A 57,671-nucleotide genomic window follows, 5' to 3' on the forward strand; every position below is an offset into this window, starting at 1 on the left:
CCGCTTCACCGACACCGACCGGTCCGCCGGTGGCGGTGTAGCCGTAGTAGCAGTGGGTGGTCATCACGACCACCGCAGCCGGGATCACCTGTGCGAATGACCAGCCCACGTCGTTGAGGCGCAGGAATGTATGGAAGTAGTGGTTGTAGGTGCCGGTGGACTGCCCGTAGAAAAGCACGGTGGTGACCTGTGCCGAGAGGAAGGACAAGGTGATCGCCAGCCCGTAGAGCGGGATGATGACGACGAGACCCGCCACTACGCGGGTGGAGGCCAGATAGGCGACCGATCGGATGCTCATCACTTCGAGCGCGTCGATCTCCTCGCTGATGCGCATGGCGCCCAGTTCGGCGGTGGCGCCGGCGCCGACCGTGGCGGCAAGTGCTTGACCGGCGGCGACCGGCGCGACAAATCGCACATTGACCAGTGCGGCCAAAAAGCCGGTGAAGGCGTCGGCACCGACGTTGCCCAGCGTCGCAAAGCCTTGGATGGCGACCAGTGAGCCCGCGGACAGGGTGATGAGGCCGATGATGGTGGCGGTGCCACCGACCACGGCCATCGCGCCGGTGCCCATCCCCATCTGGGCAATCATGCGCAGCAGCTCTCTGCGGTAGTGGCGTAGGGCGAAGGGGATCTGCCCGACCGCGGCCAGCGCGAACCAGACCATCTGCCCGACTTCGACCATTAGCCGGGCCGGGGCGTCACCGTATTCACGGACGGCAGTGGCTGCCCGCGGGAAGCGGATGCGCAGCGAGGGGGTCGCGGTAGCCGTTGCCATGTCAGCGGCCTGTCCCGAACCGGACACCGATCGTGGTCAGTGCCGCGTTGACGGCGAAAAGCGCGATGAAGCACAGCACCACCGTCTCGTTGACGGCAGTGCCCAGGCCCTTGGATCCGCCGCGCACGATCAGCCCGCGATAACAGCCGACCAGGCCGGCGATCAGCCCGAACGTCGCGGCCTTGATAATCGCGATCACCACCTCGGGCAGGCCGGTAAGCGCTGTCAGCGTGGACACGTAGCCACCGCTCGAGACGTTCTGCACGTACACGCTGAACACATAGGCGCCCGCTAGCCCGACGGCGACCACGAGGCCGTTGAGCAGCACCGCGACGATTGTCGAGGCGACGACGCGGGGGACCACCAGCCGGTGGATCGGGTCGATGCCGAGCACCTCGAGGGCATCGATCTCCTCGCGGATCGTGCGCGCGCCGAGGTCGGCGCAGATCGCGGTGCCGCCCGCACCGGCGACGACCATCACCGTCACGATCGGGCCGAGCTGGGTGACCGCGGCGATCCCGGCACCAGCACCAGAGGTGTCCGCGGCGCCGAACTCGCCCAGTAGGACATTGAAAGTGAAGATGAGCAGCACGGTTTCCGGGATGGACAGCGCGATAGCGGGCAGCAGCGATACCCGCATGAGGAACCAGCCGGCCACGATGAACTCACGCCATTGGAAAGGCCGTGCGAGGGCTTTGCCGGTGAGCGCGCACATTCGGAAGAACCCGCCGGCCACTTCCGCCCCCGCCCGGAGGTGGTTTCCAAATTTGCCGACGGCCACAGTCAAGGTAGTCATCGGGGCGATGCCTGACGTGGCGCATGAGCTTGCGCTGTTGATCGCCCGAGGGAACGGATCTGGGTCGGCGTGTGGTAACCGACCGGACTACCGAATCGCATCGTCTGCTCAAGCGGGTCATGCAGTCTCGTGAGCCCTACATGGCGTTGGCGGTCGCGATCACGATCCGCAGGCTTGCCGCCATACCGCCAGTGCTGCGAAAAGCGATTCGTTAGAGCGCATTTCGGGACTCCGCCGAAAGACGCCGATATCCGACGGCATCGCCTCGACTCCGGGCACGACGGTGCGAGGTGCGACCCGCCGCATAGCTCGTCACCGGGCTCCAGCCACGGGCCGGTCACTTGCGCCCCTTGACCGGCGTCCTCCGCCCCGCTCCGACTCCCCGTCGGTTGTGCCACGCAGCCACTATGGCATTCGACTGTACGGACAGTCAATAACGACGCGGGCGCGGAATGAACGGCGGATGGCCGCGCCGGAGTCTTTGGGCTGCTCCACTATCGCGACCCATTTGGCGACTTGGCCCTTGCGCTACCCTCGGCGCGTCACGAAGGCACGTCCATCCCGTTTTGGTCGGCGAACAAATCGACTGTACGTAGATGCGCGACTAGGGGGACTCGATTACGGGTCAATTACTCGCTCGTGCAGTGCATTTCGCTGCCGACTGCGCGGCCTGTCATCCCGTTGCGGCGGTGAGGGATTCGGCACGACCGAGACGACGTCCGCGGAAGGGTCGCCCACTTGCTCAGGGCCAGATGGTCGAGCAGCAGCCCGCCGAGCGAGCCGCCACATGGGTACTGCCGCGTCGCCGGTTGTCACTCAACCGCTCTACCTTGCGCTGGCGTGCCACCTTCGCGTTGCCGGCGAGCATCCGTGGGGCTTCGGACGTGTAAATGGTTGCGGCTATGCGCTTGTACGCCGCCGACCGGTGGTCCCATGGCGGCCGCAGGACCTCGAGCCGGCGAGCCGGAGGAAATTCCCCGAGTTCCCACCACATGATCTTTGGTCCAGAAGTGATCAACGATGGTGTCCCCGGACACCCCAAGCTCCTCGGCGATATCGCCGAGATTTGTTCTGTCATAGGCACGTTCAGCGACCTAGCGCACGAACGCTTCAAGGATCTTACGATTACCGGGCACGCGGTGTGGCGTCAGCCCTCGGCATAACTAACCGTACGAGCGGTCAATTGTCACTCGTCCCGCGCATCCTCCCCGGTTGCGCCGCGACCGGTCGGCTGGTCCGGCGCGGGGTATTGACGGCGTTGCCGGCTCTGGCGGCGACGGCATCAGCCGCCGTAGCGCCTGCTCGCGAAGAACGGCACCGTGCCGTACGTCAAAATGGCCTGCGCCCAGTGCTCTCATCCGGTGCGGTTACGACAAACATATTCGAGCCGGGTGCTGACTTGATCTCACCGGCTGCGTACATGGTCATGAGGTCTCTGCCATCGCTGTCGGCAACGCAGACATAGGTGTCCGTCTCCGCGTCATAGTCGAAGCTGTCCCAAGCCAATACGAACGCCAAGCAGTTGCCGTCGCGGTCGGCGATCACCAGCTTGTGCACGCCTGACTCTTTTAATAGCTCGGCATCCCGCACGCGCTGCTGAGGGGCTCCGTTGGTGTGAAGCGTTAGGCTGTCTAACATCTGTACTCCCTTGGCGAGGTTCTCTCCTCCGATCCGAACGCTCGAATGCTCCGGACCAAGGCCAGTGTCTCTCCGAATGCCGCCCCCGACCAGGGCATTACGACCCATCCTCAATGGCTCGTGAGTCGCCCGACAAAGAGGGCGAAATTCGAAGGCCTGCAGGATTCGCCAACGATTCGCATCCACGCGCAAACCGTTCGCAACTGCTGCCCGATCGATCACGACCGTGGTGGTAGCAGGTGGCCTCACGAGCGCATTGGCGTGGAGGCGAGTGAAAGCCAATCGTGCTTGGCCCCGCCGGAGCCACCCCGCCCTTCAACCTCCCAACCCCTTGGTTGACAATCGATCCAAGACCCACTTCGTCTGAAGTCCACACGTCACGTCAAAGGAGACACGAGCATGGCTGAAGCCGTCATCGTCGAGGCAGTGCGCTCACCGATCGGGAAGCGCAACGGCGGGTTGTCCGGGGTGCACCCCGCGGACCTGTCAGCGCAGGTGCTCAACGGATTGGTGGAGCGGGCGGGCGTCGACCCCGGGATCGTCGACGACGTCATCTGGGGCTGCGTCATGCAGGCGGGCGAGCAGGCCCTCGACATCGGCCGCACTGCCCTGCTGGCCGCCGGGTGGCCGGAGACCGTCCCGGGCGTGACCGTCGACCGCCAGTGCGGCTCGAGCCAGCAGTCCATCCACTTCGCGGCGGCCGGCGTGGTGGCCGGGCACTACGACGTCGTGGTGGCCGGGGGCGTGGAGTCGATGTCGCGCACGCCGATGGGCTCGTCGCTGGCCAACGGTGGGCGGCCCTACCCCAAGGCATTCCTGGACCGCTACGAAGGGCAGATTCCCAACCAGGGCCTCGGCGCGGAGATGATCGCCGAGCAATGGGGCCTGGACCGCACCGCGCTCGACGAGTTCTCTCTGGGCTCGCACGAAAAGGCCGCGGCCGCACAGGATTCCGGTGCCTACGACGACCAGATCGTGGGAATCAAGGACCAGGACGGCAACGTGGTCCTCAAGGACGAAGGCATCCGCCGGGGCACCCCGATGGAGAAGATGGCGTCGCTGAAGCCGGCGTTCAAGGAAGACGGCGTCATCCACGCCGGCAACTCGTCGCAGATCTCCGACGGCGCGGCCGCCCTGCTGTTCATGTCCGCCGAGAAGGCCAAGGAGCTCGGCCTCAAGCCGATCGCCAAGGTGCACACCGCGACGCTGGCTGGGGCCGACCCGGTGATCATGCTGACCGCGCCCATCCCGGCCACCCAGAAGGTGCTCAAGAAGTCGGGACTCTCCATCGGCGACATCGGGGCTTACGAGGTCAACGAGGCGTTCGCACCCGTTCCGCTGGCGTGGCTGAAAGACATTGGCGCCGACGAGAAGAAGCTCAACCCGAATGGCGGCGCGATCGCGCTCGGCCACCCACTCGGCGGCTCCGGGGCGCGGCTGATGACCACGCTGCTGTACCACATGCGGGACAAGGGAATTCGCTACGGCCTGCAGACGATGTGCGAAGGTGGTGGCCAGGCCAACGCCACCATCGTGGAGCTGTTGTGACGGACGCCGCCACCGATCAGCCGGCGGTGCTGGTCGAACGACGCGGCAACGTCATGGTGATCACCATCAACCGGCCCGAGGCACGCAACGCGGTCAACGGCGCCGTCAGCATCGGCGTCGGGGACGCGCTCGACGCGGCGCAACACGACCCTGACGTACGGGCCGTGGTGATCACCGGCGCCGGCGACAAGTCGTTTTGCGCCGGCGCCGACCTCAAGGCGATCTCGCGCCGGGAGAACCTGTATCACCCCGAGCACGGCGAGTGGGGCTTCGCGGGTTACGTGCACCACTTCATCGACAAGCCCACCATCGCGGCGGTCAACGGCACCGCCCTGGGTGGGGGTACCGAGCTGGCCCTGGCCAGTGACCTGGTGGTGGCGGACGAGCGGGCCAAGTTCGGCCTGCCCGAGGTCAAACGCGGGCTGATTGCGGCCGCGGGTGGCGTGTTCCGGATCGTGCAGCAGCTGCCGCGCAAGGTGGGGATGGAGCTGCTGCTGACCGGTGAGCCGATCACCGCCTCCGACGCCTTCGAATGGGGCCTGATCAACCAGGTGGTTGAGGAGGGCACGGTGCTGGAAGCCGCACTGGCCCTGGCCGCCCGGGTGACCGTCAACGCACCACTGTCCGTGCAGGCCAGCAAGCGCATCGCCTACGGCGTCGACGACGGGGTCGTCACCGACGAGGAAGCGGGATGGCAGCGCACCATGAAAGAGATGGGCACTCTGCTGCGCTCCGAAGACGCCAAGGAGGGGCCGCTCGCTTTCGCCGAGAAGCGGGAGCCGGTCTGGAAGGCGCGCTAGCCCGGTGACGCTGCGCTAGGTCGCCAGGACGTTCACCCCGCGCTGGAACGCGGCGGGCAGCAGCGTGCATGCCGGCACGATGGCACGGCGCGCGAGCGGTGGGGTGCTGGCCAACACCAGGCCACGGGTGAGTAACCGGTAGTTGCGGGTAATCCGTTGCCACGCAAGCTCATACGACGACGGACTCTCGTCGGCGATCGCGGCGACCGCCGCGGCCGCTTGCTTGACTGCCAGGCTGATGCCTTCGCCGGTCAGTGCGTCTTCGTACCCCGCCGCGTCGCCCACGAGCAGCACCCGCCCCGCGACCCGGCGGGAGACCACCTGCCGCAACGGCCCGCACCCGCGCGCCTCGCCGCGGCCGGCACCCTCTAATTGCCCGGCCAGCCTTGGGAACCAGGCGAGGTCGGGTCGACCCGGCGACAAGATCGCCACGCCAACGAGGTCCGGTTCGACCGGGGTGACGTATGCCTCGCCCCAGCGCGACCAGTGCACCTCGACGAATTCGGACCATGCCGGCACCCGGTAATGCCAACGGACGCCGTAGCGCCGCGGCGTCCCCGCCGTCGCCGTGATTCCGACGGATCGCCTGACCTGAGAATGCAGTCCGTCGGCCGCCACTAACCATTTCGCACGCACGCCGGCGGCCGTCACCCCGTGCGCGTCCTGCTGCACGGTGGTCACCCGCGTCCGAAGCCATTCGGTGTCTTGCTCTTTCGCCCGCGCGGCCATTGCCGCGTGCAACGTCGTGCGCCGCACCCCCCGGCCCGGCCCGTTGCGAAACCGGGCCTGCGCCCGGCGGTGTTCGCTGACGTAAGCGATGCCGTGAAAGGGCATGCCGACCGGGTCGACCCCGAGCGCCGTCAGCTCGGCAAGCCCGCCCGGCATGAGGCCCTCACCGCACGCCTTGTCGATGGGGCCCTCGCGCGGGTCGGCGACGATCACCGAAAGTCCTTGGCGGCGTGCGTGTAACGCCGTGGCCAGGCCGCCCGGGCCGCCGCCGACGATCAACAGGTCGGTGTCGTAGTCGGTCATGTATAACCCAGCGCCGAGTTCTCGACCTGCAGCCGCACCCTCAGCAGCGCCGCGTTCGCCAGGGTGAAGATGCCCGCGGTCAGCCACGCCGTGTGCACCAACGGCAGCGCCAACCCCTCAGCCACCACTGCAACATAGTTCGGATGGTGCAGCCACCGGTAGGGACCCTGACGCACCAGCGGGGCCTGCGGCAGCACGATCACCCTGGTGTTCCATCGCCGCCCCAGCGTGGCGATGCACCACCAGCGCAGGCCCTGGCTGAGCGCCACCACCGTCAGCATCGGCCAGCCCAGCCAGGTGATGAACGGCCGGTGCAGTGCCCACGGTTCGAGAACGCAGCCGACCAGCAACCCGGTGTGGATGAGCACCATCACCGGATAGTGCGATCGGCCAAATTCCTTGGCGCCCTGGGCAAACGACCACTGCGCGTTGCGCTTGGACACGACCAGCTCCACGACGCGTTCGATCCCGACCGCGAGGACCAGCAGGTAATACATGTCTCCACTATCCGTTGACGAGGACTGCTTGTACCGGGTCCACGGTGCCGCCGCCGCGCCGGTTCACCCGCCGCGAGCGTAACCACCCGGCGAAAATCCGGGCCGGGAATCCCGGTGGTGTCACGTACGCGCCACCGGCCGAGCTCCGCCCGCTAGGTTGGACAGTATGCGGATCCTCGTCACCGGTGCCACCGGCTATGTCGGATCGCGGCTGGTCACGGCGCTGCTGGCGGACCGGCACCACGTCGTGGCCGCCACCCGGAACCCCGAGCGCCTAAGACGGTTCGGCTGGGTCGACGACGTCACGCCGGTGGCCCTCGACGCCGCGGATCCCGCGTCGACCCGGGCGGCTTTCGCGAGCTCCGGCCCCATTGACGTGGTCTATTACCTGGTGCACGCCATCGGCCAGCCCGGCTTCCGCGACGCCGACAAGGCCTCCGCCGCCAATGTGGCCGCGGCGGCCAGGGATGCCGGGGTGCCACGCATCGTCTACCTGGGCGGATTCGTGCCCGCCGACGAGATCTTGTCCGAGCACCTGACCAGCCGGGCCGAGGTGGCCGAAGCCCTGGCGGTCCCGGACGGCCCGGAGCTGGTGTGGCTGGGCGCGGCGATGATCGTCGGCGCCGGCTCGACCTCGTTCGAAATGATGCGTTACGTCGGAGACCGCTTTCCGCTCATGCCCATCCCGAGTTGGATGGACAACCCGATCGACCCGATCTCCATCCGTGATGTCCTGTATTACCTCGTCGCCGCGGCCGCCGCCGAGCGGTTGCCGGCCGGCGCGTACGACATCTCCGGCCCGGACACGACGTCCTACCGGGAGCTGCTCAAGACGTATGCGCGAATCTCCGGCAGGTGGCACGCCGGGCTGCCCGTCGGCCGGGTCGACACCGGGCTGGCATCGCTGATCACCGGCGTCGCGCTCCCGGTGCCGCCGGGGCTGGCCGGCGACCTGGTCGAATCGCTGGACCATCCGATGGTGGCGTCCCACAGCGACCTACGCGACCGGGTGGCCGACCCGCCCGGTGGGTTGCTCGGCGTCGAAGACGCCATTGCCTTAGCCTTGGCCGATCAGTCGAATCGCCCGCGGCCGGTGAACGCTCTGGCCGATCCCCATCATCTGGCCGACACCGATCCCGTGTGGGCCGGCGGCGACGCGCGGCGCATCCGCCACGTCGCAGGCCGACTCACCCCGCCCGTCGCGCGGCCGGCCCTCCGCCTGGTCAACAGCGTCCCCGGGCCCGTTGCGGGCGCGCTGCGAACCGGCATCGACATCCTGACCTCGCGGACCCCGAAGGTGCGTCTCGCATGAGCCAGTCAACCGCCCCGTCCAACACCGGCACGCTGTCCGAGTGGCGCCGGGCGCTCACCAAAGTCGCTGTGCCGCACCATGAGTCGCCTGCCGTCGTGCGGCGTCGCCGGATCATCGTGGCCGTCACGGTGGTCATCGGTGCCGTGGTGCTCGGGTTTTCGTTGCGGCGCCACCCGGGGGATTCGAGCTTCTACTGGCTGACTTTGGCGCTGGCGGGGGTGTGGGTCGCCGGCGGGTTCGCGTCGGGCCCGTTGCATCTGGGCGGCATCTGTTGGCGCGGCCGCAACCAGAGGCCGGTCATCACCGGGACGGCGATCGGTCTGCTGCTCGGCGGGGTCTTCGTGATCGGCGGGCTGATAGCCCGGGAGATCACGCCCGTGGCGGAGCTGATCACCAGGGTGCTGGAATACGCCCACCACGGGTGGTATCCGGTGATCGTGGCGATCACGCTCGTCAACGGCGTCGCCGAGGAAGTGTTCTTTCGCGGCGCGCTCTACACGGCCCTGGGCCGGTATCACCCCGTCCTGATTTCGACCATCCTCTACACGATCGCGACGCTGGCCAGTGGCAACCCCATGCTCGGCTTCGCCGCCATCATCCTGGGGACGGTGTGTGCATTCGAGCGCCGGGCGACCGGCGGTGTTTTGGCGCCGGTGCTCACCCACTTGGTGTGGGGGCTGATCATGGTGCTCGTGCTGCCGCCGATGTTCGGGGTATGAGCTAACCGGTCGTCGAACTCGCGACGTCGCGCGCCAGGGCGCGCATCGCGGCGGCCTGCCGCGGCCGCGCGAGTAACCAGTACGCCCGTCCGGGGATGCCGCTGGGGAGGAAGATCGACCGCTGCGTGAGCTGGCTGCCGCCTTCCTTGCGGGGCGCGACGGTGATTTCCAGCCATTGCTGCCCGAGCTTGTGCCTTCGCGCTCGCAGCCGCATCCCGGAGCCGGGTTCGGCCTCTTGCACCGTCCAGCGGCCGCCGCGCGCGGCTCTGCCCACGGCGTTTTCCAGAGCCCTCCACACGTCCTCGGGCCCGGCCTCGATCGCGGCAATCTGAACCTCGGTGTAGACGATCTCGCCGGCCCACTCGGGGTCGCTGGGCAGCAGGTTGGCCGGCTCGGTCCGCAACGACGACCAGGTGGCGTCGGGCAGCCCGCGCTGAGCCCGATTGAGCGCGAGTTCGACGGCCCGGCGGTAGGCGGTCAGGCCGCCGGACGGCGGAGTGATGATGCTGTCGATGTCGTGGTTGCGCATGACCGCGTCGCATTCCAGCGATTCGATCAGCGGCCGCGCCAAGCCCGGGGGAATCGGCGTCACCGTGCCCACCCAGAGGCTGGCGATCGTCGGTGTCAGGAACGGCAGCACGATCAGGTATCGCTTGCCCAGCCCGGCCACGTCGGCGTAAACGCGCATCATGTCGCCGTACTCCAGGACGTCGGGCCCACCGATGTCCCACGTCCGCGATGACGGCACCGGCGCCGTCGCCGCCGCGACCAGGTAGTACAGCACGTCGCTCACCGCGATCGGCTGGATCTTGTTGTGCACCCACTTCGGAGTGGTCATCACCGGCAACCGGTCGGTTAGGTGGCGGATCATCTCGAAGGATGCCGAGCCGGAACCGACGACGACCCCGGCCTGCAGCACGACGGCCTCGACGCCTGACTCGATGAGGGCCTCGCCCACGGCCTTGCGGGATTCCAGGTGCGGTGACAGCTTGCGGCCTTCGGGATGCAGCCCGCTGAGATACACCACCCGGCGAACCCCGGTGCGGCGCGCCGCGGTCACGACGTTGCGGACCGCGCGCGTCTCCTCGTCGGCGAAATTCTCCGACGTGCCCATCGAGTGGACCAGGTAGTAGACGACGTCGATCCCGTCGAACGCGGCGACCAGCGAATCGACGTCGCCCAGGTCGCCGCGTGCGACCTCCGCCTGTTGTCGCCACGGAACGTCCGCCAGCTTCACCGGGTTGCGCGCCAAGGCGCGCAACTGATGGCCCTCGTCGAGCAGTCGCGGCACCAACCGGCCGCCGATGTAGCCGGTCGCTCCGGTCACCAGGCAGCGCATCGGTTCAACCATCGGTTCTCCGTTCCTCGAGAGGGGAGGCTGACGCGACAGGATTGCCGGAACGATGCGGGACTAAAAGCCCTCGGCCGAACGAATTCAGCGGTCGGTGAAGTCCGGCGTGCGGCGCTGCTGGAAAGCGGTTGCGCCCTCGACGAAGTCGTGCGATCGCAGCAGCACGGCCTGCCCCTCGTACTCGCGCTGCAAAGCCGGATCCAACTGGGGGAGGGTGGCCGCGTTGATGGCGAGCTTGGTCTTGCCGAACGCCGCGACCGGTCCCGCCAGCAGCCTGGCGATCACCTTGTCCACCTCGGCCTCGAATTCGTCGGCCGGGAAGACCGCGCTGACCAGTCCCCAGGACAGCGCCTCGGCGGCGGGCAGCCGTTCGGGCAGGAGCGCCATGTGCATCGCCCGGATGCGGCCGACCGCGGCGGCGATCAGTGCGGACGCACCGCCGTCGGGCATCAGGCCGATCTTGGTGAACGCGAGCATGAAAAAGGCGTTCTCCGAAGCCAATACGACGTCGCAAGCCAGCGCCAGGGAAACGCCGACGCCGGCCGCCGGTCCCTGGACCACCGCGACCACCGGGTGCGGCACCGCGGCGATCGCCCGGATCAGGCGGTTGATCTCCACGACGATCTCGTCCGGCGGGACCCCCGTGCTGGACACGTCGTCGGCGCCGATGCCCGCGCCGGAACAGAAGCCCCGGCCCGCACCGCCGAGGCGCACCACCTTCACCTCCGGATCGGTGGCCGCGCGCTCCATCGCGTCGGCGATGCCGGTAATCACCGGCAGGGTCAGCGAATTGAGGCTGTCGGCCCGGTCGATGGTCACCGACAGCACGCCGTCGGACGACGTGACGGAAAGGCCTGCGACGGGGGTCAGGGTGTCGATCGCGGATTGCGCCATGGGCTCACCCTAAGTGACCGGGCTGCGCGCCGGTCCGGGGCGGCTGCGAAGATGCCAACTACAACGGGCGTCAGAGCAGACGAAAGGTCGGTAGATCGTGGCTGGACCGCTGAAGGGACTTCGGGTCGTCGAGTTGGCCGGCATCGGGCCGGGTCCGCACGCGGCGATGATCTTGGGGGATCTGGGCGCCGACGTGGTGCGCATCGATCGGCCATCGACTGGCCCGGGTGGTGTCGCCAAGGACGCCATGCTGCGCAACCGGCGGGTGGTGACCGTCGACCTCAAGTCCGACGAGGGACGTGCCGTCGTGCTCAAGCTCGTCGCAAAAGCCGACGTGTTGATCGAGGGCTTCCGCCCCGGCGTCACCGAGCGGCTCGGCCTCGGGCCCGAACAGTGCGCCGAGGTGAACGAGCGGCTGATCTACGCCAGGATGACCGGCTGGGGACAATCCGGCCCGCGCAGTCAGCAAGCGGGCCACGACATCAACTACATCTCCCTCAACGGGATCCTGCACGCCATCGGCCGGGCGAACGAGCGGCCGGTGCCGCCACTGAACCTGGTCGGCGACTTCGGCGGCGGCTCGATGTTCTTGTTGGTCGGCATCCTGTCCGCCCTGTGGGAGCGGCAGAACTCCGGCAAGGGTCAGGTGATCGATGCCGCGATGGTCGACGGCTCCAGCGTGCTGATCCAGATGATGTGGGCGATGCGGGGATTGGGCATGTGGTCGGACGCGCGCGGGACCAACATGCTCGACGGCGGCGCGCCCTACTACGACACCTACGAGTGCGCCGACGGGCGTTACGTCGCAGTGGGCGCCATCGAGCCGCAGTTCTACGCGGCCATGCTGTCCGGGCTGGGCCTGGACGCCGCCAACTTGCCGCCGCAGAACGACGTGAGCCGCTGGCCCGAGCTGCGCGCGGCGCTGACGGCGGCCTTCGCCGCCCACGACCGTGACCACTGGGCGAAGGTGTTCGCCGATTCCGACGCGTGCGTGACCCCGGTGCTGGCGTTCGGCGAGGTGGACAGCGAGCCGCACATCACCGAGCGGAACACCTTCTACGAGGTGGACGGCGGCCTGCAGCCGTTGCCTGCCCCGCGGTTCTCCCGCACCACGCCCGACGTGCCTCGGCCTCCGGCCGCCCCCCTGGCCGACGTCGAAGCTGTGCTGAACGACTGGGTATAGTCGCCAACCAACTGGTTGGCTGGACTCAAGGAAGGACTCGCATGGAAATCAAGGACGCCGTAGCCGTCGTCACCGGGGGCGCCTCGGGCCTCGGCTTGGCCACCACCAAGCGGCTCCTGGACGCCGGGGCGCAGGTGGTGGTGATCGACCTACGGGGCGAAGAGGCCGTCCAAGAGCTCGGCGAGCGCGCCCGCTTCGTGCAGGCCGACGTCACGGACGAGGCGGCCGTCAGCAAGGCGCTGGACACCGCCGAATCGCTGGGCCCGGTGCGCATCAACGTCAATTGCGCCGGCATCGGCAACGCCATCAAGACACTGTCCAAGGACGGCCCGTTTCCACTGGACGCCTTCAAGAAGGTGGTCGGGGTCAACCTGATCGGGACGTTCAACGTGCTGCGGCTGGCCGCCGAGCGCATCGCCAAGACCGAACCGGTCGGTGAGGAGCGCGGCGTCATCATCAACACCGCGTCGGTCGCCGCGTTCGAGGGCCAGATCGGCCAGGCCGCTTACTCGGCGTCCAAGGGCGGCGTGGTCGGCATGACGCTGCCGATCGCGCGCGACCTGTCGCGCGAGCTCATCCGCGTGGTGACCATCGCGCCGGGATTGTTCAAGACCCCGCTGCTGGGCTCGCTGCCCGAGGAGGCGCAGAAGTCGCTGGGCAAGCAGGTTCCCCACCCGGCCCGGCTGGGGGATCCCGACGAGTACGGCGCGCTCGCGGTGCACATCATCGAAAACCCGATGCTCAACGGCGAAGTCATCCGCCTGGACGGCGCCATCCGCATGGCTCCTCGCTGAGGCCGCCAAACACGAAAGCCCCCCGCGTTGAGCGGGGGGCTTTCGTAACGGAGCAAGAACTTATCGGCGGAACCATCGACTGACGGCGGGTTCGGCCATTAACAGGCGGGCGAGCATGCTCATAGTCGGACCTCAGCTCGCCGCTTGCAGTTCGTCGAACTGCTCCGAGGTCTCGCCTTCCACCAGGACGTCGCCGTGGTAGAGGGCTTCGAAGTCAACCTTGATGACGTCGGCACTTGTGTCGTCGATCCACATGACACTGAGCGTATGGGCCACCATTAAGGAATCTTTGAGTCACGATTCGGAAAACCGTGGCAATTTACCGCTCGGTAGGTTGTACGCGGCCGACCGCGGCGTTTAGCCCCGTGACCTGCTTAGTTGCCACACATTTTTCTGGCCGGACTCTTACTGTCGCCGCGGTTTAAAACGCCGCATTGAACCGTGCGGCCGCCGCCGCCCGTGCTTAAAGAGGAATCTGTTTGACGCGTGAAAATTAGCGTTTGTTAAGTTGCGCGGGTACGCCAGCGGCCAGGGCGATCAGCACCGGCGGCGGAAGGGCTCGACATGCTGCAGGGGATCGCCCGATTGGCCATCGCGGCGCCGCGCCGCATCATCGCAATAGGTGTCCTGGTCTTCATCGCCGCCGCGATCTTCGGCATCCCCGTCGCCAAGAGCCTGTCGCCCGGGGGCTTCCAGGATCCGCGCTCGGAGTCCGCCCACGCGATCCAGGTGCTGACCGACAAGTTCGGGCAGAGCGGTCAGCAAATGCTGATCCTGGTGACAGCGCCCGGGGGCACCAACAGCGAACAGGCCCGCACGGTGGGGACCGACCTGGTCAACGGGCTGCAGAAGTCACCGTTGGTCTACAACGTGTCGTCGCCGTGGACGGTCCCCCCGGCGGCGGCCGCCGACCTGATCAGCCGCGACGGCAAGTCGGGCCTGCTGGTCGTCAACCTCAAGGGCGGCGAGAACTACGCGCAGACCAACGCCCAGACCATCGCGGACCAATTCATCCACGACCGTGACGGCGTGACCGTCAGCGCCGGCGGCGCGGCGATGCAGTACGCCCAGATCAATACCCAAAACCAGGCCGATCTGCTGGTGATGGAGATGATCGCGCTCCCGCTGAGCTTCCTGGTCCTCATCTGGGTGTTCGGCGGGCTGCTGGCGGCCGCTTTGCCGATGGCGCTGGGCGCCCTGGCCGTCGTCGGTTCGATGACGGTGTTGCGGCTGATCACGTTCAGCACCGAGGTGTCGATCTTCGCGCTCAACCTGAGCACCGCGTTGGGCCTGGCGCTGGCGATCGATTACACACTGCTGATCGTCAGTCGCTACCGCGACGAGCTGGCCGAGGGCAGCGACCGGGAAGAGGCGCTGATCCGGACCATGGCGACCTCCGGGCGCACGGTGCTGTTCTCCGCGGTCACCGTGGCGTTGTCCATGTCGGCGACCGTGGCGTTCCCGATGTACTTCCTCAAGTCGTTCGCCTACGCCGGTGTGGCCACCGTGGCCTTCGTCGCGACCGCCTCGATCGTGATAACGCCGGCCGCCATCGTTCTACTGGGCCACCGGCTGGACGCGCTGGACGTGCGCCGGCTGCTGCGCCGCGTCTTTCGGCGCCCCGAGCCGGTGCACAAACCCGTCGAGCAGCTGTTCTGGTACCGGTCGAGCAAGCTGGTGATGCGCCGCTGGGCACCGATCGGCCTGACCGTCGTCGCATTGCTGCTCCTGCTCGGCCTGCCATTCCTCGGCGTGAAATGGGGCTTCCCGGACGACCGGGTGCTGCCGCGTTCGACCTCTTCCCACCAGGTCGGTGACCGACTCCGCAACGATTTCGCGGACGACTCCGACACGTCCGTGCCGGTCGTCATTCCCGATGCGCGTGGCCTGAGTCCGGCGGACCTGGACCGATACGCCTCGGACTTGTCGCGAGTTCCCGACGTGTCGGACGTGTCGGCTCCGGGCGGGACGTTCGTCGGGGGGAACCGAACGGGACCACCCGCCGGGGCCACCGGGCTGGCCGACGGCAGCGCCTTCCTGACGGTCAGCAGCACGGCGCCGCTGTTCTCGCCGGCCAACGACGCCCAGCTCAAGCGGTTGCACGAGGTGCCCGGGCCGGCCGGCCGGGCCGTCGCGATGGGTGGTGTCGCCCAGGTCAACCGCGACAGCGTGGACGCGGTCACCGACCGGCTTCCGCTGGTGCTCGGGCTGATGGCCGCCATCACGTTCGCGCTGCTGTTCTTGCTCACCGGCAGCGTGGTACTGCCGGCGAAGGCGCTGGCCTGCAACATCCTCTCGCTGACCGCGGCCTTCGGTGCACTGGTGTGGATCTTCCAGGACGGGCATCTCGGCGCGCTCGGAACCACGCCGAGCGGGACGCTGGTCGCCAACATGCCGGTGCTGCTGTTCTGCATCGCCTTCGGGTTGTCGATGGACTATGAGGTGTTTCTGCTCTCGCGGATCCGCGAGTACTGGCTCGCGTCGGGGGCCGCTCGACCCGGACGGCCGACCCCGAAGGAGGCGCACGCCGCCAACGACGAGAGCGTCGCGCTCGGCGTCGCCCGGACCGGCCGGGTGATCACGGCGGCGGCCTTGGTGATGTCGATGTCGTTCGCGGCGCTGATCGCCGCCCACGTTTCGTTCATGCGGATGTTCGGCCTGGGGCTGACGCTTGCCGTGTTCGCCGACGCCACCCTGGTGCGGATGGTCGTGGTGCCGGCGTTCATGCATGTGATGGGCCGGTGGAATTGGTGGGCGCCCAGGCCGCTGGCCTGGCTGCACGATCGGTTCGGCATCAGCGAGGGAGTAGCCCACGGATACCTCGAGCCGGTCCTCGACGGCGGCCCGCTGGGGAAACCCGTGCCCAACATCGGCTGACGCCCGGATCGGTTCGTCGGCAAGACCCTATTGTGAGGCTCATCCGAGTCGGAAGGTTGACGTGTATGACAACGGCGGTCGACAACCCGTTCTTCGCGCGCATCTGGCCCGTCGTCGCCACCCATGAAACCGAGGTGATCCGGGCCCTTCGCCGGGAGAACCTTTCGGGGCTGTCGGGGCGGGTGCTGGAGGTCGGCGCGGGCATTGGGACGAACTTTCCGCACTACCCGGAGTCGGTCCACGAGGTGGTCGCGGTCGAGCCCGAGCCGCGGCTGGCCGCCCAGGCGCGTGCCGCGGCGGACGTGGTACCCGCCCGCGTCGTCGTGACGGGCGAGACGGCCGAAGGGTTCAGCGGCGGCGAGCCGTTCGACGCCGTGGTGTGCTCGCTGGTGTTGTGCTCCGTGCAGGATCCCGGCGGCGTGCTGCGACGCCTCTATTCGCTGCTGCGCCCGGGTGGAGAGCTGCGCTACCTCGAGCACGTGGCGAGCGCAGGAGCGCGGGGCCGTTTCCAGCGGATCGCCGACGCGACGCTGTGGCCCCGGTTGTTCGGCAACTGCCACACCCACCGCGACACCGAGCGCTCGATCATCGACGCCGGATTCGAAGTCGACTTTTCCCGGCGCGAGTTCACGTTGCCGGCGTGGGCGCCGATGCCGGTTTCGGAAATCCTGCTGGGCCGCGCCCGCAGGCCGTAGATCCCGCGGCTACTTCAACAGCGCGGGCAGCCGCTGCAACAGCCCCGGCAAGGCCTGGCCGGCCGTTTCGCGGATGCTGATCGTGGCGTGCCGCGACAGCGGCGTGACCTCGGGATTGACCTCGATGACGGCGGTACCGCGGGACAGCGCCAGCTCGGCCAGCCCGGCCGCCGGATAGACGATCGCCGAGGTTCCGACGACCACCATCACGTCGGCGGCCTCGGTCGCCTCGACGGCGGACTGCCACGGCGCATCGGGCAACGGCTCACCGAACCACACGATGTCGGGCCGGATCAGGCCGCCGCAGTGACAGACGGGCGGCTCCACTTCCAGCATCGGTTCGGGCATCGCGGGCAGCGCGCCCGTGTAGGGCATACCGCAACGGTCGCAACGGAATTCGAACAGGCTGCCATGCAGGTGATGAACCGGCATGCTGCCGGCGCGCTCGTGCAAGTCGTCGACGTTCTGGGTGATGACGCTGACCTCGGCGCCGTCTTGCCACGCGGCGATCGCGCGGTGCCCGGCATTGGGCTGGACGTCGGCCACCAGATAGTGACGCCATAGGTACCAGCCCCAGACCCGCTCGGGATTGTCGCGCCACCCTTGTGTGCTGGACAGCTCGTAGGGATCGAAGCGGGCCCACAACCCGTTCTTGTCGTCGCGGAAGGTCGGCACCCCGCTCTCCGCGGAGATCCCCGCGCCGCTCAGCACCGCTACTCGCATCCCACAAAGATAGCGGTGCTTGGGACATACTGAAGAGGTGGAGCTGCGGGATTTGCTGAAGGTCGACATGAAGGCGGGCAGGCCGCTGTTCGACCAGCTCAGGACCCAAGTCATCGACGGCGTTCGGGCCGGCGCGCTGCCGCCCGGGACCCGGCTCCCGACGGTGCGCGACCTGGCCGGCCAGCTGGGCGTCGCGGCCAACACCGTGGCCCGCGCCTATCGGGAACTCGAGTCCGCGGCGATCGTCGAAACCCGCGGGCGCTTCGGCACATTCATCTCCCGCTTCGACCCGACCGACGCCGCGATGGCGGCCGCCGCCAAGGAGTACGTCGAGGTGGCCCGGGCGCTGGGGCTGACGAAGTCCGACGCGATGCGCTACCTGACCAACGTGCCTGACGACTGAGCGTTGTAGTTCTAGCGCAACACCTTGGCCAGCGTGCGCAGGTTGCGCGTGGTCGTCGACGACTTGTAGCGCGGCTTGCCCATCGTCTTGCCGATCGTGCTGTCCAGGGTGCCGCCCTTGGGCACCTGCCAATAGATGACACCCGCGCCGGGGCCGATCCGCTCGTCCGATCCGGTCTCCTTGCCGAGGGCGGCGAGCTCGTCGAGCGCCGCCTTGTCGGCGACGAACGTGACGTAGGACTGGTAGCCGTCGACCTCGGGCTCGAACGGGTAGGCATCGACGATGGCGCGCACCGTCTCGAGGTCGTAGACCAGCACCCAGGCGTCGTAGCCGAAGTTCTCGCGTAGCGCGGCTTCGGCCTTCTTGCGCACGGACGCCGCACCGGCGGACGACTCCAGCAGGACGTTGCCGCTGGCCAGGATGGTTCGCACGTTGGTGAATCCGGCGTCGGTCAAAGCGCGCGCCACCTCGGCCATCTTGAGGTTGACGCCGCCGACGTTGACGCCACGCAGGAACGCCGCGTATTTGGTCACCTTCCGATTTCACCAGGGCCGCCCGCGCCGATGCGATCCGGGACCGGTTGCTGGACGCGCGACGTAGGCTTTCTTCCATGGGACGCCAAGTCTTCGACGACAAGCTGCTGGCCGTGATCAGTGGAAACTCTCTCGGAGTGCTGGCCACCATCAAGCGCGACGGGCGCCCGCAGTTGTCGAACGTGAGTTACCACTTCGACCCGCGCGACTTGGCGGTGCGGGTGTCGATCACCGAGCCGCGGGCCAAGACGCGCAACCTGCGCCGCGATCCGCGGGCGTCCATCCTCGTCGATGCGGACGACGGGTGGTCGTACGCGGTGGCGGAGGGCACGGCGATCCTGACGCCGCCGGCGGCCGCCCCCGGCGACGACACCGTCGAAGCGTTGATTGCCTTGTACCGCAACATCGCCGGCGAGCACCCGGATTGGGACGAGTTCCGCGAGGCGATGGTCACCGATCGGCGAGTGCTGCTGACCCTGCCGATCTCGCACGTGTACGGCATGCCGCCCGGAGTGCGGTAGCCGCCCGATTACGGGATTCCCGGCTAGGCTGCCGGTATGGCTGAATCGAAGTCTTCCGAGGCGCCGGAATCGGACGACGACAACAAGCGCAAGTTCCGGGAAGCCCTCGACCGCAAGATGGCCAAGTCCTCGGGCGGGTCCGACCACAAGAGTGCCGGCGGTAAGCAGACTCGCGCGCACGGCCCGGTGGAGAACCGCCGCGAATTCCGCCGCAAGAGCGGCTGACGGTCGCCCGTCGCCCGTTGCGCGCCAAGCACTTTGGCGGGTCAGCCGTCCGGCGGTGTGAAATGGCTGACCGAAGGGTCGGCCTGACCGGGCTCGCCGCGCAGACTGCCCCGGGTGCTGGGGTGTCCGAAGTTCACTTGGGACGGGTCGTTTTGGTAGGCCCAGTCCGCCACGATGGTGCGTTCACGGAACTTCCAGCGGCCGTCGTGCTTGGTGTAGGTGTCCAGGTACCGGCCCCCGATGATCACGTCTAGGTCGTGGTCGGGCCCGGCGAAGGTATGAAACACCAGGCAATAGATCTCACCGCGGGCCTGTTCGCCCTCGACCACGAAGTTCGTCGTGGTGATGTTGTGTTGGGAGACACGCACATACGGTTCCGCGGCCTGCAGTTGGGCGATGAATTGTTCGACGCCGCCCGAGGAGAACGAGCCGTGCGAGTCGGTCGCCTCGGGGTGGTACAGGCTGCGCAGGGCGTCGTAGTCGGCGCGGTCGACGGCCCGGCAGTAGGCGGTGACGAGCTGATGCAGTTCGTCGCGGTCCAGCATCAGCGCCACGCGGGCCTCGTCCACCACCACGTCACCCAACTCCCTGGTTGTTCGCCGGCCGTAAGCGCCTCTCTGATAGGTAGTCTCTCAACACATAGGTGACGGGTTTTAGGGTGTTCAACGGAAAGGCTGGTCATTGACGGTGAAACTTTGGCTCGCTCAAGATCCTGAGGCCGACGCGCTGCTGGACGACGACCCGTTGGCCCTGCTCATCGGAATGGTGCTCGATCAGCAGGTGCCCTTCGAGACGGCGTTCTCGGGGCCCAAGAAGATCGCGGACCGGATGGGCAGCTTCGGTGCTCACGAGATCGCCGAGTACGACCCCGACAAGTTCGCCGCGCTGTGTTCGGAAAAGCCTGCGATACACCGCTTTCCGGGGTCGATGGCCAAACGCATCCAGACCCTGGCCCAGATCATCGTGGACCGTTACGACGGCGATGCCGCCGGCTTGTGGACCGCCGGGGACCCCGACGGCGAGGAGCTGCTGCGGCGAATCAAGGGGCTGCCCGGGTTCGGCGAAGTCAAGGCGCAGATCTTCCTGGCTTTACTGGGCAAGCAGTACGGCGTCACGGTCAAGGGCTGGCGTGAGGCGGCCGGGCAGTTCGGCAAGGCCGGCACGCACATCTCCGTCGCCGATATCGTCGACGCCCAATCGATGGGCAAAGTGCGTTCCTACAAGAAGCAAATGAAGGCCGCGGCCAAGGCGGCCAAGTAGTAGGTCACCAGAAGGGAAGGGCGGCAACATGAAGACACACCTGACGTGTCCGTGCGGGGAAGCCATCGTCGGCAAGGACGAAGACGAGCTGGTCGAGCTGACCCAGGCTCATCTCGCCAGCGATCATCCGGGTCTCGAATACGATCGCGACGCGATCCTGTTCATGGCGTACTGACGGTCTGACCAAACGCCGAGCGCGCGTGCCCGGATGGGGACACGCGCGCTCGGGGCGGGGAATAGTGCTGGCCCTACGGCACCACCGTGGAGCCGATCGTGGGCATGAACTGGCACTGCTTTTCCTTGGTGGTGACCTGCCCGAAAATGGTCGACATGATGCTGCCCGACCCGGTGTCGGCGATCGCGGTCAGCGTCGTCGGCCCGTCGCCGTTGATGTCGGTGCGCGGCTTGAGCGCGACCGTCCCGGACTTGCCCGTGGTCAGGTTCACCCACGTGACGTTCAACGGCAGCTTCTGTACCTCGGCCGGCCCGGGGGTGCCGACGGCGGTGAACACATAGGCGGTCTGCCCGGGGCCCGGCCCGGGAGTCGGAATCTTCGCCGGGCCCGCCACCGATAGCGCGGTGGCGATCGCGCTGGTGCCGTCGGCCAGGCAGTTGGTGCCGATCGAGGGATACATGAAGTCCTGCGTGGGCGGAGCGTCCGGGCCGAACCCCGGAGCCGCCGCCGGCGCCGCGGCGGGTGCGGGAGCCGCGGCCGGTGGAGCCTCGGCCGAAGCGGGAGGCGCCGGCACGGGAGCCGCAACGGGTGCGACGGTGCCCGCGGCCGGCGCCGAAGCCGGCGGCGCGGTCACCGGTGGGGCCGCCACCGGTCCCGGGCCGGCGGCATGGGCCGGGTCGATGCCGGTCGGCAGGTGTGACTGGGCGCCCGGTTCGACGCCCGCGGCCGACGGGGCCGCGGCCGGTCCCGGGCCGGCGGCGTGGGCCGGGTCGATGCCGGTCGGCAGGTGTGACTGGGCGCCCGGTTCGACGCCCGCCGCGGGTACATGCGGCACCGGCGCGCCGTCCGGGAGGGCGGTGCCGGGTTCGGGGGAGCCCGGCTGGGACAGGAATTGATTCACCGACTGGGCGACATTCCGGGACTCGGTGGGCGCGCCCTGGTTGTGGCTGAAGGCCTGCGCTGCGGCCATGAGCAGCTGTGTCGCCTGCCCGGGGTTGGTAGCCGCCTGCTGAATGATCGGGCTCAGCTGCGATAACGCCGGCAGGCCCGGAAGTTCTTGAGTCGAGTTGGGTTGCGGTGTCGCCGGTTCGGCTGCCGCGCTCGGGCAGAACCCGAACGCGGCAGCCGATGCCGTCACGACAGCGGCCAATCCTTTGGACAGATTCCAAGTGGTTGCCACGGTGTGTCCTCCGGTCAGTAGGGGGTGGCTTTGCTGTCGGGGTTAACTAATCAGGGCAGGGCCGCGAGCAGCGGCGCTACCGGGTTGGCCCCGGTTGCCGGTGCGGCCGCGGGTGCGGCAGGCGCCGCCGGAGCCCCGGCCAGTGCCGGCAGGTCCTGCGGCAGGGTCATCTGCGCGGGCATGTTGACCGGCAGATTGGGCAGGAACGCCGGCATGTCGACCTTCGCCTGCGGAATCTGCGGGGCCGGCGGGGTGGCGGGGGCGGTCGGCGTCGACAGCCCCGGGATGGCCGGCAGTCCGGGGATGGACGACGTGGCCGGTGCGGCGGGCGCCGCGGGTGCCGTCTGTCCCAGGCCCGGGATCAACCCCTGCAGGCCCTGCGTGGCCGACGGGGCGGACGGCGCCGAGGGCGTAGCCGCCTGCGGCAGACCGGGAATCGAGGGGATGCTCGACGCGGGATTCGCCGGCGACGTCGCCGCGGCCGACGGAACTCCCGGGAAGGTGATGCCCGGAGCGGCCGGCGCGGACGGCGGGGTGGCGCCCAGGGCGGTAGCGAGGTTCTGCAGGATTTGGGGCGCGTTGGCCGCCGAACTGATCAGCTGCTGCGGAATGTTCGGAATCGGCGGAGCCGGCACGGGGTCGGCGTGGGCGATACCGCCCGTGAGTAGGGCTGCGGACGAACCGACGACGACGGCCGCTGCACGCATGTAAGTCCAGATGGTTGGCATGACTCTCCCTGGTTGTGGAAAACGGGTCCGCCGCCGAAGTTACGTTGATACTGATGGGACTCAAGTGACACGTGTGGCATTTATTTGATCGTTATTGATACGAGTGACGGCGGTGACCGAACGCCCGTCGACCAGGACCGTTGGCGGTGACGAGGGCAACTGGTGCCGCTCACGCCCCCCGGATCGCTAAAGTCGGGCGCATAGACACCACTTCGGCCACCCCGGCGGCACCCCCGCGCCGGCGATTCGCGAGTCTGCTTCGGGCGGCGGCACCCGCGCTGCTAGTCGCCAGTGTCGCCGCGCGGCTCGGCTGGACATATCTGTCGCCCCACGGTGCGAACTTCGTCGACCTGCACGTTTACCTCGGTGGCGCCGCCGCGCTTGACCATCCCGGCACGCTGTACAGCTACGTCTACGCCGATCAGACGCCGAACTTCCCGCTGCCGTTCACCTATCCGCCCTTCGCGGCGGTGGTGTTCTACCCACTGAGCCTGCTGCCCTTCCGCGTGGTCGCCTTCGCGTGGCAGGTCGCGACGATGGCCGCGCTGTACGCCGCGATCCGGATCAGCCAGCGGTTGATCGGCGTGGCGGCCGGGGCCGACGGGCGACGCATGGCCATGGCGTGGACGGCCGTCACGATCTGGATCGAGCCGCTGCGCAGCACGTTCGACTACGGGCAGGTCAACGTGTTGCTGATGCTCGGGGTGCTGCTGGCCGTGTTGACGACGCGGTGGTGGCTGTCGGGGCTGCTGGTCGGCGTGGCGGCCGGAATCAAGCTGACGCCCGCGATCGCCGGTGTCTACCTGCTCGGCGTCCGGCGGTGGGCCGCGGCGGCGTTCTCCTTCGTGGTCTTCGTGGCCACCATCGGCGTGTCGGCAATGGTGGCCGGGGACCAGACGCGCTACTACTTCACGAAACTGCTGGGCGACGCGCATCGCGTGGGCCCCATCGCAACGTCGATCAATCAATCCTGGCGCGGCGGCATCTCCCGGATCCTTGGCCACGACGCCGGCTTCGGCCCGCCGGTCCTGGCCGCCATTGCCGTCACCGCGGTGCTGGCCGTCCTGGCCTGGCGGGTGCTGGACCCGACCGATCGGCTGGGCAAGTTGCTGGTGGTGGAGTTGTTCGGGCTGCTGCTGTCGCCGATTTCCTGGACTCACCACTGGGTATGGCTGGTACCGCTGATGATCTGGGCGATTCACGGGCCGCTGCGCGAGCGGCGCGGCGCCCGGATCGTGGGGTGGGGCTGGCTTGCGCTGACCATCGTCGGCGTGCCGTGGCTGCTGCTCTTCGCTCAGCCGACCATCTGGCAGATCAGCCGGCCGTGGTACTTGGCGTGGGCCGGCCTGATCTACATCGTGGCGGCCGTGGCGACGTTGGCCTGGATCGCCGCCGCCGGTCACCGCTCTCCCGAAGGTCGCGCTGGCGTGACGGTCGAAGACCGGGCGACGTCGGAGGGCTAGCTCCCGACGATCCCGTCGATGTCGTGGGCCATGGCCACGTCCTTCTCGGTTATGCCCCCCTCGGAGTGCGTGACCAGAGCGAAAGTAACTGTCCGCCAACGGATATCGATATCCGGGTGATGGTCCTTGCTCTCCGCGTGCTCGCCGACCCGGCGCACCGCGTCGATGCCGGCCAGGAAACTCGGGAACTTGATCGACCGGCGCAGCGCGCCGTCGACACGCTCCCATCCGTTGAGATCGGGCAGTGCGGCGTCCACCTGCTCATCCGTTAACACAGCCATGTCTCGACCGTATACCGTCTGGCCATGCCGACCCAGATCGTCGTCGCCGGGGCGGTCATCCGCGGCGCCAGTGTCTTGGTGGCGCAGCGCGTCCGGCCGCCCGAGCTGGCCGGACGCTGGGAGCTGCCCGGCGGCAAGGTCGCGCCGGGTGAGACCGAGCCCGAGGCGCTGGCCCGGGAGTTGGCCGAGGAGCTGGGTGTGACCGCCGGCGACGTCGCGGTGGGCGACCGCCTGGGCGACGACATCGCGCTGGACGGCATGACGCTGCGCGCCTACCGTGTGGACCTGCTCGGCGGCCAACCGCACGCCCGTGACCACCGGGCGGTGCGCTGGGTGACGGCGGCCGAGCTGGCCGATGTCGACTGGGTGCCCGCCGACCGCGCCTGGGTCGCTGACCTGGTACGGACGCTGGCCGGCGGGGTCTCATAACAAGTCCACAGCCTTTCGGCAGCTGACATTCAGCGCCGCAGAAGGTCACGAGGGTGAACTTGGAGATATAAACCCAACGTGAACTTGTAGTAAACGACTTGACCTGGAGTGCGTGCCGGCGGCGACCCGTCATCCGCGCCGGACGCATCTGGTCCGCAAAACCCATGCTGAGCAGACGGATTTTCGTTAACAGGCCGCGTACGGCGGAGGTGATAGGCCCTTCTCCCGCACCCGATGCTGGTGCGTGCTCCGGGCCCCCGACATCGATGGCGCCCCCGACGCGGCATGGCGCGGGCGGATGCAGCGACGGGCCGGCGCCCAACACGACGCATCTGGGGTCGAAGCGACGGCCCGGCTACGACGCAGTGATACGGAGTAGAAGGGGTACCTGTTGACTCTCACACCACACGTTGGTGGAGCGCTCGAGGAGTTGCTGGAACGCAGCGGGCGGTTCTTCACACCCGGCGAGTTCTCGGCCGACCTGCGCACGGTGACGCGGCGGGGCGGCCGCGAGGCCGACGTGTTCTACCGCGACAGGTGGAGTCACGACAAGGTGGTGCGTTCCACCCACGGGGTCAACTGCACCGGTTCCTGCTCCTGGAAGATCTACGTCAAGGACGGGATCATCACCTGGGAAACGCAGCAAACCGACTACCCATCGGTGGGCCCGGACCGGCCGGAATACGAGCCGCGCGGATGCCCGCGCGGGGCATCGTTCTCCTGGTACAGCTACTCGCCCACCCGGGTGCGGTACCCGTACGCCCGGGGCGTGCTGGTCGAGATGTACCGGGAAGCCAAGGCGCGCCTCGGCGATCCCGTGCTCGCCTGGGCCGACATTCAGGCGGACCCCGAACGTCGACGGCGCTATCAGCGCGCCCGCGGCAAGGGCGGACTGATCCGGATCACCTGGGCCGAGGCCACCGAGCTGATCGCCGCCGCCCACGTGCACACCATCAAGACCTACGGTCCCGACCGGGTCGCCGGCTTCTCACCCATCCCGGCGATGTCCATGGTGTCCTACGCCGCGGGGTCGCGGTTCTTCGAACTGATCGGCGCCCCGATGACGTCGTTCTACGACTGGTACGCCGACCTGCCGGTGGCCTCGCCGCAGGTGTTCGGCGATCAGACCGACGTCCCCGAATCCGGAGACTGGTGGGACGCTTCGTATTTGATGATGTGGGGCTCCAACGTGCCGATCACCCGAACCCCCGACGCGCACTGGATGGCCGAGGCCCGCTACCGCGGCACCAAGGTGGTGACGGTCAGCCCCGACTACGCCGACAACACCAAGTTCGCCGACGAGTGGATGCCGTGCGCGGCCGGCGCCGATGGGGCGTTGGCGATGGCGATGGGGCACGTCATTCTTTCGGAATGCTATGTGCAGAAGCAGGTTCCGTTCTTCGCCGACTTCGCGCGTCGCTACACCGACCTGCCGTTCCTGATCAAGCTGGAAGAACGTGGCGACATGCTGGTGCCGGGGAAGAACCTCACGGCGGCAGATCTCGGCGAGGCGGTCGAGAACGCGGCGCTCAAACCGGCGGTGTGGGACGAGGCCACCGACTCGGTGGTGGTGCCGCACGGTTCACTGGGATTCCGTTACGGCGAGGACGGCGTCGGTAAGTGGAACCTCGACCTCGGCGCGCTGGTGCCGGCGCTCAGCGTGCGGGATGCGCACGGCAACGGCGAGGACGACACCGCGCTGGTGCACCTGGCCAGCTTCGACACGATCAACGGCGAGGGCGCCACCGTGGCGCGCGGTGTCCCGGTGCGCCGCGTCGGCAAGCACTTGGTGTGCACCGTTTTCGACCTGATGCTCGCCCAGTACGGCGTGGCCCGGCCGGGATTGCCCGGCGAATGGCCCACCGGTTACGACGACCCGACCCAGCAGAACACCCCCGCGTGGCAGGAGACCATCACCGGCGTGTCGGCCGCGCAGGCCATCCGCGTCGCGAAGGAATTCGCCCGCAACGCAGAGGAATCCGGTGGCCGGTCCATGATCATCATGGGCAGCGGGATCTGCCAGTGGTTCCACGGCGACGCCATCTACCGGGCGGTGCTCGCGCTGCTGATGCTGACCGGGTCGATGGGGCGCAACGGCGGCGGCTGGGCCCATTACGTCGGCCAGGAAAAGGTGCGTCCGCTCACCGGATTTCAGACGATGGCGATGGCGACGGACTGGGTGCGCCCGCCCCGGCAGGTGCCGGGTGCGTCCTACTGGTACGCGCACACCGACCAGTGGCGCTACGACGGCTACGCGGCCGACAAGCTTGCCAGCCCACTGGGTCGCGGCCGGTTCGCCGGCAAGCACACGATGGATCTGCTGGCCTCCGCTACGGCGATGGGCTGGAGCCCCTTCTACCCCCAGTTCGACCGGTCCAGCCTGGACGTCGCCGACGAGGCGCGCGACGCCGGCCGCGACGTCGCCGACTACGTCGCCGAGCAGCTTCGCGACCGCAAGCTCAAGCTCTCGGTCACCGATCCCGACAATCCGGTCAACTGGCCGCGGGTGCTTACGGTGTGGCGGGCCAACCTGATCGGGTCGTCGGGCAAGGGCGGCGAGTACTTCCTGCGCCACCTGCTGGGCACCGACTCCAACGTGCAGGCCGAGCCGCCGGCCGACGGCACGCCGCCCGCTGACGTGGTGTGCGAGGGGGACATCCCCGAGGGCAAGCTCGACCTGATGATGTCGATCGATTTTCGAATGACCTCGACGACATTGGTCTCGGACATCGTGCTCCCGGCGGCGACCTGGTACGAGAAGGCCGACATCTCCAGCACGGACATGCACCCGTACGTGCACGCGTTCAGCGCCGCGACCGATCCGCCCTGGGAAACCCGTTCGGATTTCGAGGCTTTCGGCGCGATCGCCCGCGCCTTCAGCGCGCTGGCCAAGCGTCACCTGGGCACCCGCAGCGACGTGGTCGTCACGGCGCTGCAGCACGACACCCCCGACGCGATGGCCTATCCCGATGGCACCGAAGAAGACTGGCTGCACACCGGAGCGACGCCGGTGCCCGGGCGCAGCATGCCCAGGCTCACCGTGGTGGAACGCGACTACGGCGCAATCTATGACAAGTGGCAGACCCTCGGCCCGCTCGTGGAGACGTTCGGCCTGACCACCAAGGGCATCACCGTGCACCCGTTCCGGGAGGTCGAGGAACTGGCGGCCAAGTTCGGCGTGATGAATTCCGGTGCGGCGGCGGGGCGTCCGGCCATCACCACCGCCGCCCGGATGGCCGACGTGCTGCTGCTGCTGTCCGGGACCACCAACGGCCGGCTCGCGGTCGAGGGCTTCCGTGAACTGGAGAAGCGAACGGGTCAACGGCTGGCGCACCTGGCCGAGGGCAGCGAGGAGCGGCGCATCAGCTATGCCGACACCCAGGCGCGCCCGGTCCCGGTGATCACCAGCCCGGAATGGTCGGGCAGCGAAACCGGTGGGCGTCGCTACGCGCCGTTCACCATCAACATCGAAAACCTGAAACCGTTCCACACGTTGACCGGCCGGATGCACTTCTACCTGGCCCACGACTGGGTCGAGGAACTCGGCGAGCACCTGCCCGTGTTCCGTCCGCCGCTGGACATGACGCGGCTGTTCGGTCAGCCCGAGCTCGGCCCGACCGAAGACGGAATCGGCCTCACCGTAAGGTATTTGACACCGCACTCGAAGTGGTCGTTCCACTCCACCTACCAGGACAACCTTTACATGCTGTCGTTGTCCCGGGGCGGGCCGACGATGTGGATGAGCCCCGGCGACGCGGCCAAACTCAAAGTCCGCGACAACGATTGGGTCGAGGCCGTCAATGCCAACGGCATCTACGTGTGCCGGGCCATCGTCAGCCACCGCATGCCCGACGGTGTGGTGTTCGTCTACCACGTGCAGGAACGCACGGTGGACACACCTCGCACCGAAACCAACAACAAACGCGGCGGCAATCACAACGCGCTGACCCGCGTTCGGATCAAGCCCAGTCACCTCGCCGGGGGCTACGGCCAGCATGCGTTCGCGTTCAATTACATGGGACCGACCGGCAACCAGCGTGACGAGGTCACCGTGGTGCGCCGCCGCAGCCAGGAGGTGACTTACTAGATGAAGGTCATGGCCCAACTGGCGATGGTGATGAACCTCGACAAGTGCATCGGCTGCCACACCTGCTCGGTCACCTGCAAGCAGGCATGGACCAACCGTTCCGGCACCGAGTACGTGTGGTTCAACAACGTCGAAACCCGGCCGGGGCAAGGTTATCCGCGCACCTACGAGGACCAGGAGCGGTGGCGCGGCGGCTGGATACGCGACAAGAAGGGCCGGCTGCGGTTGCGCGACGGCGGCCGCTTCCACAAGTTGTTGCGCATCTTCGCCAACCCGCGGCTGCCGCTCATCGACGACTACTACGAGCCCTGGACCTACGACTACGAGAACCTGACCACCGCACCCGCGGGTGACACCTTCCCGACCGCCGCGCCCAAGAGTCAGATCAGCGGCGAACGGATGAAGATCTCCTGGGGCCCGAACTGGGACGACAACCTGGCCGGGTCGCCGGAGATCCTGGCGGGCGACCCGATTTTGAAGAAGGTCGGCGAGGAGGTCAAACTCGCGCTCGAAGAGACCTTCATGTTCTATCTGCCCCGGATCTGCGAGCACTGCCTCAACCCCTCCTGCGTGGCGTCATGCCCGTCGGGTGCGATGTACAAGCGCAGCGAGGACGGCATCGTGCTGGTCGACCAGGACCGCTGCCGGGGCTGGCGGATGTGCGTCTCCGGATGTCCTTACAAGAAGGTCTATTTCAACCACAAGACGGGCAAGGCCGAGAAGTGCACGCTGTGCTATCCGCGGATGGAGGTCGGGCTGCCGACCATCTGTTCGGAGACCTGCGTGGGGCGGCTGCGGTATCTGGGCCTGGTCCTCTACGACGTGGATCGGGTGCTCGAGGCGGCGTCGGTGGAGAACGAAACCGACCTCTACGAGGCGCAGCGCCGAATCCTGTTGGACCCGAACGATCCCGAGGTGATCACGGCCGCGCGCGCGGAGGGCATCTCCGACGAGTGGATCGAGGCGGCCCAACGCTCCCCGGTGCACGCGCTGATCAACGACTACAAGGTCGCGCTACCCCTGCACCCTGAATACCGCACCATGCCGATGGTCTGGTACATCCCGCCCCTGTCGCCGGTGGTCGACGCGGTCAGCCGCGACGGTCACGACGGGGAGGACCTCGGCAACCTGTTCGGCGCGCTGGACGCCCTGCGCATCCCGATGCAGTACCTGGCCGAACTGTTCACCGCCGGTGACACCGCCGTGGTCGAGGGCGTATTGCGGCGGCTGGCGGCGATGCGCTCCTACATGCGCGACATCAATCTCGGGCGCGAAACCCAGCCGCACATACCGCAATCCGTCGGGATGACCGAAGAGCAGATCTACGAGATGTACCGGCTGCTGGCCATCGCCAAATACGAAGAGCGCTACGTCATTCCGACCGCGTTCAGCCCGCAGGCCCGCGATCTCGAACAGATGGGTTGCTCGTTGACGGGCGACGGCGGCCCGGGCATGTACGAGTCGGGCGACCCGGTACCCGTTTCCGTGGAGACGTTCCACGCGCTCAAGCACACGGACGGGGAGGCGGCCGGAAACGGCCGGGCGCGGGTGAACCTGCTGAACTGGGATGGGCGCCAGGTGCCCGCCGGAATGTTTCCCGAAGAGCAGAACCGATGAGGCTGCTGGCCGGGCGCCGCGGACGCGCCAACACCCTGCAGGACCGACTGGTCTGGCAGGCGGCATCGCTGCTGCTGGCCTACCCGGACGACGAGCTGGCGGCGCGGCTGGACACCGTCGACGAGCTGCTCAGCCACATCGACGGGCCCGAGGCGACGCTGCTCGGACAGACGGCGGCCGCGCTGCGCGCCCGCGAGCCGATGGCCGCCGCGATGGACTACGTCGCGACATTCGACATGCGGCGCCACTGCACGATGTACCTGACGTACTGGACCGCCGGGGATACCCGCAACCGCGGCCGGGAAATGGTCGAATTCGCCACCGCCTACCGGGAAGCGGGCGTGCCGCCGCCGCGCGCCGAGGCGCCCGATCACCTGCCCGTCGTGCTCGAGTTCGCCGCCACCGTCGATCCCGAGGTGGGGCGGCGGCTGCTCAGCGAGCACCGCGTCCCCATCGACGTCTTGCGGGGCGCCCTCGCCGACGCGAACTCGCCCTACGAGCCGACCGTGGCGGCGGTATGCGCGACACTGCCCGCCGCGACCGACCAGGACGTGCGCCGTGCCGAGCGCCTGGCGCAAGCCGGGCCACCCGCGGAAGCCGTTGGGCTGCAACCCTTTAACTTGACCGTGCCGCCCCGACGCGAAGGAGCGCCAGGTGTTTAGCAACGTATTGTTTTGGGACATCGCGCCCTACGTCACGCTGACGGTTTTGGTCGTCGGCACCTGGTGGCGGTACCGCTACGACAAATTCGGCTGGACCTCGCGTTCCTCGCAGATCTACGAGTCGCGGCTGTTGCGGGTGGCCAGTCCGATGTTCCACTTCGGCATCCTGGCGGTTTTCGCCGGCCACGTGATGGGCCTGTTCGTCCCGCCGCGGGTGACGCACATGTTGAAGTTGAGCGATCACGCCTACCATCTGCAGGCGGTCATCGCCGGGTCGATCGCCGGCCTCGCGACGTTGGCCGGGATCGGGCTGCTGATCTATCGGCGGTTCACCCGCCCCGCGGTGTCCATGGCCACCACCCGCAGCGACAAGGTGATGTATGTGGTGCTGGTGCTGGCCATCGTGGTGGGGCTGTACTGCGACCTGATCGGCACCGGGCCGCACGGCGGCGAGTTCCACTATCGCTACACGGTCGGGCTGTGGTTCCGCCGGATCTGGATCTTCCAGCCGCACGGCGAGGTGATGATCAACGCCCCGCTGGACTACCAGCTGCACTCCTTGATCGGCATGGGGTTGTTCACGCTGTTGCCGTTCACCCGGCTGGTGCACATCTTCAGCGCGCCCGTCGCCTACCTGTTCCGGCCCTACATCGTCTACCGCAGCCGCGACGAGGTGGCCAAGGGCGAATTGGTCGGTACGGCGCCGCGCCGCCGGGGTTGGTGACCGGCGCCCGGTCGCCCGTTGAGCGTGCGTCCAGGGCTTTCGGTGTGCCGCCAGGGTGCCGACCCGCCGCGGCGGGCCGCCCTGGACGCACACCGGACAGCGCGCGGGCCACACCTGCCAGTTCGCCTTTGATACCCCCGCGCTGCCACAATCACCGACGTGCCATTCCGTAACGTCGCCATCGTCGCCCACGTCGACCACGGCAAAACGACCCTGGTGGACGCGATGCTGCGGCAGTCGGGGGCGCTGCACCACCGCGGTGACGACACCCAGGAACGCATCATGGACAGCGGTGACCTCGAGAAGGAAAAGGGCATCACCATCCTGGCCAAGAACACCGCCGTGCATCGCCACAACCCGGACGGGACGGTGACGGTCATCAATGTGATCGACACCCCGGGGCACGCCGACTTCGGCGGCGAGGTGGAGCGCGGGCTGTCGATGGTGGACGGCGTGCTGCTGCTGGTCGACGCGTCCGAGGGCCCGTTGCCGCAGACGCGGTTCGTGCTGCGCAAGGCGCTGGCCGCGCACCTGCCGGTGATCCTCGTCGTCAACAAGACCGACCGGCCCGACGCGCGCATCGCCGAGGTGGTGGAGGCCAGCCACGACCTGCTGCTGGACGTCGCCTCGGACCTCGACGACGAGGCCGCCAAGGCGGCCGAGCACGCGCTGGGCCTGCCGACGCTGTACGCGTCCGGCCGGGCCGGCGTCGCCAGCACCACCCAGCCGGCCGACGGCGAGGTGCCCGCCGGCGACAACCTGGACCCGCTGTTCGACGTGCTGATGGAGCACATTCCGCCGCCGTCGGGGGACCCCGAGGCGCCGCTGCAGGCGCTGGTGACCAACCTCGACGCGTCAGCCTTCCTCGGGCGGCTCGCGCTGATCCGCATTTACAACGGCAAGCTGCGCAAGGGCCAGCAGGTGGCGTGGATGCGCGAGGTCGACGGGCTGCCCGTCATCACCGGCGCCAAGATCACCGAGTTGCTCGCGACCGAGGGCGTCGAGCGCAGCGCCACCGACGAGGCGATCGCCGGCGACATCGTGGCTGTCGCCGGCCTGCCCGAGATCATGATCGGCGACACGCTGGCCGATCCCGACCACGCGCACGCGCTGCCCCGGATCACCGTCGACGAGCCGGCGATCTCGGTGACGATCGGCACCAACACCTCGCCGCTGGCGGGCAAGGTGTCGGGCCACAAGCTGACCGCGCGCATGGTCCGCAACCGCCTTGATCAGGAGCTGGTCGGCAACGTCAGCATCCGGGTCGTCGACATCGGCCGGCCCGACGCCTGGGAGGTGCAGGGCCGCGGCGAGCTCGCCCTGGCGGTGCTGGTGGAACAGATGCGCCGCGAGGGTTTCGAGCTCACCGTCGGCAAGCCGCAGGTGGTGACCCGCACGATCGACGGCAAACTGCACGAGCCGTTCGAGGCGATGACCATCGACTGCCCCGAAGAGTTCGTCGGCGCGATCACCCAGCTGATGGCCGCCCGCAAGGGCCGCATGGAGGAGATGACCAACCACGCCGCGGGCTGGGTCCGGATGGACTTCATCGTGCCGAGCCGCGGCCTGATCGGGTTCCGCACCGATTTCCTGACCATCACGCGCGGCACCGGGATCGCCAACGCCGTGTTCGACGGTTACCGGCCGTGGGCGGGGGAGATCCGGGCCCGCCACACCGGGTCCCTGGTCTCCGACCGCAGCGGCACCATCACGCCGTTCGCGCTGATTCAGCTCGCCGACCGGGGCCAGTTCTTCGTCGAACCCGGTCAGGACACCTACGAGGGCATGGTCGTCGGAATCAACCCGCGCGCAGAGGATCTCGACATCAACGTCACCCGGGAGAAGAAGCTCACCAACATGCGGTCGTCGACGGCGGACGTCATCGAGACGCTGGCCAAGCCGCTCGAGCTCGACCTGGAACAGGCGATGGAGTTCTGTGCGCAGGACGAATGTGTCGAGGTGACTCCGGAGATCGTCCGCGTCCGCAAGGTGGAGCTGGACGCCACGACCCGGGGCCGCAGCCGGGCGCGGGCCAAGGCCCGGGGTTAATCGCGCGTGCGTGGGCGGGCTGCTGGGCAGCTGCTCGATACCCTGATCGGCATGCCGAGACGAGTCCGCCGTTTCTTCGTGACGGTGGGTGTGGTCGTCTCGCTGGCCGGATTGGCGCTCGCGGCGTGCACGGTCAACCCCCCGCCGGCGCCACAGAGCACCGATACCCCGCACAACTCGCCACCGCCGCCGCCGCGGCCGACCCAGATCATCATGGGCATCGACTCGATCGGGGCCGGGTTCAACCCGCACCTGCTGTCCGACCTGTCCCCGGTGAACGCGGCGATCAGCGCGCTGGTGCTGCCCAGCGCGTTCCGGCCGGTGCCCGACCCCGGCAGTCCGACGGGCTCACGCTGGGAGATGGACCCGACCCTGCTGGAGTCGGCCGAGGTCACCAGCCAGAACCCGTTCACGGTGACCTACAAGATCCGGCCGGAGGCGCAGTGGACCGACAACGCCCCGATCGCCGCCGACGACTTCTGGTACCTGTGGCGGCAGATGGTCAGCCAGCCCGGCGTCGTCGATCCCGCCGGGTACGACCTCATCACCGGCGTGCAGTCGCTCGAAGGCGGCAAGCAGGCGGTGGTCACCTTCGCCCAGCCCTATCCGTCGTGGAAGGAGCTGTTCAGCAACATCCTTCCGGCGCACATCGTCAAGGACGTGCCGGGCGGTTTCGCGGCCGGGCTCGCCCGGGCGCTCCCGGTGACCGGCGGCCAGTTCCGGGTGGAGAGCATCGATCCGCAGCGCGACGAGATCCTGGTGGCCCGCAACGATCGCTACTGGGGATCACCGGCCAAACCCGCGCTCATCCTGTTCCGGCGTGCCGGGGCGCCGGCCGCGCTGGCCGATTCCGTGCGCAACGGTGACACCCAGGTGGCCCAGGTGCACGGTGGATCGGCGGCCTTCGCGCAGCTGTCCGCCATCCCCGACGTGCGCACCGCCCGGATCGTGACGCCACGGGTCATGCAGCTGACCCTGCGCGCCAACGAGCCGAAGTTGTCCGACGCGCAGGTGCGCAAGGCGATCCTCGGGCTGCTCGACGTCGACCTGCTGGCGGCGGTGGGCGCGGGCAGCGACAACACCGTGACGCTGGATCAGGCCCAGATCCGGGCCCCCAGCGACCCCGGCTACGAACCGACCGCGCCCCCCGCGATGACGACCCCGGCGGCGCTGGCGTTGCTGGAGGGATCCGGATACAAGGTCGAGGGCAACTCGTCGGGGTCTCCGGCGCCGACGCCGACGAACACCGCGCCGCCCGAGGTCATCCGCGGCCGGATCAGCAAGGACGGTCAGCAGCTGGCGCTGGTCATCGGCGTCGCGGTCAACGACCCGACGTCCGTCGCGGTGGCCAACACCGCGGCCGACCAGTTGCGCAACGTCGGCATCGCCGCCAGCGTGCTGGCGCTGGACCCGGTGACGCTGTATCGCGACGCGCTGAACAACAACCAGGTGGACGCGATCGTCGGCTGGCACCAGGCGGGCGGAAACCTGGCGACGCGGTTGGCGTCGCGGTACGGCTGCCCGGCCCTGCAGGCGACGCAGGTACCGGCATCGACGGGGCCGACCACCAGTCCTGCGGCGACCGGCGGGCCGACGACCACCGGGCCCGGCACCTCCGCCACCACACCGACGTCGACACCGCCGCCCAGCCGCCCGGCTGACCCCAACGCCTTGGTGCAGGCGCCGTCGAACCTCACCGGGATCTGCGATCGCAGCGTTCAGTCGAACATCGACGCCGCGCTGAACGGCACCAAGAGCATCAACGACGTGATCACGGCGGTCGAGCCGAGGCTGTGGAACATGTCGACCGTGTTGCCGATCCTGCAGGACACCACGATCGTCGCCGCCGGACCGAGCGTGCAGAACGTCAGCCTGTCGGGCGCGGTGCCTGTCGGCATCGTCGGCGACGCCGGCCAATGGATCAAGACCGGGCCATAGCCCGCGTCGTCAGTCGGCCGCCCGCCCCCGTCGCGGCGGGATCACGGTGTCGACGATGAGCGCCAGCTCCCGACGGTTCGGCGGCGATCCGGTCAGCAGGAAGTGCTGATTGATCAGGGCCGGGCCGATGCGGGCGGTCAGCGGGGTGATCAGCTCCGCATCGAGCTCGCCCTCCGCGACGGCGGCCTGCAGGATCGATTCGACGATCTGCAGGCGCGGCGCCACCACGGCGTCGGCGAAGATGGCGCGCATCTCGGGTTCGTGCAGGAGCTGGTTGACGGTGGCCATGCCGGGGAAGGCGGTCTTCCCGGCGCAGACGTCGCGGTGGGCGCTGAACACCGTCAGCAGGTTCTCCCGCGCCGACCTGCCGGGCCGCGCCTCGGGCAACGGCGGCAAGGTATGGACCAGTGCGGCGTGCACGAGCTCACACTTGGTGGTCCAGCGCCGGTACAGGGCCGCCTTGCCGGTGTGGGCGCGCGCCGCGATCCCCTCCATCGTCAGCCCGCCGTAGCCGACCTCAGCCAATTCGGCCAGGGTGGCCTCGTAGAGCGCCCGCTCGAGGACCTCGCCCCGTCGGCGGCTCCGGCCACCGGTCGGGGCGGTCTGGGTGAGCTGCGGCATCCCTCGATAGTAGCCGTATGCGTTCCTATCGGTGGCGACGAGACCGCCACCGGACCTGCGGTGCGGGTAGGGTGCGTCCATGCCCGAGACGCCACGGCTGCTGTTCGTCCACGCGCATCCCGACGACGAGAGCCTCAGCAACGGCGCCACCATCGCCCACTACACCGCCCGCGGGGCCGACGTGCGCGTCGTCACCTGCACGCTTGGCGAAGAGGGCGAGGTCATCGGTGACCGCTGGGCCGGGCTGGCCGTCGAACACGCGGATCAGTTGGGGGGCTACCGGATCGGCGAGCTCACCGCGGCGCTGCGTGGGCTCGGCGTCGGCGGCCCGCACTACCTCGGCGGCGCCGGACGCTGGCGCGACTCGGGCATGCGGGGAACACCGGGGCGGGCGCGGCAGCGGTTCATCGACGCCGACGAGCAAGAGACCGTCGGCGAGTTGGTTGCCGTCATTCGCGAGCACCGTCCGCACGTCGTGGTGACCTACGACCCGGGCGGCGGCTACGGCCACCCCGACCACGTCCACACCCACACCGTCACAACGGCCGCCGTGGCGGCTGCCGGCTCCGGCGACTTTCCCGGCGAACCGTGGACCGTGCCGAAGTTCTACTGGTCGGTGTTCGCCACCCGCGCCTTCCTGGCGGGCCTGCGTGCCCTCGATGGCGAGGACCTGCTGCCCGAGTGGGCGATCCCCCCGGAGGAAGAGTTCGGCTTCGGGTTTGCGGACTCCGACATCGACGCCGTCGTCGAGCCCGACCTTGAGGCCTGGGCGGCCAAGCGGGCGGCGCTCGCCGCGCACGCCACCCAGGTTGTCATCGGACCGACCGGCCGGGCCTGCGCCCTGTCGAACAACATGGCGCTACCGATCCTCGCCGAGGAGCACTACGTGCTGGCGGCCGGCACGGCGGGGGAGCGCGACGAGCGCGGGTGGGAGACAGATCTGCTTGCCGGGCTTGATTTCACCGCGGCCGGCACGGGGTAGGCTTGCCAATCAGGCAGCCACGGAAGGATTTCGCATGGACCCCGACCTGGACCCTAATCAGCAGCATTGGCAGGACCGGCTCGACAGCCTGCAGTGGGTTATCGGCTCGATACTCTCCAACATCGACAGCGTCCCGACCTGACCGAAACCAAGCCGCGCGCCGCATCTCTCGAAGACATCGGCGCGACAGACCCCGCGATACGTTTCGTTGTCTTGGCGCTGTTGGCCGTCGACGGGGTCCTCTCCGCACTGGCCGGGGCCCTGCTGCTGCCTTCCTATATCGGGTCGATCCCGTTTCCCATCAGCGGCTTGATTTCTGGACTGGTCAACGCCGCACTCGTGTGGGCCGCCGGACGGTGGACCACGTCGTCGCGGCTGGCCGCGCTGCCGTTGTGGACGTGGCTGCTCACCGTGGCGGTGATCAGCATGGGCGGCCCGGCCGACGACGTGATCCTGGGCGGTCGCGGCGTGATGGCCTACGGGGCCTTGCTGCTGATCGTGCTGGGGGTGGTGCCGCCGTTCTGGATGCTGTGGCGGCGCGGGCGCCGGGCCTGACGTTTGTGCCGCCGCGCGGGCCGGGATGTCCCCGCTTGCGCGTGTGGCACTGCCGCTACTGTTGACTGTTGCGCAGACGGGCCCGCACGGGTCGGAAGAAAATTTCACATGTTGGGACACGCGGATGAAATTCGATCGTGGGGAAGTTACACGAAGGTGCCGCTGACTCCGGGCGAAGAGCCTATCGCTCTTCCTAATCCTGTGGTTTTGCCAAAGACCAGCGCCTCGGCGTTGCGACGGGTGTTACGTCGCGCCCGAGACGGTGTCGCGCTCAACGTCGATGAGGCCGCCGTCGCGATGACCGCGCGCGGTGAAGACCTCGCGGACCTGTGCGCCAGCGCGGCGCGGGTGCGCGACGCGGGCCTGGCATCCGCCGGCCGGCGCGGCCCCGGCGGCGGGTTACCCGTCACCTATTCGCGCAAGGTGTTCATTCCGATCACCCATCTGTGCCGCGACACCTGCCATTACTGCACCTTCGTCACCGTGCCGGGCAAGCTGCGCGCGCAGGGCGCCGGCATGTATCTCGAGCCCGACGAGATCGTCGACATCGCTGCCCGCGGAGCCGAATTGGGTTGCAAAGAAGCCCTTTTCACCCTTGGTGACCGGCCCGAGGACCGGTGGCCGGAGGCGGGGCAGTGGCTCAGCGAACGCGGTTATGACTCCACGCTGTCCTACGTGCGGGCCATGGCGATCCGGGTGCTCGAAGAGACCGGCCTGCTGCCGCACCTGAACCCCGGTGTGATGAGTTGGTCGGAGATGGCGCGGCTGAAGCCCGTGGCGCCGTCGATGGGCATGATGCTCGAGACCACGTCGCGACGGCTGTTCGAGACGAAAGGGCTTGCCCACTATGGCAGCCCGGACAAAGATCCCGTGGTCCGGCTGCGCACGCTCACCGATGCGGGCCGGCTGTCCATTCCGTTCACCACCGGCCTGCTGGTCGGCATCGGCGAGACGCTGACCGAACGTGCCGAAACTCTGCACGCGATTCGCAAGTCACACAAGGAGTTCGGGCACGTACAAGAAGTGATCGTGCAGAACTTCCGGGCCAAGGAACACACCGCGATGGCCGCCGTCCCCGACGCGGGGATCGACGATTACCTGGCGACGGTCGCGGTCGCCCGGCTGGTGCTCGGCCCCGGCATGCGCATCCAGGCGCCGCCCAACCTGGTGTCGCGCGACGAGTGCCTGGCGCTGGTGGGCGCCGGGGTCGACGACTGGGGCGGCGTGTCACCGCTGACACCCGATCACGTCAACCCCGAGCGGCCGTGGCCCGCTCTCGACGAGCTGGCCGACATCACCGCCGAGGCCGGATACGAACTGGTTCAGCGACTTACCGCTCAGCCCAAGTACGTGCAGGCCGGGGCGGCGTGGATCGACCCGCGGGTGCGCGGCCACGTGATGGCGCTGGCCGACCCGGCGACCGGCCTGGCCCGCGACGTCAATCCGGTGGGGCTGCCCTGGCAGGAGCCCGACGACGTCGCCTCGGCCGGGCGGGTCGACCTCAACGCGGCGATCGACACCGAGGGCCGCGCCACCGAAGCGCGCAGCGATCTGGACAGCGCCTTCGGCGACTGGGAATCGATCCGCGCGCAGGTGCACGAGCTGGCCGCCCGGGCACCCGAACGCATCGACACCGATGTGCTCGCCGCGCTGCGCGCCGCGGAGCGCGACCCCGCCGGCTGCACCGACAGCGAGTACCTGGCGCTGGCGACCGCCGACGGACCCGCACTGGAAGCCGTTGCCGCCCTTGCCAATTCGCTACGGCGCGACACGGTGGGTGACGACGTGACATTCGTGGTGAACCGCAACATCAACTTCACCAATATCTGCTACACCGGTTGCCGGTTCTGCGCCTTCGCGCAGCGCAAGGGCGACGCCGATGCGTATTCGCTGTCCACCGAAGAGGTGGCCGACCGTGCGTGGGAGGCGCACGTCGAAGGCGCCACCGAGGTGTGCATGCAGGGCGGGATCGACCCCGAGTTGCCGGTCACCGGCTACGCCGACCTGGTCCGCGCCGTCAAGGCGCGGGTGCCGTCAATGCACGTGCATGCCTTCTCGCCGATGGAGATCGCCAACGGCGTGACCAAGAGCGGGCTGAGCGTCCGCGAGTGGCTGATCAGCCTGCGCGAGGCCGGGCTGGACACGATCCCGGGCACGGCGGCCGAGATCCTGGACGACGAAGTGCGCTGGGTGCTGACCAAGGGCAAACTGCCGACTTCGGAATGGATCGACATCGTGACCACCGCGCATGAGGTGGGCCTGCGGTCGTCGTCGACGATGATGTACGGGCACGTCGACAGCCCGCGGCACTGGGTGGGTCATCTCAACGTGCTGCGTGGGATCCAGGACCGCACCGGCGGCTTCACCGAGTTCGTCCCGTTGCCGTTCGTACACCAGAGCTCGCCGTTGTACCTTGCCGGCGCCGCCCGGCCCGGGCCCACTCACCGCGACAACCGTGCCGTTCACGCCTTGGCACGAATCATGTTGCACGGCCGCATATCCCAGATCCAGACCAGCTGGGTCAAGCTCGGGATCGAGCGGACACAGGTGATGCTCAACGGCGGTGCCAACGATTTGGGCGGCACGCTGATGGAGGAGACCATCTCGCGGATGGCCGGTTCGGAGCACGGGTCGGCCAAGAGCGTCGAAGAGCTGACCGCGATCGCCGAGGGGATCGGGCGCCCCGCCCGCCAACGCACCACAACCTACGCCCCGCGGGCCGCTTAGCAGCCCGCGGCGACGGGTATACCCGACGCCGTGAACCGACAGATCGACGACGACCGGTTCCCCGAGTGGCGGCCGTTCGTAGACGCGGTACAGCGGCGCCGGCCCGACGCCGGCACGTGGTGCGAGGCCTGGACGGTGCGCGACATCGTCGTCCATCAGGCCGGAAACGCCGAGGAGATCGCCCGGGTGCTGGCCGCCCATCTGGACGGCGAACCGGTTGGCACGCGCGGCTTCGAGGAACGTGAGGGACCACTGCGCGCGCTGAACGACGCGGACCTGTGGGACGCGCTGTTCGACCGGATGGCCACCCTCAACCGGATCGCGGAGGCGGCCGACGACGTGCCCCAGGACACCGACGTCGCGTGGACGGGCCGCACCATGAAGGTGCCCTGGTTCGCCGAGCACATGCGCGAAGAGCTCGTGCTGCACGGTTGGGACATCACCGGGGACGCCGACATGCCGGCGGCGCTGAAAACCGGGCTGGCCGATCCCTGGATGACCACCCACAGCGTCATCGCGGTCGGAAAACCGCTGCTGGCCAAGGGGGCCAAGCAATTACGGCCCGGCGAACGCGTCGAGGCCAGGCTGCGGGCCGGCGGCACCGACGACGTCGTGATCAGCGCGGAAGCCGACCGCAGCACCATCGGACTCACCGAACCCGAAGGCCCGGCCACCCTGGAAACCGACCCCGCCGCGCGCGTGCTGCTGCTCTGGGGGCGTAAGCCCGCAGACCCATCGCGAATATGCAGCCGCGTCGGACCGGAAACCCTGGGCCGCGTCCGCGGCCTGCTCAGCGGTTACTGAACCGCGTGCTGGGCTCAGAAGTTGTTACAGGTGACCGCGACCTGGTTGATGTCGTCGTAGTACTTCATCGCCGACGGCATCGCCTGGATCTGCTGGGCCATCTGCTGGCGCTTCGGCGGCGGCGCGGCCAAGAAGTTGCGGATGTAGGACTGCGCGATCGGCGAGCTGTTCAGCTGCGTCGCGGCCGCCGGATCGGTGGCGTTGAGCGCGGCGATCACCTGCCCGTAGTTGCAAGTGGTGTTGATGATCGCGTCCGTCGGGTCCGCGGACGCGATTCCGGCCCCGGCGGTCAACGCCACGGCCGCGCCACCGAGCGCAACGGTCAATTTGGTCAACGACAGCCTCATGTGTGGACACCTTCCCCGTTTATGCACCGCTATCAAGGCGACGACATCTGCCCAGCGGTTGCCGTCTTCCGGTCGAGGCTACCAGGCACCACGACCGTGCTTCCATATCGATGGTTATCGCAGAGACCCGCTGGAGTGCGACTCTTCGCAGGTCAGCAGGCTGGGCGGCCTGTTCGCCCTCGGCGAAACCGACCCCGGTCGCGGCGTCCGAGACTGACAGTCTTAAATCGTCAACTTAACGGGCGCGCCAAGTGGTTGACGTGTATGTGCAACGTCTAGTATCAGTAACCGAAAGCTTTGTCCTGGAGCGGCCGGAAGCACCGGGCGCGAGCCGAAGAGCAGCCCACACCGAAGCAGTACATGGAGGAGACGTCTGTGACCTACACGATCGCCGAGCCCTGTGTCGACATCAAAGACAAGGCATGTATCGAGGAATGCCCGGTCGACTGCATCTACGAGGGCGCGCGGATGCTGTACATCCACCCCGACGAGTGCGTCGACTGCGGAGCGTGTGAGCCCGTCTGCCCCGTCGAAGCGATTTACTACGAAGACGACGTGCCCGAGCAGTGGAGCCAGTACACGCAGATCAACGCCGACTTCTTCACCGAGCTCGGATCGCCGGGCGGCGCCGCCAAGGTCGGCATGACCGAGAACGACCCGCAGGTCGTCAAGGACCTGCCGCCCCAGGGCGAGGGCGACTGAGCGGGCCGGTGCTGGATAGGCCCGGGGTGAGGCAACGCGCCGCACGCGGGCGAGTCTCGGCTTCCCTGCCGGAATTTCCCTGGGACACGCTGGCTGACGCGAAAGCGCTGGCCGGTTCCCATCCCGACGGCATCGTCGACCTGTCCGTCGGCACCCCGGTCGACCCCGTCGCGCCGGTGATCCAAGACGCGCTCGCCGCCGCCGGTTCCGCGTCCGGATACCCCGCCACCGCCGGCACCCCGCGATTGCGGGACTCGGCGGTCGCCGCGCTGGCCCGCCGCTTCGGCATCACCGGCCTCACCGAGGCGGCTGTGCTGCCGGTGATCGGCAGCAAGGAGCTCATCGCCTGGCTGCCGACCCTGCTGGGACTGGGGTCCGCGGACCTGATCGTGGTGCCCGAGCTGGCGTATCCGACCTATGACGTCGGGGCGCGGCTGGCCGGAGCGACGGTGCTGCGGGCGGATTCGTTGACCCAGTTGGGCCCGCAGTCGCCGGCGCTGGTCTACCTCAACTCCCCGAGCAACCCGACCGGACGCGTGCTGGGCGTCGACCACCTGCGCAAGGTGGTCGGCTGGGCCCGCGAGCGGGGCAGCGTGGTGGCTTCCGACGAGTGTTACCTGGGGCTGGGCTGGGAGGCGCAACCGCTGTCGATCCTGCATCCGTCGGTGTGCGACGGCGACCACAAGGGGCTGCTCGCGATCCACTCGCTGTCGAAGAGCTCTTCGCTGGCCGGTTACCGGGCCGGGTTCGTCGCCGGGGATCCCGATTTGGTGGCCGAGCTGCTGGCGGTGCGCAAACACGCCGGGATGATGGTGCCGACGCCGGTGCAGGCGGCCATGGTCGCCGCCCTGGACGACGACGCCCACGAGCTGGCGCAGCGGGAACGGTACGAACGGCGGCGGGAAGCGTTGCTGCCGGCGCTGCGCTTGGCCGGGTTCGCCGTGGACCATTCCGAGGCGGGCCTGTATCTGTGGGCTACCCGCGGCGAGCCGTGCGCGGACAGCGTCACCTGGCTGGCCGAACGCGGCATTTTGGTGGCGCCCGGCCACTTCTACGGCCCGCGCGGTGCGCAGCACGTGCGCGTCGCGCTGACGGCGACCGACGAGCGGATCTCCGCCGCCGTGCGGCGGCTCGCCTAGCCGAACTTCAAGCCGAATCCGACCAGCTGCCACCACGGCGGCCGCCAGCGTGCACAATGCATCGAAGGTGTTTCGCCCGCTCAGGTTAAGGACGGTGGTCGTGACGACTTCGGCCGACAAGCTGCGCATCCCCCTTTCGGTCGGGGACATCGTCAAGCGGGTGTTCCTGGGAAAGCCCCTGATCACCGAGGACATCGCCTCCGAGAAGTTGTCGAATCCGGTTGCCCTGGGCGCGCTTTCGCCGGACGCGGTGTCGTCCGTCGCGTATGGCCCGGAGCAGATCCTGATCGAACTGCTGCCGCATGCCGGGCTGGCCGCCTTCCTGCTGTTGCTTCCCATCACCGGCGTCATCCTGCTCATCCTGGTGCTGGTGGCCGCCTCGTACCGGCAGGTGGTGATGGCTTACACCCGGGCCGGCGGCTCCTACATCGTCGCGCGGGACAACTTCGGTCCGCGGGTGGCCCAAATCGCCGCCGCGGCGCTGCTGATCGACTACGTCGTGACCGTTGCGGTGCAATCGGCGGCCGGGACGGTTGCGGTGGTGTCGGCGGTCCCCGCGCTGGGCCCGTACAGCCTCGAACTCACGGTCGGTGTGGTGCTTGCCATCTGCTACGCGAACCTGCGTGGGCTCAAGGAAGCGGGGCTGCCGTTCGCGGTGGCGACCTATTCGTTCATCGTCATGGTCGGCCTGACGATCGTCGTGGGCGTGATCCGCGCATTCGCCGGGAACCTACCGACTTACGATCCCGCGCACATGACCGGAACCGTGCCGGTCCACCAGGGCAACGGGTTGGTGCTGGGCGCAACGATTTTGGTCTTGCTGCGCGCGTTCGCCAACGGAGGCTCGTCGCTGACCGGGGTCGAGGCCATCTCCAACACGGTCGACTATTTTCGAAAGCCGCAGGGCCGCAACGCGCGCCGCGTACTCACCGCGATGGCCACCATCCTCGGCCTCCTGCTGGCCGGTGTCGCCTACCTGGCGCATGTTACCCACGCCACGCCGTATCTCACGGAATACCCATCGGTGCTGTCCCAGATCGGCCGTGCCGTCTTCGGCAACGGCGTGATCGGCGACATCTTCTACATTCTGGTCCAGGCCGCGACCGCGGCCATCTTGTTCACCGGTGCGAATACCAGTTTCAACGGTTTCCCGGCGCTGGCCAGTTTCGTCGCCGAGGACCGCTTCCTGCCGCGCCAACTGACCAAACGCGGTCACCGGCTGGTCTTTTCGAACGGCATCATCACCCTGACGGCGTTGTCGGTGGTGTTGCTGGTGGTGACCGGCGGGTCGGTCAACGCGCTCGTCCCGTTCTATGCGATCGGCGTGTTCACCGGGTTCTCGATGGCCGGCTACGGGATGACCAAACACCATCTGACGCACCGGGAACCGGGGTGGCGACGTCGCCTGGCGATCAACCTATCCGCGGCGGTCCTGTCGACGATCGTGGTGGGCATCTTCGCGGTGGCGAAATTCACCGAGGGCGCATGGTTGGTGGTCGTCGTCTTCCCGCTGCTGGTGTTCATGCTGATGCGGCTCAACCGCGAATACCGCGCCGAGGCGGCCATTCTCGAGATGTTCCGCACCGACCGCCCGGAGTTGGTGAAGTATGCGCGGCACCGGGTGTTCGTTCTGGTCGACTCGGTGGATTTGGCGGTGATCGAAGCGCTGCGCTACGGCAGGGGTTTACGGGCCGACGAGTTGACCGCGGTGCACTTCATGGTCGACCCGGCGCACGCCGCGCAACTGCGAAAGCGCTGGGATCACTTCGATCTCGACACTCCGCTGCGCGTGGTGGACTGCCCGGACCGCCGGATCAGCCGGGCCGCGCAGCTGCTGGTCGCCAAGGCGCGCGAAGAACAACCGCACACCAACGTGACGGTGCTGCTGCCCCGGCGAACGTTCGCGCGGCTGTTGGGGAGGCTGCTGCACGACCGCACCGCGGACAAGATCTCCCGCGCGGTGAGCCTGATCCCCGACGCGGCGGCGACGATCGTGCCCTACGACGTGGAATCGCGCATCAAAGAGGCCTACCCCGACACCTTCGAGCAACGCATCGCCCAGGAGATCGACAAGCTCGAGGCCTGGGTGTCCAAGGGCGAGGACGAGAAGGTGGACGCCTACGAGCACCCCGAGCGGCCGGCCTCCGTCATCCTGGTGGCCGGGCTCATCTCGGGGCAACGGGCCACCGTCGAAGGGCGGGTCAACCAGGTCGAGGACGTCACCGACCGCGGGCGTACCTTCCGGCAGGTGGTCGTCGGGGACAACAGCGGGGAAATGACAATCACGTTCCGGCCAAGCCATGGGGGCGCCGACATTCAGCCCGGCCAGCTGTTGCGGATCACCGGGAAGGCGCGCCAGACCGGCAACCGGCCCATCTCGATGATCGATCCGACGTATTGCGTGATCGAAGACCCCGCGAAGGCCGTCGAATCCGGCGAATCCGGCGAAACCAGCAAAACGTAACGTCCGGGCGATCGCGGGATTGTCCCGCATGGGCAAACGCTGTTGTGCGGAACTCTTTGCCAAGCAAGACTATTCGTCGTTCTCCAATGGGCCGCTACCGACGTCCCGGACGGCTGATGGAGCCGGACACGGCTTCGGAGGCGATGAGTCGAGCCGTGACGGTAAGCTGACACCCGCATGACTGCCCAACGCCGTTGGGGGAGAACAGGGGACTGCACTTTGCGTGCCGCAACCGCAACACCCGTTGCTGTCATCGGTATGGCCTGCCGGCTTCCCGGTGGGATCGATTCTCCGCAACAGTTGTGGGAGGCATTGCTGCGCGGCGACGACTTGGTAGGCGAGATTCCCGCCGATCGGTGGGACGCGGACCTGTACTACGACCCCGAACCGGGCGTGCCCGGCCGCTCGGTAACGAGGTGGGGGGCCTTCCTGGACGACGTCGGCGGTTTCGACTGCGACTTCTTCGGCATGACCGAGCGCGAGGCCACCGCGATCGACCCGCAGCACCGCTTGCTGCTGGAAACGTCCTGGGATGCCATCGAGCACGCCGGCCTCGATCCCGCCCGGTTGTCCCACTCGCAGACCGGGGTCTTCGTCGGACTGACCCACGGCGACTACGAACTGTTGTCCGCCGACTGCGGCGCCGCCGAGGGGCCGTACGGGTTCACCGGCACCAGCAACAGCTTCGCGTCGGGGCGGGTCGCCTACACCCTGGGCCTGCACGGCCCGGCGGTCACCGTGGACACGGCGTGCTCGTCGGGCCTGATGGCCGTCCACCAGGCCTGCGGCAGCCTGAACAGCGGTGAAAGCGACTTGGCCCTTGCCGGCGGTGTCGTCGTGACGCTGGAACCGCGGAAGTCCGTCTCGGGGTCGCTGCAGGGCATGCTGTCGCCGACCGGCCGCTGCCACGCCTTCGACGAGAAGGCCGACGGCTTCGTGTCCGGCGAGGGCTGCGTCATGCTCTTGCTCAAACGGCTGGGCGACGCGCAACGCGACGGCGACCGCATCTTGGCGGTGCTGCGCGGAACCGCGGCCAATCAGGACGGCCGCACCGTCAACATCGCGGCCCCTTCGGAAACCGCCCAGGTGGCCGTCTACCAAAAGGCCCTCGAAGTCGCCGGCGTCGACGCCGCAACGGTCGGCTTCGTCGAGGCGCACGGCACGGGCACCCCCGTGGGGGACCCGATCGAATACTCGAGCCTGGCCGCGGTCTACGGAACCGCGGGACCGTGCGCGCTGGGCTCGGTGAAAACGAATTTCGGCCACCTGCAGTCGGCCTCCGGACCGTTGGGGTTGATGAAGACGGTCCTCGCGCTGCAGCACGGCACGGTGCCGCAGAATCTGCACTTCACCCGCCTGCCGGGCGAGCTGGCCACGGTCAAGACGGAACTGTTCGTGCCGCAGGCCAACACGCCCTGGCCCACCGCCGGCCGGCAGCCGCGGCGCGCCGCCGTGTCGTCCTATGGAATGTCGGGTACCAACGTGCACGCCGTGCTGGAGCAGGCTACGGTGGCGACGCCCGAAGAGCCGACGGGCACACCGACCACCAACGGGGCGTTGTTGTTTCCGGTGTCGGCCACGTCCGCGGAGCAACTGCGCGACACGGCGGCCCGGCTCGCGGCCTGGGTCGACGAGCACGCCGGCGGCTCGGGCGTGTGGGATCTCGGTTACACCCTGGCCCGCCGACGCGCGCACCGGCCGGTGCGAACGGTGTTGTCGGCGAGCAACTTCGGCGAGCTGAGCGCGGCCCTGCGCGGGGTCGCCGGCAGCGACATCCCGTACGAGCCGGCCGTCGGGCAGGACGACCTCGGGCCGGTATGGGTGTTCTCGGGGCAAGGGTCGCAGTGGCCGAAGATGGGCGCCGAGTTGCTGGCGAAGGAGCCGGTGTTCGCGGCGACGATCGCCGAGCTGGAGCCGCTGATCGCCGAGGAATCGGGGTTCTCGGTCACCGAGGCCCTGTCGGCGCCCGAACTGGTGACCGGCATCGACCGGGTGCAGCCGACGATCTTCGCGATGCAGGTCGCGCTGGCCGAGACGATGAGGTCCTACGGGGTGCGTCCCGGCGCCGTCATCGGGCATTCGCTCGGTGAATCCGCCGCGGCGGTCGTCTCCGGCGGGCTTTCGCCGGCGGACGGGGTGCGCGTCATCTGCCGCCGCTCGAGGCTGATGGCGGGGATCGCCGGCAGCGGCGCCATGGCCTCGGTGGAACTGCCCGGCCAACAAGTGTTGTCGGAACTGTCCATCCGAGGGACCTCTGACGTCGTCCTCTCGGTGGTCGCCTCGCCGACGTCGACGGTGATCGGCGGCGATACGCAGACGATCCGCGATCTGGTCGCGGCCTGGCAGGAGCAGGACGTGATGGCGCGCGAGGTGGCGGTGGACGTGGCCTCGCATTCGCCGCAGGTGGAGCCGATCCTCGACGAACTCCTCGAGGCCCTCGCCGGCCTCGACCCGCGGGAGCCGGAAGTTCCCTACTATTCGGCGACGCTGTGGAACCCCCGCGAACGGCCGTCGTTCACCGGCGAGTACTGGGTCGAAAACCTGCGCTACACCGTGCGATTCGCGGCGGCCGTGCAGGCCGCCCTCAAGGACGGCTTCCGCGTGTTCGGCGAACTCGCACCCCACCCGCTGCTCACCCACGCGGTCGAGCAGAACGCCGCCAGCCTGGACATGCCCATCGCCGCGCTCGCGGCGATGCGCCGCGACCAAGAGCTGCCAATTGGCTTGCGGGGCTTCGTCGCCGACGTGCACAGCGCCGGTGCCGCGGTGGATTTCTCGGTGCAGTACCCGACCGGACGCCTGGTGGACGCCCCGCTCCCGACGTGGACGCACCGCAGGCTCATGCTCAGTCGCGAGGGCAAAGAGCAGGCGCACGGGGCGTCGGTGCAGGCCGTCCATCCGCTGCTCGGCGCGCATGTGCACCTGTACGAGGAAGCCGAGCGCCACGTCTGGCAGGGCGATGTCGGCACCGAGGCACACCCTTGGCTCGCTGACCATCAAATCCACCAGGTGGCAGCGTTTCCCGGCGCCGCCTACTGCGAGATGGCGCTCGCCGCCGCGCGCGCGGCCCTCGGCGAACGCTCGGAGGTCTGCGATATCACGTTCGAGCAGACGCTCTTGCTGGACGGCCGGACGCGGGCATCGTCGGCGGCGACGGTCGCCGCGCCCGGGGTTCTCGAGTTCACGGTGGAAACCCACGACGAGGGCGAACGCGTTCGCCGGGCGGGTGCGGTCCTGCGGGCCCTGAACGAACCGGAAGAGGCCGAGCCGGCCGCCCACGACATGGCCACGCTGATCGCCAATCACCCGTCTGGCATGGACGGTGCCGAATTGCGAAAAGCCTTCGACGCGATAGGGATTCAGTACGGTCCGGCCTTCTCCGGTCTGGCCGCCGCGCTCGTCGCCGACGGGCAGGCCGGCTCCGTGCTCGCCGAGGTCGCGCTTCCCGGCGCGATCCGCTCGCAGCAGTCGGGATACGCCATCCACCCGGCCCTGCTGGACGCGTGCTTCCAGTCGGTCGTCGTCCATCCCGAGGTGCAGAAGGCGAGCGCGGGCGGTCTGCTGCTGCCGGTCGGCGTGCGCAGGTTGCGCAGCTATTCCTCGACCCGCAACGCGCAATACTGCCTCGCCAGGGTGACGTCGTCGCGCCCCGGCGAGTGCGAGGCGGACCTCGACGTGCTGGACCAGTCCGGCGCCGTCCTGCTGACGGTCGATGGGCTTCGGCTGGCCGGCGGCGCCTCCGAGCACGAGCGGGCGCAACGGCTGCTCAACGAGCGGTTGTTGACCATCGAATGGGAGCCACGGCAATTGCCGGAGGAGTCCCGGGGCGAGCCGGGATCGTGGCTGTTGCTCAGCGCGGGTGAGGTGACGGATCCGCTGACGGCGCAACTGGCCGAGGCATTAAGCGATGGCGCCCAATGCACCGCGGTGCCCTTGCCGCTGGGGTCGGTGGAAACCGCACAGTTACGCACCCTGCTGTCGGGCGGCGGCCTGCCGGCCCCCAACGGGCACGGCCCGCTCAAGGGCCTCGCGGGCGTCGTCGTGGTGACCGCGCCGCAGACCGGGGGAGCCGAAGAGACGCGGCGCGGGTGCGACTACGTGTCGTATCTGGTGGCGATCGCCCGTGAGCTCTCCGAGCTGCCCGGCGAGTCACCCCGGCTCTTCGTGGTGACCAGGAATGCCGCCAACGTGGTCGCCGGCGACGTGGCCAACCTCGAGCAGACCGGGTTGCGCGGTCTGATGCGGGTGATCGATTCCGAGCACCCGCACCTGAGCGCCACCCAGATCGACGTCGACGCGGCGACCGAAGCCAAACACGTTGCACTGCAGTGCAAGAGCGGGTCGCAGGAGGACGAGACGGCGTGGCGCGGCGGGCAGTGGTACACCGCGCGGCTCCGCCCGGGTCCGCTGCGTCCGGCCGAACGGCGGACCACCGTCGTCGATCGCGAGCGGGACGGCATGCGCCTACAGATCCGCACGCCGGGTGACCTCGAATCGCTGGAGTTCATCGCGTTCGACCGCGTCGCGCCGGGGCCGGGGGAGATCGAGGTCGCGGTCACCGCGTCCACCATCAACTTCGCCGACGTGCTGGTCGCCTTCGGCCGTTATCCCACCTTCGAGGGCTACCAACAGCAGCTGGGTGGTGACTTCGCCGGTGTGGTGACCGCCGTCGGTCCCGGCGTCACCGAGCACCGGGTGGGGGACCGCGTCGGCGGCATGTCGCGCCACGGCTGTTGGGGCACGTTCGTCATCGCCGACGCCCGGCACGCGGTCACCCTTCCGCCCGGCCTGTCGCTGGAAGACGCCGCCGCGGTGCCCACCGCCTCGGCCACCGCCTGGTACGGGTTGCATGACCTGGCCCGCATCGCGTCGAGCGACAAGGTGCTCATCCATTCCGGCACCGGCGGCGTCGGACAGGCGGCCATCGCGATCGCCCGGGCCGCGGGCTGCGAGATCTTCGCGACCGCGGGCAGTCCGCAGCGCCGGCAATTGCTGCGGGACATGGGGATTGAGCACGTTTACGACTCGCGCAGCACGACGTTCGCCGACGAGATTCGCCGCGATACCGACGGATACGGCGTCGACGTGGTGCTCAACTCGCTGCCCGGGGCCGCGCAGCGCGCGGGAATCGATTTGCTGGCCTTCGGCGGACGATTCGTCGAACTGGGCAAGCGCGACATCTACCGCGACACCCACCTCGGATTGTTTCCGTTCCGGCGCAACCTGTCCCTGTTCGCGGTCGACCTGGCGTTGTTGACGTTCAGCCACCCCGAGACGGTTCGCCGCCTGTTGACCACCGTGTACCGACGCACGGCCGACGGCGAGTTGCCGCTGCCGCGGACCACGCACTACCCGATCCACGACGCGGCCGCCGCGATCCGCCTGGTGGGTGCCGCCGGGCACACCGGCAAGGTCGTGCTGGACGTGCCGCGCGCTGGGCGCAGGGTGGCGACGGTTCCCCCGGAAGACGTGCGGCCGTTCCGCACCGACGGCGCCTACATCGTCACCGGTGGTATCGGCGGGCTGGGATTGTTCTTGGCCGGTGAGATGGCGTCCCGGGGCGCGGGACGGATCGTGCTCAACTCCCGCTCGGCGCCCAACGAGCAAGCGCGCCAAGCCATCGAGCGGCTGCGCGCCGGCGGCGCGGACATCGCGGTGGAGTGCGGAGACATCGCCGAGCCGGGCACGGCCGACCGCCTGGTGGCGTGCGCCACCGCGACGGGACTGCCGGTGCGCGGGGTGCTGCATGCGGCGGCGGTGGTGGACGACGCCACGTTGACCAACGTGACCGACGAGCTGATCGAGCGGTGTTGGGCGCCAAAGGTTTACGGAGCCTGGAACCTGCATCGAGCCACCCGGGAACAGCCGCTGGACTGGTTCTGTTCGTTCTCGTCGGCCGCCGCGCTGGTCGGCTCCCCGGGCCAGGGCGCTTACGCCGCGGCGAACAGCTGGCTGGACGCGTTCGCGTACTGGCGCCGCGCCCAGGGGCTGCCCGGCAGCGCGATCGCCTGGGGCGCGTGGTCCGAGGTCGGCCGCGCCACGGCCCTCGCGGAAGACGCCGGCATCGCGATCAAGCCGGCGGAGGGCTATCACGCGTTCGAATCTCTGCTGCGCTACGACCGCCCCTACTCGGGCTACGCCCCGATCATGGGAACGCCGTGGCTGACCTCGTTCGCGCAACGCAGCCGGTTCGCCGAGGCGTTCGGATCGATGGGGCAGGGCAACCCGGACGCGGGCAAATTCCTGGCCGAACTCAAGACGCTGCCCCGCGACGAATGGCCCACCGCCATTCGTCGGCTGGTGTCCGGTCAGATCAGCCTATTGCTCCGGCGCACAATCGATCCCGATCGTCCGTTGTCCGACTATGGGTTGGATTCACTCGGCAATCTCGAGCTGCGAACCCGCATCGAGACGGAAACCGGTGTGCGCATCAGCCCCACCAAGATCACCACGGTTCGCGATCTGGCGGAGCATCTGTGCGACGAGCTGGCCGCTTCGGAAGCGGCGGCGTCAGCATCCTGACGAGGCGGATGCGCGGCCCTACCCCGGATGGGCGAGTGCCGCAACGCGAACCCCAGAAAACCGCCCTAAACTGACCATCTTGACTTGTAGACTTGCTGAAATCCGGTTTTATTGACGTTGCCAGGAATGACCGCGGCGGGGCGCCGGTTGAGAGGACCACGGGCGACGTACCGATGAGGCGTGCAAATCCGACGAGGAGCTGAGGATGTCCACCAACATCACCTGGCATGACCACCAGGTCTCTCGCGAGGCCCGCGAGCGGCTCAACGGCCACAAGGGCTGCGTCATCTGGTTCACGGGGCTGAGCGCCAGCGGTAAAAGCACGGTCGCGAACATCGTCGAGCAGAAGCTCTACGAGCGCGGCGTGCGGAGCTACCTGCTAGACGGCGACAACGTCCGCCACGGGCTCAACGCCGGCCCGACTCTCCTCGAAGAGCGCCACGGAGTCGAGTTCGCGAAGCGGTTCGGTCTGGGGTTCTCCGCCGAGGACCGCGAGGAGAACATCCGGCGCCTCGGAGCGGTCGCGAAGTTGTTCTGCGATGCCGGGGTCATCACCTTGACCGCCTTCATCAGCCCGTACCGGCACGATCGTGACGCGGTTCGCGCCACCCTCGCCGAGGGTGATTTCCAGGAGATCTTCATTGATACGCCGATCGAGATTTGCGAGCAGCGTGATCCGAAAGGCTTGTACAAGAAGGCCCGGGCCGGTGAGATCCGGGGTTTCACCGGAATCGACGATCCGTACGAAGCTCCGCTGAGCCCGGAGCTGCGGCTCGACGGTGGCACAAAGGATGCGGACACGCTGGCCGAGGAAGTGGTCTCGCACCTCGAGAAGGAGGGCGTCATTCCCGCCCGCGCCGCTGCCGCCCGCGGGTTCGACACCCACCGCGAAGCGAGGTCATGAGATGAACTATCACGGTCACAACGGGAAACCGATCGTGGAAAGAGTGTCCACGGACGGCGCCGCCGGACAGATCAAAGGCCTGCCGCGCGTGCCGATTTCGAAGGCGACCGCGCATGAAGTGATCAGCCTGTCCTACGGATTCTTCACCCCGCTGCCCGGGTTCATGGGCCGGCAAGAGGTCGACGGGACGCTGGACAAGTTGCGGCTCCCGGACGGAACGCTGTGGAGCATCCCGATCGTGTTCGACCTGTCCTCCGACGACGTCGAGAAGCTGGGCGTCAACGAGGGCGGCAGCGTCGTGCTGGAGTACCTCCATGCACCCATCGCGATCCTCGACGTCACCGAGATCTACGAGTACGACCTGCACCGCTTCGCCGAGAAAACCTACGGCACAACCGATCCCAGGCACCCGGGCGTGAAGAAGACGCTCGCGTACGCGAACCGGTTCATCGCCGGTGACGTCACGCTCATCAACGAGCCGGTGTTCAACGAGCCTTTCAAGAGCTTTTGGCTGACGCCCAGGCAGCACCACGACGCGCTCGCAGAAAAAGGCTGGAAGCACGTCGTCGCCCACCAGACTCGCAACGTTCCCCACACCGGGCACGAGGCGCTGATGAAGCAGGCGTGGCTGGCCGCGAACGAGGACATGCCCGTCGACAACCTGAACACCGGAGTGCTCGTCAACGCCATCATCGGGCAGAAGCGGGTGGGGGATTACATCGACGAGGCCATCCTGCTGACGCAGGACGAGCTGAGGAAGAGCGGGTACTTCCGCGAGGACGTCCACAAGGTCACCTTCACGCTCTGGGACATGCGGTACGCCGGGCCCCGCGAGGCGATCTTCCACGCGATCCTGCGGACCAACCTCGGCTGCACCCACCACATGTTCGGACGCGACCACGCCGGCGTCGGCGACTTCTACCACCCGTACGACTCGCAGGACCTGCTGCAGCAGCACCGGTCGGAGCTGGGCATCAAACCGGTTTTCCTGCGGGAGAACTGGTACTGCCCGGAATGCCGGGAGGTGACCAACTCCGCGTTGTGCGGTCACGACTCCCAGGCGCAAAGCTTCAGCGGCAGCCTGATCCGAAGCATCCTCACCGACGAGGTGAAGCCCACCCAGCAGGTCATGCGCCACGAGGTGTTCGAGGTGGTCTTGGACTCCGCCGCCAAATACGGGCGGGGTTCGCCGTTCGTCACCGAGGATTACCTGAAGGACAGGCTGCCGGTGTTCACGCTGAACCAGTTGGGGGAAGCCGACTCATGAGCGGTGACGGAAAGCAGATCAAGGTCAACGTGTGGATCAACGAGGAACGGCTCGAGGCGCTGGCGAACGCCGGAATGGCCGACTCGGCCAAGGACGCCTTCGCCGGTATGAAGCTCCTAGAGATCTACACCACCGAAGCGCAGAAGGACATTGTGCTGCAACGCTTCCCGGGGGCCAAGTACGACTCGGCCACCACCAAGTCCATCGAGTTGCTGCCCAAGAAGGCCAAGGACAGGTTGTTGGAGTTGTCCATCGCGCTGCGCTCCACCGGTCCCGACGTGGTGGACCGCTTCCTTGCCGAAGCGCAACCCTAGCCGGAACTAGCGCGAGGCGCTCAGGCGTCCAGCCGGGTGAACTCCTGCCGCCGGTACTGCTCGACACAGGCGGCCCGCCGGATCTTGCCGCTCGTGGTGGTGGGAATCGACCCCGGTGACACCAAGACGAGGTCGGCGACATTGAGGCCGTGCGTGCTCGAAATCGCCGCGGTGACATCGTTTTTGACATCGGCGAGCCGACGCAGCGCCGCATCGTCGGAATCGTCGCGCTTCTTCAATTCGATGATGGTCACCAGCTTTTCGGTCTCGTCGACCGGGACGGAGATCGCCGCGACCCGGCCCCCGGTAATGCCCTGGACCGTCGACTCGATGTCCTCGGGATAGTGGTTGCGCCCGTAGACGATCAACAGATCCTTCATGCGGCCCACGATGAACAGCTCGCCCTCGGAGACGAAGCCGAGGTCGCCGGTGCGCAGCCATGGCCCTTCCGGCGTGCCCGGCGACGGGCCGGCCAGAATGCCGCCGAAGGTGCGCTCGGTCTCCGCCGGCTTCTGCCAGTACCCGCCGGCCACATTCTCGCCGTGGACCCAGATCTCGCCGACCGTTCCCGCCGGGCATTCCCTGCCGGTGTCGGGGTCCACGATCCGCACGGAAGGCGACTTCGGCATGCCGTAGCTGAGCAGCGGGGAGCCGGTTCCCTCCGAACACCGTTCCGCGGTGCCCTCGGACAGCTTCCCGGGTTCGAAGTGCACGACCTTGGGGGCCGCGCTCACGGTGCGGCTGGCGACGTAGACGGTCGCCTCGGCCAGCCCGTAGGAGGGGCGCATCATGTCTTGGCGAAAGTTGTACGGGGCGAACCGTTTCGAGAAGCGATCCAGCGTGGCGGGATGGATGCGCTCGGCACCGCTCACGATGCCCAGCACGTTGCCCAGATCGACGTCTTCCAAATCGGAATCCGATGTCTTGCGGGCGGCCAACTCGAAAGCGAAGTTGGGCGCCGCCGACATCACCGGGCCGGCGTTCGCCATCGCATGGATCCACCGCGCCGGCCGCTGCAGGAACGCGACCGGACTTGTCAGGTCACCGCGATAGCCGCCCAGGATCGGCGCGATGACGCCGAGCACGAAGCCCATGTCGTGGTAGAAGGGCAGCCACGACACCACGGCCGTGTCGCGCGGCGGCACGCCGTTGCCCTCCGCGAAGTAGTCGGCCATCAGCTGCCGGAAGTTCACCTGAAGGTTCCGGTGCGAGATCATCACGCCGGCGGGAAGCCGGGTCGATCCCGACGTGTATTGCAGGTAGGCCGTGTCGGGGGCACCGCTGATCCGGATGCTCGACGCGCTCGCGTCGTCGAGATCCAGGGCGTCGACCTCGATGACGGCCGGGACCGCTTCCGGCTGCCGGAGGTGTTCGGTGACGGTTCCGGCGACCGCGGACGTGGTGAGGACGACGGTGGGCGTGGTGTCGGCAAGGACGGCGCTCACCCGTTCGTCGTGCGAACCGGCCGCCGGTACCGACAGCGGCACCGCGATGAAACCGGCCTGCATCGCCCCGAGAAACGCCGCGATATAAGCCAGCCCCTGGGGAGCGACGATGACGGCCCGATCCCCGACGGCGCCGTGCCGCTTGGCCTCGTGCGCGACGTTCAGGGTGCGCTGGTAAAGCTGTGCCCACGTCCACGTCTCGGTGACGCCGGCCCAATCCTGCTCATAGTCGGTGTACCGGAAAGCCACGTCGTCGGGCTGCAGGCCCGCGCGTTCCCGCAGCAGCGAGACCACGGACGCGTTCGGCATGGCCGTTAGGTTACCGCCTGGCGGCGGTTCCCCATCGCGGTCGTTCGTTTTCCGCTCGGGCCAGCTGCGGACATCGGGGCGATCCTGCGCGACCACACGAAAGGCGCTGCAGCGCAGTCCGATCAGGGTTCGGCGCCCCACGTGCTTGGCAGCATCGGCGCGCGCGTGCTCCCGCCGAACGCGTCATCGGTGAAGGCCGTCAATCCCGCCGGTGTGGTAGCGGACCGCACCGGTGCGGTTCCGGCGAACCCCAGGGCTGTCGCGCCCCCGGCCGAGGCTGTCGGCTCCGCGTCCAGGTATTCGTAGCGGCGACCGAATTGGGTGGCCTTCGCCCGCTGGCGCCGCCCGTGCGAACGGTGCTCCTCGGGCTGCACCGCTGCGAAAGATTCGGCATGGTCGGGCTCCGGCGCCTTCGTCGCACGCGCGCTGGCGCTCGCCGGCCTCCGAACGTCAGCCGTCAGGCCACCGACCAGGTAGGCGAGACCCTGCATCGTTGCCACCGGTGGTCCCGACGGTGCGGGTGGCGGCCCACCGTGCGAGGGCGGCGCGGGCGCCGCTGCGGGCGCGGCTGTGGGGGTTGGTGCGGGCGCCGGCGCCGGCGCCGGCGCGGCGGGTGGGGTAGGCGCCAGCGCGGCGGGAACGAACGAAGGGGCCGGCACG

Annotated in this window: 50 protein-coding genes and 1 pseudogene (1 of these 51 running past the window's edge); 32 read left to right on the plus strand and 19 right to left on the minus strand. The window is 68.4% G+C overall.

Going from position 1 to position 57,671, the window contains the following annotated elements; translation table 11 throughout:
• From A5697_RS01040 to A5697_RS01050, 4 genes and pseudogenes are all read right to left on the minus strand, one after another.
• Window positions 1-775: ABC transporter permease (locus A5697_RS01040; protein WP_068007198.1), on the minus strand; the 775-nt coding region annotated here is incomplete at its 3' end.
• Window position 776: 1 nt separating this feature from the next.
• Window positions 777-1,490, minus strand: a complete 714-nt coding sequence (locus A5697_RS01045; protein ID WP_369806034.1) for an MlaE family ABC transporter permease — start codon at window positions 1,488-1,490, stop codon at window positions 777-779.
• Between the two features lie 893 nt (window positions 1,491-2,383).
• Window positions 2,384-2,650, minus strand: a pseudogene (locus A5697_RS28685) (hypothetical protein); the annotation flags it as partial.
• 250 nt (window positions 2,651-2,900) lie between these two features.
• Entirely contained in the window at window positions 2,901-3,128 is a 228-nt protein-coding gene (locus tag A5697_RS01050; RefSeq protein ID WP_231971938.1) for a hypothetical protein, read from the minus strand.
• A gap of 480 nt (window positions 3,129-3,608) precedes the next feature.
• On the opposite strand from A5697_RS01050, the gene A5697_RS01055 reads away from it, so the two are divergent.
• A complete protein-coding gene (locus tag A5697_RS01055; RefSeq protein WP_067946017.1) occupies window positions 3,609-4,757 on the plus strand; it encodes a thiolase family protein in 1,149 nt (382 codons plus the stop codon).
• Entirely contained in the window at window positions 4,754-5,557 is an 804-nt protein-coding gene (locus tag A5697_RS01060; RefSeq protein WP_082953184.1) for a crotonase/enoyl-CoA hydratase family protein, read from the plus strand. The genes A5697_RS01055 and A5697_RS01060 overlap by 4 nt, the downstream gene beginning before the upstream one ends.
• A gap of 15 nt (window positions 5,558-5,572) precedes the next feature.
• On the opposite strand, the gene A5697_RS01065 is transcribed toward A5697_RS01060, so the two are convergent.
• Window positions 5,573-6,589, minus strand: coding sequence for an NAD(P)/FAD-dependent oxidoreductase (locus tag A5697_RS01065; RefSeq protein ID WP_067946019.1), 1,017 nt, complete (start codon window positions 6,587-6,589; stop codon window positions 5,573-5,575).
• On the minus strand, window positions 6,586-7,086 hold the full coding sequence (locus A5697_RS01070; RefSeq protein ID WP_068007203.1) for an isoprenylcysteine carboxyl methyltransferase family protein: 501 nt from the start codon (window positions 7,084-7,086) through the stop codon (window positions 6,586-6,588). The genes A5697_RS01065 and A5697_RS01070 overlap by 4 nt, the downstream gene beginning before the upstream one ends.
• 166 nt (window positions 7,087-7,252) lie before the next feature.
• Here A5697_RS01070 and A5697_RS01075 point away from each other — a divergent pair, with 166 nt between their 5' ends.
• The gene (locus A5697_RS01075) at window positions 7,253-8,398 is read left to right on the plus strand and encodes an NAD(P)H-binding protein (protein ID WP_068007207.1); all 1,146 of its coding nucleotides are present in this window, start codon (window positions 7,253-7,255) and stop codon (window positions 8,396-8,398) included.
• Window positions 8,395-9,117, plus strand: a complete 723-nt coding sequence (locus tag A5697_RS01080; protein ID WP_067946025.1) for a CPBP family intramembrane glutamic endopeptidase — start codon at window positions 8,395-8,397, stop codon at window positions 9,115-9,117. The genes A5697_RS01075 and A5697_RS01080 overlap by 4 nt, the downstream gene beginning before the upstream one ends.
• A gap of 1 nt (window position 9,118) precedes the next feature.
• Here A5697_RS01080 and A5697_RS01085 read toward each other — a convergent pair whose 3' ends face one another.
• Window positions 9,119-10,468 carry a DUF2867 domain-containing protein gene (locus A5697_RS01085; protein ID WP_068007209.1) on the minus strand — a complete coding sequence of 450 codons (1,350 nt, stop codon included), beginning with the start codon at window positions 10,466-10,468 and terminating at the stop codon, window positions 9,119-9,121.
• Window positions 10,469-10,552: 84 nt separating this feature from the next.
• Window positions 10,553-11,362, minus strand: coding sequence for an enoyl-CoA hydratase (locus tag A5697_RS01090; protein ID WP_068007212.1), 810 nt, complete (start codon window positions 11,360-11,362; stop codon window positions 10,553-10,555).
• Between the two features lie 97 nt (window positions 11,363-11,459).
• Here A5697_RS01090 and A5697_RS01095 point away from each other — a divergent pair, with 97 nt between their 5' ends.
• Entirely contained in the window at window positions 11,460-12,545 is a 1,086-nt protein-coding gene (locus A5697_RS01095) for a CaiB/BaiF CoA-transferase family protein (RefSeq protein WP_068007215.1), read from the plus strand.
• 41 nt (window positions 12,546-12,586) lie between these two features.
• Window positions 12,587-13,339 (plus strand): 3-hydroxyacyl-CoA dehydrogenase, encoded by a 753-nt coding sequence (locus A5697_RS01100; RefSeq protein ID WP_066951567.1) that lies wholly within the window; start codon window positions 12,587-12,589, stop codon window positions 13,337-13,339.
• Between the two features lie 132 nt (window positions 13,340-13,471).
• On the opposite strand, the gene A5697_RS28600 is transcribed toward A5697_RS01100, so the two are convergent.
• Window positions 13,472-13,594 (minus strand): hypothetical protein, encoded by a 123-nt coding sequence (locus A5697_RS28600; RefSeq protein ID WP_003878506.1) that lies wholly within the window; start codon window positions 13,592-13,594, stop codon window positions 13,472-13,474.
• A 309-nt stretch (window positions 13,595-13,903) separates the two neighbouring features.
• Here A5697_RS28600 and A5697_RS01105 point away from each other — a divergent pair, with 309 nt between their 5' ends.
• Window positions 13,904-16,216, plus strand: a complete 2,313-nt coding sequence (locus A5697_RS01105) for an MMPL family transporter (protein WP_068007217.1) — start codon at window positions 13,904-13,906, stop codon at window positions 16,214-16,216.
• Between the two features lie 65 nt (window positions 16,217-16,281).
• Window positions 16,282-16,911 carry a class I SAM-dependent methyltransferase gene (locus A5697_RS01110; RefSeq protein ID WP_067946035.1) on the plus strand — a complete coding sequence of 210 codons (630 nt, stop codon included), beginning with the start codon at window positions 16,282-16,284 and terminating at the stop codon, window positions 16,909-16,911.
• Between the two features lie 9 nt (window positions 16,912-16,920).
• On the opposite strand, the gene A5697_RS01115 is transcribed toward A5697_RS01110, so the two are convergent.
• A complete protein-coding gene (locus A5697_RS01115) occupies window positions 16,921-17,634 on the minus strand; it encodes an NAD-dependent deacylase (RefSeq protein WP_067946037.1) in 714 nt (237 codons plus the stop codon).
• 37 nt (window positions 17,635-17,671) lie between these two features.
• On the opposite strand from A5697_RS01115, the gene A5697_RS01120 reads away from it, so the two are divergent.
• Window positions 17,672-18,037, plus strand: coding sequence for a GntR family transcriptional regulator (locus A5697_RS01120; RefSeq protein WP_066951550.1), 366 nt, complete (start codon window positions 17,672-17,674; stop codon window positions 18,035-18,037).
• An 11-nt stretch (window positions 18,038-18,048) separates the two neighbouring features.
• On the opposite strand, the gene A5697_RS01125 is transcribed toward A5697_RS01120, so the two are convergent.
• Complete coding sequence (locus A5697_RS01125; protein WP_067946039.1) at window positions 18,049-18,570, minus strand: DUF1697 domain-containing protein; 522 nt, start codon at window positions 18,568-18,570, stop codon at window positions 18,049-18,051.
• A 77-nt stretch (window positions 18,571-18,647) separates the two neighbouring features.
• Here A5697_RS01125 and A5697_RS01130 point away from each other — a divergent pair, with 77 nt between their 5' ends.
• The gene (locus A5697_RS01130; protein WP_067946041.1) at window positions 18,648-19,091 is read left to right on the plus strand and encodes a PPOX class F420-dependent oxidoreductase; all 444 of its coding nucleotides are present in this window, start codon (window positions 18,648-18,650) and stop codon (window positions 19,089-19,091) included.
• A gap of 36 nt (window positions 19,092-19,127) precedes the next feature.
• Window positions 19,128-19,316, plus strand: coding sequence for a DUF5302 domain-containing protein (locus tag A5697_RS01135; protein ID WP_067946043.1), 189 nt, complete (start codon window positions 19,128-19,130; stop codon window positions 19,314-19,316).
• 41 nt (window positions 19,317-19,357) lie between these two features.
• Here the strand turns inward: A5697_RS01135 and A5697_RS01140 are convergent, their stop codons facing one another.
• Window positions 19,358-19,891, minus strand: a complete 534-nt coding sequence (locus A5697_RS01140; protein ID WP_067946081.1) for a nuclear transport factor 2 family protein — start codon at window positions 19,889-19,891, stop codon at window positions 19,358-19,360.
• Window positions 19,892-20,003: 112 nt separating this feature from the next.
• Between A5697_RS01140 and A5697_RS01145 the strand changes: the two genes are divergently transcribed.
• Window positions 20,004-20,576 carry an HhH-GPD-type base excision DNA repair protein gene (locus A5697_RS01145; protein WP_067946045.1) on the plus strand — a complete coding sequence of 191 codons (573 nt, stop codon included), beginning with the start codon at window positions 20,004-20,006 and terminating at the stop codon, window positions 20,574-20,576.
• 28 nt (window positions 20,577-20,604) lie between these two features.
• Complete coding sequence (locus A5697_RS01150) at window positions 20,605-20,751, plus strand: DUF1059 domain-containing protein (RefSeq protein ID WP_067277197.1); 147 nt, start codon at window positions 20,605-20,607, stop codon at window positions 20,749-20,751.
• A 73-nt stretch (window positions 20,752-20,824) separates the two neighbouring features.
• Here the strand turns inward: A5697_RS01150 and A5697_RS01155 are convergent, their stop codons facing one another.
• On the minus strand, window positions 20,825-21,949 hold the full coding sequence (locus A5697_RS01155) for a hypothetical protein (protein ID WP_197500879.1): 1,125 nt from the start codon (window positions 21,947-21,949) through the stop codon (window positions 20,825-20,827).
• 32 nt (window positions 21,950-21,981) lie between these two features.
• Window positions 21,982-22,659, minus strand: a complete 678-nt coding sequence (locus tag A5697_RS01160; protein WP_067946049.1) for a hypothetical protein — start codon at window positions 22,657-22,659, stop codon at window positions 21,982-21,984.
• 146 nt (window positions 22,660-22,805) lie between these two features.
• On the opposite strand from A5697_RS01160, the gene A5697_RS01165 reads away from it, so the two are divergent.
• On the plus strand, window positions 22,806-24,122 hold the full coding sequence (locus A5697_RS01165) for a mannosyltransferase (protein ID WP_067946050.1): 1,317 nt from the start codon (window positions 22,806-22,808) through the stop codon (window positions 24,120-24,122).
• Here the strand turns inward: A5697_RS01165 and A5697_RS01170 are convergent.
• The gene (locus A5697_RS01170; protein WP_067203848.1) at window positions 24,119-24,403 is read right to left on the minus strand and encodes a 4a-hydroxytetrahydrobiopterin dehydratase; all 285 of its coding nucleotides are present in this window, start codon (window positions 24,401-24,403) and stop codon (window positions 24,119-24,121) included. The genes A5697_RS01165 and A5697_RS01170 overlap by 4 nt on opposite strands.
• Window positions 24,404-24,427: 24 nt before the next feature.
• Between A5697_RS01170 and A5697_RS01175 the strand changes: the two genes are divergently transcribed.
• The 7 genes from A5697_RS01175 to A5697_RS01205 all read left to right on the plus strand — a co-directional run bounded on the left by A5697_RS01175 (window position 24,428) and on the right by A5697_RS01205 (window position 35,909).
• Complete coding sequence (locus A5697_RS01175; RefSeq protein WP_067946052.1) at window positions 24,428-24,832, plus strand: (deoxy)nucleoside triphosphate pyrophosphohydrolase; 405 nt, start codon at window positions 24,428-24,430, stop codon at window positions 24,830-24,832.
• Window positions 24,833-25,223: 391 nt separating this feature from the next.
• Window positions 25,224-28,919: a nitrate reductase subunit alpha gene (locus A5697_RS01180; RefSeq protein ID WP_068007222.1), complete on the plus strand. Its 3,696-nt coding sequence runs from the start codon at window positions 25,224-25,226 to the stop codon at window positions 28,917-28,919.
• Window positions 28,920-30,536: a nitrate reductase subunit beta gene (gene narH / locus A5697_RS01185; protein ID WP_068007226.1), complete on the plus strand. Its 1,617-nt coding sequence runs from the start codon at window positions 28,920-28,922 to the stop codon at window positions 30,534-30,536.
• Window positions 30,533-31,198, plus strand: coding sequence for a nitrate reductase molybdenum cofactor assembly chaperone (narJ, locus tag A5697_RS01190; RefSeq protein ID WP_068007228.1), 666 nt, complete (start codon window positions 30,533-30,535; stop codon window positions 31,196-31,198). The genes narH and narJ overlap by 4 nt, the downstream gene beginning before the upstream one ends.
• Window positions 31,191-31,922, plus strand: coding sequence for a respiratory nitrate reductase subunit gamma (gene narI, locus A5697_RS01195; protein ID WP_068007229.1), 732 nt, complete (start codon window positions 31,191-31,193; stop codon window positions 31,920-31,922). Before narJ ends, narI begins: the two co-directional genes overlap by 8 nt.
• Before the next feature lie 159 nt (window positions 31,923-32,081).
• Window positions 32,082-33,971 (plus strand): translational GTPase TypA, encoded by a 1,890-nt coding sequence (gene typA, locus A5697_RS01200; RefSeq protein ID WP_067946062.1) that lies wholly within the window; start codon window positions 32,082-32,084, stop codon window positions 33,969-33,971.
• 45 nt (window positions 33,972-34,016) lie between these two features.
• Entirely contained in the window at window positions 34,017-35,909 is a 1,893-nt protein-coding gene (locus A5697_RS01205; protein ID WP_197500880.1) for an ABC transporter family substrate-binding protein, read from the plus strand.
• Window positions 35,910-35,918: 9 nt separating this feature from the next.
• Here the strand turns inward: A5697_RS01205 and A5697_RS01210 are convergent, their stop codons facing one another.
• A complete protein-coding gene (locus tag A5697_RS01210) occupies window positions 35,919-36,530 on the minus strand; it encodes a TetR/AcrR family transcriptional regulator (RefSeq protein WP_068007235.1) in 612 nt (203 codons plus the stop codon).
• A gap of 79 nt (window positions 36,531-36,609) precedes the next feature.
• Between A5697_RS01210 and mshB the strand changes: the two genes are divergently transcribed.
• From mshB to A5697_RS01230, 4 genes are all read left to right on the plus strand, one after another.
• Window positions 36,610-37,512, plus strand: coding sequence for an N-acetyl-1-D-myo-inositol-2-amino-2-deoxy-alpha-D-glucopyranoside deacetylase (mshB, locus tag A5697_RS01215; RefSeq protein ID WP_068007237.1), 903 nt, complete (start codon window positions 36,610-36,612; stop codon window positions 37,510-37,512).
• 93 nt (window positions 37,513-37,605) lie between these two features.
• Entirely contained in the window at window positions 37,606-38,067 is a 462-nt protein-coding gene (locus A5697_RS01220; RefSeq protein WP_068007240.1) for a hypothetical protein, read from the plus strand.
• A 108-nt stretch (window positions 38,068-38,175) separates the two neighbouring features.
• Window positions 38,176-40,794, plus strand: a complete 2,619-nt coding sequence (locus A5697_RS01225) for a bifunctional FO biosynthesis protein CofGH (protein WP_082953185.1) — start codon at window positions 38,176-38,178, stop codon at window positions 40,792-40,794.
• Window positions 40,795-40,824: 30 nt separating this feature from the next.
• On the plus strand, window positions 40,825-41,598 hold the full coding sequence (locus A5697_RS01230) for a maleylpyruvate isomerase N-terminal domain-containing protein (RefSeq protein WP_068007249.1): 774 nt from the start codon (window positions 40,825-40,827) through the stop codon (window positions 41,596-41,598).
• A gap of 14 nt (window positions 41,599-41,612) precedes the next feature.
• Here A5697_RS01230 and A5697_RS01235 read toward each other — a convergent pair whose 3' ends face one another.
• Window positions 41,613-41,945 carry a hemophore-related protein gene (locus A5697_RS01235; RefSeq protein WP_067946075.1) on the minus strand — a complete coding sequence of 111 codons (333 nt, stop codon included), beginning with the start codon at window positions 41,943-41,945 and terminating at the stop codon, window positions 41,613-41,615.
• A 375-nt stretch (window positions 41,946-42,320) separates the two neighbouring features.
• Between A5697_RS01235 and fdxA the strand changes: the two genes are divergently transcribed.
• The 7 genes from fdxA (at window position 42,321) to A5697_RS01270 (ending at window position 55,257) form a co-directional block, all read left to right on the plus strand.
• Window positions 42,321-42,647: a ferredoxin gene (gene fdxA, locus A5697_RS01240; protein WP_055398945.1), complete on the plus strand. Its 327-nt coding sequence runs from the start codon at window positions 42,321-42,323 to the stop codon at window positions 42,645-42,647.
• 26 nt (window positions 42,648-42,673) lie between these two features.
• Window positions 42,674-43,786 carry a succinyldiaminopimelate transaminase gene (gene dapC / locus A5697_RS01245; RefSeq protein WP_068007253.1) on the plus strand — a complete coding sequence of 371 codons (1,113 nt, stop codon included), beginning with the start codon at window positions 42,674-42,676 and terminating at the stop codon, window positions 43,784-43,786.
• A 100-nt stretch (window positions 43,787-43,886) separates the two neighbouring features.
• Complete coding sequence (locus tag A5697_RS01250; protein ID WP_068007341.1) at window positions 43,887-46,250, plus strand: APC family permease; 2,364 nt, start codon at window positions 43,887-43,889, stop codon at window positions 46,248-46,250.
• 219 nt (window positions 46,251-46,469) lie between these two features.
• Complete coding sequence (gene pks2, locus A5697_RS01255; RefSeq protein WP_068007256.1) at window positions 46,470-52,772, plus strand: type I polyketide synthase; 6,303 nt, start codon at window positions 46,470-46,472, stop codon at window positions 52,770-52,772.
• A gap of 205 nt (window positions 52,773-52,977) precedes the next feature.
• Window positions 52,978-53,676, plus strand: coding sequence for an adenylyl-sulfate kinase (cysC, locus tag A5697_RS01260; RefSeq protein WP_068007259.1), 699 nt, complete (start codon window positions 52,978-52,980; stop codon window positions 53,674-53,676).
• Window position 53,677: 1 nt separating this feature from the next.
• Complete coding sequence (gene sat, locus A5697_RS01265; RefSeq protein WP_068007262.1) at window positions 53,678-54,943, plus strand: sulfate adenylyltransferase; 1,266 nt, start codon at window positions 53,678-53,680, stop codon at window positions 54,941-54,943.
• A complete protein-coding gene (locus tag A5697_RS01270) occupies window positions 54,940-55,257 on the plus strand; it encodes a hypothetical protein (protein ID WP_067943982.1) in 318 nt (105 codons plus the stop codon). The genes sat and A5697_RS01270 overlap by 4 nt, the downstream gene beginning before the upstream one ends.
• Before the next feature lie 20 nt (window positions 55,258-55,277).
• Here the strand turns inward: A5697_RS01270 and fadD21 are convergent, their stop codons facing one another.
• Window positions 55,278-57,011 carry a fatty-acid--AMP ligase FAAL21/FadD21 gene (gene fadD21 / locus A5697_RS01275; RefSeq protein ID WP_068007344.1) on the minus strand — a complete coding sequence of 578 codons (1,734 nt, stop codon included), beginning with the start codon at window positions 57,009-57,011 and terminating at the stop codon, window positions 55,278-55,280.
• A gap of 122 nt (window positions 57,012-57,133) precedes the next feature.
• On the minus strand, window positions 57,134-57,671 hold the end of the coding sequence (locus A5697_RS01280; RefSeq protein ID WP_068007266.1) for a PPE family protein. The gene runs 1,109 nt beyond the window's last position; the window shows 538 of its 1,647 coding nt (coding positions 1,110-1,647); the start codon falls outside the window, past its right edge; its stop codon occupies window positions 57,134-57,136.

Origin of the sequence: Mycobacterium sp. E3251 (genome assembly GCF_001666835.1) — a bacterium.
GTDB lineage: Bacteria > Actinomycetota > Actinomycetes > Mycobacteriales > Mycobacteriaceae > Mycobacterium.

Coding starts and splice junctions, on each gene's coding strand:
- A5697_RS01115 (WP_067946037.1), bottom strand. CDS start 17,634: ATGCGAGTAGCGGTGCTGAGCGGCGCGGGGATCTCCGCGGAGAGCGGG.
- sat (WP_068007262.1), top strand. CDS start 53,678: ATGAACTATCACGGTCACAACGGGAAACCGATCGTGGAAAGAGTGTCC.
- A5697_RS01100 (WP_066951567.1), top strand. CDS start 12,587: ATGGAAATCAAGGACGCCGTAGCCGTCGTCACCGGGGGCGCCTCGGGC.
- narJ (WP_068007228.1), top strand. CDS start 30,533: ATGAGGCTGCTGGCCGGGCGCCGCGGACGCGCCAACACCCTGCAGGAC.
- A5697_RS01130 (WP_067946041.1), top strand. CDS start 18,648: ATGGGACGCCAAGTCTTCGACGACAAGCTGCTGGCCGTGATCAGTGGA.
- A5697_RS01135 (WP_067946043.1), top strand. CDS start 19,128: ATGGCTGAATCGAAGTCTTCCGAGGCGCCGGAATCGGACGACGACAAC.
- A5697_RS01110 (WP_067946035.1), top strand. CDS start 16,282: ATGACAACGGCGGTCGACAACCCGTTCTTCGCGCGCATCTGGCCCGTC.
- A5697_RS01075 (WP_068007207.1), top strand. CDS start 7,253: ATGCGGATCCTCGTCACCGGTGCCACCGGCTATGTCGGATCGCGGCTG.
- cysC (WP_068007259.1), top strand. CDS start 52,978: ATGTCCACCAACATCACCTGGCATGACCACCAGGTCTCTCGCGAGGCC.
- A5697_RS01045 (WP_369806034.1), bottom strand. CDS start 1,490: ATGTGCGCGCTCACCGGCAAAGCCCTCGCACGGCCTTTCCAATGGCGT.
- A5697_RS01070 (WP_068007203.1), bottom strand. CDS start 7,086: ATGTATTACCTGCTGGTCCTCGCGGTCGGGATCGAACGCGTCGTGGAG.
- A5697_RS01065 (WP_067946019.1), bottom strand. CDS start 6,589: ATGACCGACTACGACACCGACCTGTTGATCGTCGGCGGCGGCCCGGGC.
- A5697_RS01055 (WP_067946017.1), top strand. CDS start 3,609: ATGGCTGAAGCCGTCATCGTCGAGGCAGTGCGCTCACCGATCGGGAAG.
- A5697_RS01235 (WP_067946075.1), bottom strand. CDS start 41,945: ATGAGGCTGTCGTTGACCAAATTGACCGTTGCGCTCGGTGGCGCGGCC.
- A5697_RS01160 (WP_067946049.1), bottom strand. CDS start 22,659: ATGCCAACCATCTGGACTTACATGCGTGCAGCGGCCGTCGTCGTCGGT.
- A5697_RS01080 (WP_067946025.1), top strand. CDS start 8,395: ATGAGCCAGTCAACCGCCCCGTCCAACACCGGCACGCTGTCCGAGTGG.
- A5697_RS01210 (WP_068007235.1), bottom strand. CDS start 36,530: ATGCCGCAGCTCACCCAGACCGCCCCGACCGGTGGCCGGAGCCGCCGA.
- A5697_RS01225 (WP_082953185.1), top strand. CDS start 38,176: ATGTTGGGACACGCGGATGAAATTCGATCGTGGGGAAGTTACACGAAG.
- A5697_RS01085 (WP_068007209.1), bottom strand. CDS start 10,468: ATGGTTGAACCGATGCGCTGCCTGGTGACCGGAGCGACCGGCTACATC.
- mshB (WP_068007237.1), top strand. CDS start 36,610: ATGCCCGAGACGCCACGGCTGCTGTTCGTCCACGCGCATCCCGACGAC.
- A5697_RS01270 (WP_067943982.1), top strand. CDS start 54,940: ATGAGCGGTGACGGAAAGCAGATCAAGGTCAACGTGTGGATCAACGAG.
- A5697_RS01090 (WP_068007212.1), bottom strand. CDS start 11,362: ATGGCGCAATCCGCGATCGACACCCTGACCCCCGTCGCAGGCCTTTCC.
- A5697_RS01105 (WP_068007217.1), top strand. CDS start 13,904: ATGCTGCAGGGGATCGCCCGATTGGCCATCGCGGCGCCGCGCCGCATC.
- A5697_RS28600 (WP_003878506.1), bottom strand. CDS start 13,594: ATGTGGATCGACGACACAAGTGCCGACGTCATCAAGGTTGACTTCGAA.
- A5697_RS01170 (WP_067203848.1), bottom strand. CDS start 24,403: ATGGCTGTGTTAACGGATGAGCAGGTGGACGCCGCACTGCCCGATCTC.
- fadD21 (WP_068007344.1), bottom strand. CDS start 57,011: ATGCCGAACGCGTCCGTGGTCTCGCTGCTGCGGGAACGCGCGGGCCTG.
- A5697_RS01175 (WP_067946052.1), top strand. CDS start 24,428: ATGCCGACCCAGATCGTCGTCGCCGGGGCGGTCATCCGCGGCGCCAGT.
- A5697_RS01150 (WP_067277197.1), top strand. CDS start 20,605: ATGAAGACACACCTGACGTGTCCGTGCGGGGAAGCCATCGTCGGCAAG.
- narH (WP_068007226.1), top strand. CDS start 28,920: ATGAAGGTCATGGCCCAACTGGCGATGGTGATGAACCTCGACAAGTGC.